At 48.1% G+C, this 46,482-nt stretch carries 45 protein-coding genes (1 of these 45 only partly in view); 30 read left to right on the forward strand and 15 right to left on the reverse strand.

Annotated features, from left to right (window positions below; translation table 11 throughout):
• Positions 1-543: the final stretch of a SusD/RagB family nutrient-binding outer membrane lipoprotein gene (locus J0A67_RS17170; RefSeq protein ID WP_206570625.1), read on the forward strand. Its footprint begins 954 nt before the window's first position; 543 of the gene's 1,497 nt are visible here — the last part of the coding sequence; its start codon lies off the left edge, out of view; it ends in the stop codon at positions 541-543.
• A gap of 258 nt (positions 544-801) precedes the next feature.
• Here the strand turns inward: J0A67_RS17170 and J0A67_RS17175 are convergent, their stop codons facing one another.
• Positions 802-1,011: a hypothetical protein gene (locus J0A67_RS17175; protein ID WP_206570626.1), complete on the reverse strand. Its 210-nt coding sequence runs from the start codon at positions 1,009-1,011 to the stop codon at positions 802-804.
• Positions 1,002-1,166, reverse strand: a complete 165-nt coding sequence (locus tag J0A67_RS17180; protein ID WP_206570627.1) for a hypothetical protein — start codon at positions 1,164-1,166, stop codon at positions 1,002-1,004. The genes J0A67_RS17175 and J0A67_RS17180 overlap by 10 nt, the downstream gene beginning before the upstream one ends.
• A 516-nt stretch (positions 1,167-1,682) precedes the next feature.
• Here J0A67_RS17180 and J0A67_RS17185 point away from each other — a divergent pair.
• Complete coding sequence (locus tag J0A67_RS17185; RefSeq protein WP_206570628.1) at positions 1,683-2,132, forward strand: hypothetical protein; 450 nt, start codon at positions 1,683-1,685, stop codon at positions 2,130-2,132.
• Positions 2,133-2,725: 593 nt separating this feature from the next.
• On the opposite strand, the gene J0A67_RS17190 is transcribed toward J0A67_RS17185, so the two are convergent.
• The 3 genes from J0A67_RS17190 to J0A67_RS17200 form a co-directional block, all read right to left on the reverse strand.
• Entirely contained in the window at positions 2,726-3,358 is a 633-nt protein-coding gene (locus J0A67_RS17190; protein ID WP_206570629.1) for a DedA family protein, read from the reverse strand.
• Between the two features lie 61 nt (positions 3,359-3,419).
• A complete protein-coding gene (locus J0A67_RS17195; RefSeq protein WP_206570630.1) occupies positions 3,420-4,832 on the reverse strand; it encodes a dicarboxylate/amino acid:cation symporter in 1,413 nt (470 codons plus the stop codon).
• A gap of 501 nt (positions 4,833-5,333) precedes the next feature.
• The gene (locus J0A67_RS17200) at positions 5,334-5,702 is read right to left on the reverse strand and encodes a hypothetical protein (RefSeq protein ID WP_206570631.1); all 369 of its coding nucleotides are present in this window, start codon (positions 5,700-5,702) and stop codon (positions 5,334-5,336) included.
• 130 nt (positions 5,703-5,832) lie between these two features.
• Here J0A67_RS17200 and J0A67_RS17205 point away from each other — a divergent pair, with 130 nt between their 5' ends.
• From J0A67_RS17205 to J0A67_RS17230, 6 genes are all read left to right on the forward strand, one after another.
• Positions 5,833-5,994 (forward strand): hypothetical protein, encoded by a 162-nt coding sequence (locus J0A67_RS17205; protein ID WP_206570632.1) that lies wholly within the window; start codon positions 5,833-5,835, stop codon positions 5,992-5,994.
• Between the two features lie 797 nt (positions 5,995-6,791).
• Positions 6,792-7,775, forward strand: coding sequence for a TlpA family protein disulfide reductase (locus J0A67_RS17210; RefSeq protein ID WP_206570633.1), 984 nt, complete (start codon positions 6,792-6,794; stop codon positions 7,773-7,775).
• A gap of 549 nt (positions 7,776-8,324) precedes the next feature.
• Positions 8,325-8,852: a DUF6934 family protein gene (locus tag J0A67_RS17215; RefSeq protein WP_206570634.1), complete on the forward strand. Its 528-nt coding sequence runs from the start codon at positions 8,325-8,327 to the stop codon at positions 8,850-8,852.
• A 44-nt stretch (positions 8,853-8,896) separates the two neighbouring features.
• On the forward strand, positions 8,897-9,061 hold the full coding sequence (locus J0A67_RS17220) for a hypothetical protein (protein WP_206570635.1): 165 nt from the start codon (positions 8,897-8,899) through the stop codon (positions 9,059-9,061).
• 406 nt (positions 9,062-9,467) lie between these two features.
• Entirely contained in the window at positions 9,468-9,689 is a 222-nt protein-coding gene (locus tag J0A67_RS17225) for a hypothetical protein (protein WP_206570636.1), read from the forward strand.
• Between the two features lie 450 nt (positions 9,690-10,139).
• Entirely contained in the window at positions 10,140-10,937 is a 798-nt protein-coding gene (locus J0A67_RS17230; protein ID WP_206570637.1) for a hypothetical protein, read from the forward strand.
• A 321-nt stretch (positions 10,938-11,258) separates the two neighbouring features.
• Here J0A67_RS17230 and J0A67_RS17235 read toward each other — a convergent pair whose 3' ends face one another.
• Positions 11,259-12,059: a 3'-5' exonuclease family protein gene (locus J0A67_RS17235; protein WP_206570638.1), complete on the reverse strand. Its 801-nt coding sequence runs from the start codon at positions 12,057-12,059 to the stop codon at positions 11,259-11,261.
• Positions 12,060-12,480: 421 nt separating this feature from the next.
• On the opposite strand from J0A67_RS17235, the gene J0A67_RS17240 reads away from it, so the two are divergent.
• The gene (locus J0A67_RS17240) at positions 12,481-12,657 is read left to right on the forward strand and encodes a hypothetical protein (protein WP_206570639.1); all 177 of its coding nucleotides are present in this window, start codon (positions 12,481-12,483) and stop codon (positions 12,655-12,657) included.
• On the opposite strand, the gene J0A67_RS17245 is transcribed toward J0A67_RS17240, so the two are convergent.
• Positions 12,644-12,820: a hypothetical protein gene (locus tag J0A67_RS17245; protein ID WP_206570640.1), complete on the reverse strand. Its 177-nt coding sequence runs from the start codon at positions 12,818-12,820 to the stop codon at positions 12,644-12,646. The genes J0A67_RS17240 and J0A67_RS17245 overlap by 14 nt on opposite strands.
• Positions 12,821-13,174: 354 nt before the next feature.
• Between J0A67_RS17245 and dcm the strand changes: the two genes are divergently transcribed.
• The 8 genes from dcm (at position 13,175) to J0A67_RS17285 (ending at position 23,312) form a co-directional block, all read left to right on the forward strand.
• Entirely contained in the window at positions 13,175-14,395 is a 1,221-nt protein-coding gene (gene dcm / locus J0A67_RS17250) for a DNA (cytosine-5-)-methyltransferase (RefSeq protein WP_206570641.1), read from the forward strand.
• Entirely contained in the window at positions 14,376-15,596 is a 1,221-nt protein-coding gene (locus J0A67_RS17255; RefSeq protein WP_206570642.1) for a type II restriction endonuclease, read from the forward strand. The genes dcm and J0A67_RS17255 overlap by 20 nt, the downstream gene beginning before the upstream one ends.
• Positions 15,597-15,631: 35 nt before the next feature.
• Positions 15,632-16,060 (forward strand): hypothetical protein, encoded by a 429-nt coding sequence (locus J0A67_RS17260; protein WP_206570643.1) that lies wholly within the window; start codon positions 15,632-15,634, stop codon positions 16,058-16,060.
• A gap of 51 nt (positions 16,061-16,111) precedes the next feature.
• A complete protein-coding gene (locus J0A67_RS17265) occupies positions 16,112-17,065 on the forward strand; it encodes a hypothetical protein (RefSeq protein WP_206570644.1) in 954 nt (317 codons plus the stop codon).
• A gap of 94 nt (positions 17,066-17,159) precedes the next feature.
• On the forward strand, positions 17,160-17,990 hold the full coding sequence (locus tag J0A67_RS17270; RefSeq protein ID WP_206570645.1) for an HNH endonuclease: 831 nt from the start codon (positions 17,160-17,162) through the stop codon (positions 17,988-17,990).
• A gap of 103 nt (positions 17,991-18,093) precedes the next feature.
• The gene (locus tag J0A67_RS17275; RefSeq protein ID WP_206570646.1) at positions 18,094-19,119 is read left to right on the forward strand and encodes a DNA cytosine methyltransferase; all 1,026 of its coding nucleotides are present in this window, start codon (positions 18,094-18,096) and stop codon (positions 19,117-19,119) included.
• A 99-nt stretch (positions 19,120-19,218) separates the two neighbouring features.
• Positions 19,219-21,927 (forward strand): sensor histidine kinase, encoded by a 2,709-nt coding sequence (locus J0A67_RS17280; RefSeq protein ID WP_206570647.1) that lies wholly within the window; start codon positions 19,219-19,221, stop codon positions 21,925-21,927.
• A complete protein-coding gene (locus J0A67_RS17285; protein ID WP_206570648.1) occupies positions 21,927-23,312 on the forward strand; it encodes a hypothetical protein in 1,386 nt (461 codons plus the stop codon). The genes J0A67_RS17280 and J0A67_RS17285 overlap by 1 nt, the downstream gene beginning before the upstream one ends.
• Positions 23,313-23,612: 300 nt before the next feature.
• On the opposite strand, the gene J0A67_RS17290 is transcribed toward J0A67_RS17285, so the two are convergent.
• Both J0A67_RS17290 and J0A67_RS17295 read right to left on the reverse strand, forming a co-directional pair.
• On the reverse strand, positions 23,613-24,071 hold the full coding sequence (locus tag J0A67_RS17290) for a DUF6934 family protein (RefSeq protein ID WP_206570649.1): 459 nt from the start codon (positions 24,069-24,071) through the stop codon (positions 23,613-23,615).
• A 9-nt stretch (positions 24,072-24,080) separates the two neighbouring features.
• On the reverse strand, positions 24,081-24,326 hold the full coding sequence (locus tag J0A67_RS17295; RefSeq protein ID WP_206570650.1) for a helix-turn-helix domain-containing protein: 246 nt from the start codon (positions 24,324-24,326) through the stop codon (positions 24,081-24,083).
• A 1,143-nt stretch (positions 24,327-25,469) separates the two neighbouring features.
• Between J0A67_RS17295 and J0A67_RS17300 the strand changes: the two genes are divergently transcribed.
• Genes J0A67_RS17300 through J0A67_RS17310 form a run of 3 tightly spaced genes read left to right on the forward strand, consistent with a single transcriptional unit; the run spans position 25,470 to position 31,893 of the window.
• Positions 25,470-27,317, forward strand: coding sequence for a TlpA family protein disulfide reductase (locus J0A67_RS17300; RefSeq protein WP_206570651.1), 1,848 nt, complete (start codon positions 25,470-25,472; stop codon positions 27,315-27,317).
• Between the two features lie 11 nt (positions 27,318-27,328).
• The gene (locus J0A67_RS17305; protein ID WP_206570652.1) at positions 27,329-30,517 is read left to right on the forward strand and encodes a SusC/RagA family TonB-linked outer membrane protein; all 3,189 of its coding nucleotides are present in this window, start codon (positions 27,329-27,331) and stop codon (positions 30,515-30,517) included.
• Positions 30,518-30,567: 50 nt separating this feature from the next.
• Positions 30,568-31,893: a RagB/SusD family nutrient uptake outer membrane protein gene (locus J0A67_RS17310; protein WP_206570653.1), complete on the forward strand. Its 1,326-nt coding sequence runs from the start codon at positions 30,568-30,570 to the stop codon at positions 31,891-31,893.
• A 48-nt stretch (positions 31,894-31,941) separates the two neighbouring features.
• Here J0A67_RS17310 and J0A67_RS17315 read toward each other — a convergent pair whose 3' ends face one another.
• Entirely contained in the window at positions 31,942-32,229 is a 288-nt protein-coding gene (locus tag J0A67_RS17315; RefSeq protein ID WP_206570654.1) for a hypothetical protein, read from the reverse strand.
• A 328-nt stretch (positions 32,230-32,557) separates the two neighbouring features.
• Between J0A67_RS17315 and J0A67_RS17320 the strand changes: the two genes are divergently transcribed.
• A complete protein-coding gene (locus J0A67_RS17320; RefSeq protein ID WP_206570655.1) occupies positions 32,558-33,445 on the forward strand; it encodes a hypothetical protein in 888 nt (295 codons plus the stop codon).
• Positions 33,446-34,189: 744 nt separating this feature from the next.
• Here the strand turns inward: J0A67_RS17320 and J0A67_RS17325 are convergent.
• Positions 34,190-34,600: a MauE/DoxX family redox-associated membrane protein gene (locus J0A67_RS17325; protein ID WP_206570656.1), complete on the reverse strand. Its 411-nt coding sequence runs from the start codon at positions 34,598-34,600 to the stop codon at positions 34,190-34,192.
• A gap of 3 nt (positions 34,601-34,603) precedes the next feature.
• On the opposite strand from J0A67_RS17325, the gene J0A67_RS17330 reads away from it, so the two are divergent.
• The 5 genes from J0A67_RS17330 (at position 34,604) to J0A67_RS17350 (ending at position 37,628) form a co-directional block, all read left to right on the forward strand.
• Positions 34,604-34,762 carry a hypothetical protein gene (locus J0A67_RS17330; RefSeq protein WP_206570657.1) on the forward strand — a complete coding sequence of 53 codons (159 nt, stop codon included), beginning with the start codon at positions 34,604-34,606 and terminating at the stop codon, positions 34,760-34,762.
• A gap of 297 nt (positions 34,763-35,059) precedes the next feature.
• Positions 35,060-35,653 (forward strand): Crp/Fnr family transcriptional regulator, encoded by a 594-nt coding sequence (locus tag J0A67_RS17335; RefSeq protein WP_206570658.1) that lies wholly within the window; start codon positions 35,060-35,062, stop codon positions 35,651-35,653.
• On the forward strand, positions 35,646-36,539 hold the full coding sequence (locus J0A67_RS17340; protein WP_206570659.1) for a terpene synthase family protein: 894 nt from the start codon (positions 35,646-35,648) through the stop codon (positions 36,537-36,539). The genes J0A67_RS17335 and J0A67_RS17340 overlap by 8 nt, the downstream gene beginning before the upstream one ends.
• 16 nt (positions 36,540-36,555) lie before the next feature.
• Complete coding sequence (locus J0A67_RS17345) at positions 36,556-36,750, forward strand: hypothetical protein (protein WP_206570660.1); 195 nt, start codon at positions 36,556-36,558, stop codon at positions 36,748-36,750.
• 233 nt (positions 36,751-36,983) lie between these two features.
• Complete coding sequence (locus J0A67_RS17350; protein WP_206570661.1) at positions 36,984-37,628, forward strand: DUF6266 family protein; 645 nt, start codon at positions 36,984-36,986, stop codon at positions 37,626-37,628.
• Positions 37,629-38,168: 540 nt separating this feature from the next.
• On the opposite strand, the gene J0A67_RS17355 is transcribed toward J0A67_RS17350, so the two are convergent.
• The 3 genes from J0A67_RS17355 to J0A67_RS17365 form a co-directional block, all read right to left on the reverse strand.
• Positions 38,169-38,366 (reverse strand): hypothetical protein, encoded by a 198-nt coding sequence (locus tag J0A67_RS17355; RefSeq protein ID WP_206570662.1) that lies wholly within the window; start codon positions 38,364-38,366, stop codon positions 38,169-38,171.
• A 210-nt stretch (positions 38,367-38,576) separates the two neighbouring features.
• A complete protein-coding gene (locus J0A67_RS17360) occupies positions 38,577-38,825 on the reverse strand; it encodes a hypothetical protein (RefSeq protein ID WP_206570663.1) in 249 nt (82 codons plus the stop codon).
• A gap of 390 nt (positions 38,826-39,215) precedes the next feature.
• The gene (locus tag J0A67_RS17365) at positions 39,216-39,380 is read right to left on the reverse strand and encodes a hypothetical protein (RefSeq protein ID WP_206570664.1); all 165 of its coding nucleotides are present in this window, start codon (positions 39,378-39,380) and stop codon (positions 39,216-39,218) included.
• 23 nt (positions 39,381-39,403) lie between these two features.
• On the opposite strand from J0A67_RS17365, the gene J0A67_RS17370 reads away from it, so the two are divergent.
• The 4 genes from J0A67_RS17370 (at position 39,404) to J0A67_RS17385 (ending at position 41,195) form a co-directional block, all read left to right on the forward strand.
• A complete protein-coding gene (locus J0A67_RS17370) occupies positions 39,404-40,153 on the forward strand; it encodes a hypothetical protein (protein ID WP_206570665.1) in 750 nt (249 codons plus the stop codon).
• Positions 40,153-40,581, forward strand: coding sequence for a hypothetical protein (locus J0A67_RS17375; RefSeq protein ID WP_206570666.1), 429 nt, complete (start codon positions 40,153-40,155; stop codon positions 40,579-40,581). The genes J0A67_RS17370 and J0A67_RS17375 overlap by 1 nt, the downstream gene beginning before the upstream one ends.
• Positions 40,557-40,775, forward strand: a complete 219-nt coding sequence (locus J0A67_RS17380; RefSeq protein ID WP_206570667.1) for a hypothetical protein — start codon at positions 40,557-40,559, stop codon at positions 40,773-40,775. The genes J0A67_RS17375 and J0A67_RS17380 overlap by 25 nt, the downstream gene beginning before the upstream one ends.
• A gap of 168 nt (positions 40,776-40,943) precedes the next feature.
• Entirely contained in the window at positions 40,944-41,195 is a 252-nt protein-coding gene (locus J0A67_RS17385) for a hypothetical protein (RefSeq protein WP_206570668.1), read from the forward strand.
• 163 nt (positions 41,196-41,358) lie between these two features.
• Here J0A67_RS17385 and J0A67_RS17390 read toward each other — a convergent pair.
• Positions 41,359-46,482 (reverse strand): DUF8696 domain-containing protein (locus J0A67_RS17390; RefSeq protein ID WP_206570669.1); only part of this gene is annotated, 5,124 nt, incomplete at its 5' end.

Here is a 46,482-nt window from a genome sequence, read left to right on the forward strand (position 1 = left end):
ACCACGATCCAAGGCTATCCGGGCGGTAGCGACATCAATGCCTACTCCAACATCAACCCGGCACTGCGACAATGGGATTCACCTTCACTCCATCTGACCTACGCGGAGGTGGAACTGATGCTCGCAGAGGCCGCGCTAAAAGGATGGCATAGCGGCAGTCCAAAAGAGCATTACGAAAAAGGAGTTACCGCCGCTATGAGACAATGGGCTATTTTCGGGGTCGAAGTCCCATCGTTTGGGGAAATCGAAACCTATCTGAAAGAAAACCCCTTTAGTGCTGAGAAAGGTATGGAACTAATAGGTGAGCAATATTGGGCGGCAACCTTTCTCGTCAATTGGGAAGGTTACGCCAAATGGAGACAGACCGGCTTCCCAAAACTGACTCCAGTAAACTATCCAGGAAATGCCACCAACGGACAAATCCCCAGAAGAATGACCTATTCCCGAGAAGAATACAGCACCAACCTCCAGAATGTCAGCCAAGCGGTATCCCGTCAGGGCTCAGACGACTTCACCACCCGAGTCTGGTGGGACAAGGAGTAGATTCCCGATGGCCTTCCAATTGGAGGGCCTTTTTTTTTATTCAAATCAAGTTTTATCTATCCCAGCGCAGCCGGACACCGCCGGAATTCCTCCCATTTTTTAACGCTCCACTTTAAACTTTATACAACCGCGCCACTACCTGTTTTGTGTATCGCTGCGAGTCGTCTCAGCGTTCACAACCTACCCACCGCCGGAGGAAGCGGGCCGGCTTTCGGCCTTGTGCGGTTAGGACCGAGCGTTAAAGATTAACCCGGTGGATTAATCTAGCGAGAGCCTGTCCCGATCGCGCAGCGTATCGGCAGGCCAGTTTGCAGGGCGGGCCCTGTCTTGATTTTTTACCTGCCCGCCGTGGAGGGGTTCTTTTTCATCAAAGCCTGTCCCGATTATTTCGGGAGAAAAAGAACCTAAAGAAATCAACGATGAAGGTTCCAGAGCGCCTGCCCCAACGGTTTTTACTTCTACCTGCATTCAAATTCTCCGCGGCATTTTCCGTCTGCTTCCCAATTCCACATTCCTCTCCACCGGTCAGTGCCTGCCTCGCCGCTAGGCTGGTCCCCACGGACCATCGAACCATTTGGCGTCACCGCTCCGTCCTCCGGCATTGAGTTCGCTGCCGCTGCCATGTTTCCTGCGCCGGAGGTCAATGGTATTTTTGTCTTTTTTACCGTGGGTTACAGCCTTCGTACCTCAGGCCTCACCCACGGCTATTCATGGTTGGACCCCTTTGGGGTCAGACTCCAAGCCCCAGGCCTTTGGCGGACACAAATCCCACTTCGGATAGGCGCGTTCGGGGGACAAACCGTTAGGAAACAGCCCGGTGGGCTGTTTTAGGTTTGGGCCAGACTGTAGGGTTGGCAAAGTTACTCCGGCGTCTGGCCTAGTGCGGTAGGAGCTTTGCCACGTCTTGACCTTTTGGTTCCACCCCTGCGTCCCGGCTCCTCGCTAAAAATACCCACCGGGTATTTTTTTAACGCTCGGCCCTGGGTCAAGCCAAAAGGACATGAAAGAAAACAACCGTCGAGGTTCCTGAGGCTTCACCAAAGCTCTGTTGCTTGAATGCTGGATTGTTTACCAAATCAACCGCCTTTTCCAATCCATATCCCTGTGCTGAGGTTGAAACTTCTAATCCATTTTACCTAGTGTTAAAACCCCACGCTACGGTATCGGCCGTACCTACGGCACGCATTCACCTATTCTGGGTCCTGACTTCGGATCCCGGCCTTTGGCGGACACAAATCCTCCTCGCACGGCCTGTGCCTGCCTCGCCGCTAGGCGGGTTCCCACGGACCACTGAACCATTTGGCGTCACCGCTCCGCCCTCCGGTATTTTTTCTTCTGCTATCACAATGCTTCCTGCGTCGGAGGTCAATGGTATTTTTGTCTTTTTTACCGTGGGTTACAGCCTTCGTACCTCAGGCCTCACCCACGGCTATTCATGGTTGGACCCCTTTGGGGTCAGACTCCAAGCCCCAGGCCTTTGGCGGACACAAATCCCACTTCGGATAGGCGCGCGGGCCGACGTGGACCTGTCCGCCGCAGGAGGAAGCGGGCCGGCGTTCGGCCGAGTGCGGTTAGGACTGAGCGTGTAGGATTAGCCCAGTGGGCTAATCTAGCGAAGGGCCAGCTTGCAGGGCGGGCCACGTCTTGATCGTTCTTTTTCATCAAAGCCTGTCCCGATTATTTCGGGAGAAAAAGAACATAAAGAAATCAACGATGGAGGTTCCAGAGCGCCTGCCCCAACGGTTTTTACTTCTCCCCCACGGCCTGTGCCTGCCTCGCCGCTAGGCGGGTCCCAGCGGACTACTGAACCATTTGGCGTCACAGCTCCGTCCTCCGACATTGAGTTCGCTGCCGCTGCCATGTTTCCTGCGCCGGAGGCAATGGATTATTTCTCTTTTATGCCAGGGGTTCCGCTGCGCTGCACTCCTGCCCGCCCGCCGTGGCGGGGCTACAAAGATTCCGCTCCTACGGAGCTGTTTCCAGTTGTCCTGCTTCACCAGACCCCGAAGGGGTCAAACTTCTCAATAACCACGGGTGAAACCCGTGGCAATTCCCAAGGAAACTAAATCCCGACCCCGTAGGGAGTCGAACTGCTTCCCGCTGTCCTGCTTCTCCAACGATACCTATCGATGCCGGACTCGATCAAATAGAACATCCAGTGGCGTCTGGTTGGGAAAATGACTCACGATACACGGTCTCTCTTGATCTTGAGAAACTGTCTGATCAACGGGATGGAGGTGACCACGATCAGCGAAACGACGATCCATTCCAGATAGTGGATCAGGTCAGGAAAGATGATCTTTAGGAAATACCCCGCCAAGACCAGGCTGGATGTCCAAACCAAGGCACCAATGAAGTTGTACACCATAAAAACCCGAAAATCGGACCTGATCAAACCCAGACAAAGCGGCAAGAAAGTCCGGATGACTGGGATAAACCGACCGATGACAATCGCTCCATGTTGCCGCTTTTCAAAATAGGACGAGGCCATATTGAGATAGCTAGCTTTGAAAAAAAAGGAATCCTGCCGGGAAAGCAGCCATTTGCCCAGCTTAAATCCCACATAGTACGATACAGCGTATCCTACGAATGCCGCTATCGCAAGAGCGAGTACCAGCAGGTGAATGCTTACATCCAAGATCGGCAATCCACAAAGCATTCCTGCCAAAAACAACAGCGAATCCCCAGGCAGAAAGAATCCAAAGAACACCCCATTTTCGGTAAATATTACCGCCAATAGAAGGATAAGTCCACCCCGACGGATAATCAGCTCTGGACTCAACAACTCTAAGATGGACTGGATAAATTCAATCATAGTTTTGTGATTAGGATCTCTCAACCCGCTGCGGAATCCGACTAGAGGGTCGGGACAGCCTTCATAGTTCTCTGATTAATTCAGGTTGAGGGGTAGGCTGGGCTGCGGCCTCGCCGGTCTCCAGACCAAATTCACCTTCCCATTTTGCAATAACCACTGTTGCCAGGCAGTTGCCGATGACATTGACCGAGGTTCTTGCCATATCCATCAGTTCATCGATCGCCAGGATCAAAAATATTGGAGCCATGGGCAGGTTAAAGCTCGCTGCAGTACCCATTAGGATAATCAGGGAAGCTCTGGGAATGCCAGCCACACCTTTGCTGGTCAGCATCAGTGTCAATACCATCAGGATTTGAGTTTCCAGACTCATTTGGATTCCAGCGGCCTGGGCTACAAAGATCGACGCCAAGGCCAGGTAGAGCGTGGTGCCGTCCAGATTGAAACTATAGCCGGTAGGCATCACAAATGCCACGATCTTCCGGGGAACTCCAAACTTTTCCATGGCTTCCATAGCCTTGGGAAGCGCTGCCTCCGAACTGGTCGTCGCGAATGCAATGGACACAGGCTCAGAGATGGCCTTCAGAAATTTGATTACAGGGATCTTGAGCAGGTAGGCAATGGGGAGCAGCACCAGCACCAAAAAGCCCAACAAAGCCACATACAGCGTTGCCAACAGATGAAACAGGTTGACCAATATCCCAAGCCCCATCTCACCCACCGTGTAGGCAATGGCTGCCCCGACACCAAAGGGGGCAAAGTACATGATCAACCGGGTAAAGTTAAACATGACCTCTGACAGGCTCTCGGTAAACGAAAGCATCAGCTGCTTCTTCTTTCCGTCCTTCACCAGTGCCAGCCCGATTCCAAAAAGGATACTGAAAAGAACAATCTGCAAGATCTCCCCTTCGTAGATGGACTTGGCAATGTTTTCCGGGAAAATATGGAGGATGACTTCTTGCCAACCCCGCGCAGTCCCCTGAAGGGGTACCTCACCTTCAGGCAGTTCGATCCCGACTCCGGCTTGGGAGATGTTGATGGCCACAAGTCCGATGATCAAAGTCAGTGTGGTCACCAGCTCAAAATACAGCAGGGACTTCCAACCCATCCTGCCAACCTGCTTGAGGTTGGAATGGCCCGCAATCCCCACCACCAGGGTGCCAAAGAGTAAGGGGGCAATCACGGTTTTGATCAGTTTGAGAAATACTTGGCTGACCACTTTCAGGTTCATTGCCAGTTCGGGAAAGTCGACCCCTATGGCGATTCCGATAAGCATGCTCCCGAATATCCAAGTAGTGAGGGATGCCTTTTTCAGACAGTACCCCACCACGGCCACCAAGCCCAGCCACCTGCTGGCCATTAGGAGTGCGTCGGAGAGGAGCTCCGGCCATAGCAGGTGCAATACACCGGTCAGCGCCGCTTGGGTGGCCAATGCCACCAATAGATATAGGATCGTGTTTGATTTTTTAAGAGACATAAGGAGAATGCAATACAGATGGATTTCAGGACCAGAGATCGGCGGTATTTTGGGATTTTGGCAGATTGCAATACACGGGACGTATCCGTGTTTTCAGGTTTGATTTTTAGTGACTGCCCAGGAACGAATCCGGGAGTGGAGTGAGAGTTGCCGCGTCAAGACCAGGAGATGGATAGGTGATTTTCCCCTTTTTTAGGAAACACCCCGGATGAGTCACAATCGGGAAAGTCCGTAGTTTTTCCAACTGAAGCATTGTACTCGGTAGGGCCGCTTGCGACCGGCCGGTATTGCTCAGGCCATCCTGTCTAGTTGGCGTTTGGTTGGACAGACATTCTTATCCTAGACCTCCTTGGCAAGATGGGCCGACTGCCATATCCGTTGGTTAGCAGCTGCCGTAGCCCATTCTTTTTATCCGGGAGTAAGCGTGCAAACTCAAGCAACTGGTTTTATTCCAATTGATTTGGGCGATTCACCCAGAAGAGCGGCTGGGCTTTCCGGTGACTAAGTGAAACAGTGGTGGGGACACACTGTCAAAAAATCAGGTAGGCTTATAGAGATCGCCATCGGCAAGCCTTGCTTGTTGTTTCCTTTCAGAATACAGCATGCCGACAATCCAGAATAGGGATTGGGGATGGATTGAGGCTCAAAAAAATACTGGACTGTCCGGGCTACCGGCCGTTGGGGTACATACCCAAATGGAAGTCCATCGCCTACTTCCAGGCTTATACTTTGCTGAAGGAAATTGGTGGGATAGAATATTTCACCCGGTGCAGGCGAGTCAGGGTTGGAGGCCACGGGAATATTCCCGGACCAAATGCTCACCGCAATTGCCAGATTGAGGAATAAGAATAGGATCCCAAAAACCCTCATAGGAAATATTTGCAGGTAAAGCTAGCTGAAAAAAAAGACTTGATTTTAAAACAGGGTGTCAAATAGTTTTGTGTGGAGTTAAAATTTCAAACCCTAGTCCGACCTGCCTCCGCATTCACAACCCACCCCAATGCCTATTGTGATTCCGCGCTCTACCCTAGACAACTATAAATCTGGCCTTCAGTCTTCTTTGCCGGCCATCTCGACGATAGGAGAGATCTCACAGGTTGGACAACTCGACAACAGCTCCGCTCACTTTAAGCTCTTCATTTTCGTCTTCCCGACTTCCTAGGCAGGATTGTTAAACAAACGCCTGCCTACCACAAAACTCCAAAGGGAGGGACGGCCCTTCAGGATTTACGGTTTTTGGTTCTGCGGAAAACCGTAAAAAAACAGGTTAGCTCCTGAGTGCGGACAAACCGTTAATAAACAGCCCTGTGGGCTGTTTTAGGTTTGGGCCAGGTTGTAGGGAGGGGAGATCCACCTGTTTTTAGGTTTGGAGCAGGACCAAAAATCCAATCGATACGGAATAAAGGATGGATCAGAAAACACCACCGATTGGAAGTAAAGACTGGGGCCAAGGGTTTTTGGTTACTTTTTGCCCCACAAAAAGTGACAAATAGGAAAACAGCCTTTTAGGTTCTAAAAAGCATTAATCAAGCCTGTACCTAGATCTCAGTAGGCTGGACAGCACCTATGGTTGGCATTAACGATTTCCTCCTTTTCAGCCTTCTCACTCCCGTGCTGAGCAGGTCGAAGCGCCTGTGCTGAGCCCGTCGAAGCATTAGCTTTCTGCCTTTACAGACCCCTCTTCAAAAACTCCACGAGACCCCGAATTTCTATAACCAAGTCAGCCGTCAACTCAACGTATTCAAACTCATGCTAGGCATGATTCAGTTTTGGATGGCATGCCTATCATCAGTTTTCGACAAAAAAAATCTCATTTTTTAAATATATTGAAGCCTTGACCTAGAGTTTAAAAACATCATGCATCCATTCATTTTGGCCATTGGGCTCTTGTTATATAGCTTCCTAGAATCCGACCATAGGCTGGAAAAAGCCAGAGAACAATACAAAAGTGCCAATTCCGTGAGCTATCATCAGACTGCCTATTATCCAATTCCCGATGCGGATATCGTGGATTCGTCAAAGATGTTCGTCGTAATTTTCAATCCTGGATTGCTGGACTACCAATTTCTTGTTTCAAGAATGGACGTAGATGAGGTTTATCAAGATGGGATTTTTAGCGAAGTCAGGCATAAGGAAAAAGCATACTACCGCTATGAAAAATCTGAAAATCAAAAATCTTACATGGAGTCTTCCCTTTTGAATAAATATGGTCCGATTTCTTTGCTTCAACATGAATGGAAATATCTAAACGACACGGCTCTAAGTAACAGGCAATACGGCCATTTCATGCGGATAGAAAGAGAGTGGGTATATGAAGAAAAACAAATTGTGGTCGAACACCATATCTTTCTTTCTCCTGATGACTTAATCGCCCGGTTTGAACGAAGAAATTATGTGGATGGTGCACTCACTCAAACCGTCACCTATCGATATGATGAATACCAATTTGATCAGCATACCTTATCCCCACGGGCATCATCTCCGGAGCTGTATTCTATGAAGTATTTTGAGCGGGTGGATAAATTGAAAGCCCTTGAAAAGGGTACTTCAGCACCGCATTTTGAGGGGAGGGGCACCAATGGGGAAGAGATTGTATTCGGAAAAGAGCTGAGTGAACAAACCCTACTTTTATTCGGATCAATTTCCTGTGGATATTCTCAGATGGTAATAGAACATATCAGCCAAGAGCAGTTCAAGTTGAAAAATGGGGTAGCACTGCTTACATTTTTAGGTTCTGATACAAGAGAAAGAGCGGTCAAATACTTGGAGAAATTTCCCTTATCTAATCCAGTAATTGTGGATCGTCGGGATATCGAAACCAGTTATGGGATTGCAGGATATCCGATTTTGCATCTGATTGATCAAAACGGCACGATTACCGAAAGCCTCGCTGGATCCTCGGGAATCATCGAATTATTAGATCGTCTGGCAGCTGAAAAGTGATTTGCGAAGCGGTCCCCAGAAAAATCATCGATTGGTAGCAGATTTCATTGAGAGCGTCCACGGAGTAGTGCAAGGCCTTTCCTCCCGGTGGTTTGTGTCTCCACAAACCACTAAACCGAATGCCATGGAGGACGTTTCACTGAGATTCGCGACCACCATACTCCCAAATTCCTTGTAATTATGCGCATCCCGGTAGCAGTAATGGAAGCGGAGGTTCTTGATCTGACATACCTCTTCCAAAAACTATCCAAATCAGCTTCGCCGTCAAAAGAAGTATAAGTTCAGAGTGGTTTTCGAATAAAATTTATTAGTTTTCATCAATAGCTCATTCGTTCCAAAGCGGAGGTCAAGTAGAACAGTTTTTACCAATCGATGCGAGTTTCTCGCAGATGGAAACAAAAAAGGCCCGCATAGGAATACAGGCCAGTTCTTTTACCTGATTACGTTTCGTTTCTGAAAGAGGCTTGATCAGATCTAACACTTCAAATATACGGATTTTCCTTTCCCCCTGATTCGAAAGGAATCGGAATCCTGATAGATTCAGCCAGTATGACGGGAAGTACGTCTTATGAACTCACCAAGCTCTCCTCGGACCCGAAACAATTCCTGTATGGTTTTGCGACCCCAAGTGGAAATTTCAAAATCGTGGAGCATTCGCTTATCGAAACAAGGGATGATAGAAAAGTCTATAACTTGGGTTTCGGAGATTATAATGCCGAAACAGGACAGGTGATTGACGACGAGGTGTCTAATAAGGGAGATGGGAGAATTATCCTCAATACAGTCTTATCCACGATACCGCTTTTCTTCGATCAAAACCCAAGCGATGCGCTTATCGTGCAAGGTAGTGACAGCCGGGATGACTTTCCGGAAAAATGCCGACTTACCTGTATAAAAAGATGTACTGATAATTGTAGAAAGCAGCATCAAAGAATTAGAATTTACTGTAATTTCTTGGATAAAAATTTCGGCAGCTTGGTGAAGAATTACATTTTCTTCGGCCTTTCGGAGTCAAGAGAACTTGATTTTGAACAGTATATACCAGGGAACTCTTATCAAAGGGGTTTTGATTTATAGGAAAAAGTGATGAGTTTTAAGTCGCTTTTAAACGGACAGGAAACATGGGAAAAAAAACTGATAGCAACGTCATTGTTGTTAAAAGCAGCGTTAAAGCTAAAAAAGAGCTGCAAAACATCGGAGCATCCCTGAAAGGCAAGGAGCTTTTCAAGCAAAAAGTGGACAGTGCCAAAGAAATATTGGCAAATATAAAATCGTTGCCCGTTTGACTGGACTCAACGGATATAAATTGTAATCAAAAGGAGCCTTGTGCTCTTTTTTTGTTTTAGGATAGGACTGCTTTCTGCCAACTGGCCCCTGCCTTAGCAAAGTGTTGCCTCACATCAATCAATACAATCCATAACCCATTTGGCGGGGTGCTGCTTCCTTAAATAGAAATGTTGCTTTAGCCCATCTCCTCTCCGCCACCGGCGGTGATAAATCAAAGTTCGGAGGGGTGCGTTGGGTCGACGCAGCAGCGGGGTGCGCGGTGGTCAAGTGCGGTAGGAGCTTTGCTGCGTCTTGATTTTTTCGTTCTTTTTTATCAAGAAAAAAGAACACAGAGAAATAGACGGTCAAGGCATTCAGAGCGGAGTAAACCCATCAATTCACCCTCGTTCCTTAATTTTGCTACTTATGCAAACCTCACTATACGATCACCAGCTCCTCGCTTCTGACCAGCCACAAACCTGCCCGGTTTGCGGACTTCGAACTGAAATACTTTCAGATCTAAGCCATACGCTGGCAAAGACTCAGATTCACCGATGTCCCGACAAGGGATGCGGATTTGAATTTGTCGCAACTGCCGAGGATGGACAAGTATTTCTCTCCTTGAACGGCCTAATTGGGGACAAATGAGGGAGTAACTGAGGGTGTAAATCCCAATAGGACAACAGATGTGTGGCTTTGCATCTGAAGCTTGCCCTGCTATTACAAAACATCAATCGGAGAGGCGGGGGGGGCCGACGTGGACCTTTCCGCCGCAGGAGGAAGCGGGCCAGCGTCCGGCCTCGTGCGGTGAGGACTGAGCGTCAAGGATTAACCCGCCCCGGCGGGCTAATCTAGCGAAGGGCCAGGATGCAGGGAGGCTTTTTAGCCTTTGCCAGGATGTAGGGCTGACAAATTCCACCCAGTCACCGCAATAATTTGACTACTCCCAGAATGTGGTCGATTATGCCCATTCCTCTTGATTTGACTTAAAGAAAACAGTACTAGACCTGAAACATGAATTCAAAGAAGACCGCAGACCGTATAATGCCCTTTATTCCTTTTGTCCCCTTGCCGGCCACAGGGGTGGGGGTTTATACGATGATGTATTTTGATGTTCCTGCTGCGGTTTGGCTATTGAATCTGGCTGTTGTGTGCCTTGGAACTTTCATTTCACTGCTGCTTTTAAAGAAGCCAGTTCCACAGCCGGACATCAATCCTATTCTTGTTTTAGCTGTTTTATCGCTTTTGCTGGTAGGGACTTTTTTTAGTAGCGGAGTGATGGACGTGCATCGTTGGATAAATATCAATTCCCTGCAACTTAATGTTGGACTGATGGTTACGCCTCTGATATTGATACAGATTTCCAGGATTGCCACCCGTACTTTTGCCCTTACATTTAGCGTCCTGGTAACGATTGTTTTTTTATTGCAGCCAGATGCGTCGTTGGTGTCCGCATTTGCCGTTTCAGTCTATGTTCTACTCGTTAAGAAACCTAGGGGAAGACAGATTGGCCTATCGTTTTTGTTTTTCGCCTTGTTTGTGATAGGCTACTCTTGGCATAATTTGGACGGTCTAGAGCCAGTAAGGTATGTAGAGACTATCACTGCTATGGCGAGAGAGATTTCCATGACTTTGTATTTTGTGTCAATTATTTCATTGCTTTTGTTGGTCGTCCCATTTGTATATCCCTATCCCAAGAACGATCAGTTGTCTATTTCTTTGGGTATTTATTTTTTGATCAGTTTACTCGCGCCATTCTTTGGGCATTTCCCGGTTATGTTTATGGGTTATGGAATCTCGCCTATACTGGGCTATTTTATTGCTTTAGTTTGGAAAATCAACACGCATAGTAGCGAGACAAGAAAGGAGCTTGTTTTGCTGAAAAAGACAGGATAGCCAGCAAACAACCAGTAGGGGGGGAAGACTTAGGATGGTCGGTTTCATCTGATCCTGTTAAACTGTCTGATCAAAGGGCGGGGGAGGCATAGAAGCCAATTAAAAATCGGTAAGGATATTAGGGTAGGACAAAGTGTCAAGAAATCTTCCTGTGATTCCGATATTGATCGGAATTAGACTTGGGCCGGGATGTAGGGCTGGCAAATCCCACCTAGTCCAAACGATAATTTGACTACTCCTAGAGGGGGTAAGCTCGTTTCCAATCGGTGTGAAAAATGTCCCCATCTCTATTCCAGACAGGATTAGTATCGAATGGAATTCCTATTGATAATTACCCGGATTCAAGTGGCGGACATGATTTCGATAGTTTGGATATCCTTTGGAAAGCTCATGGAAAACATTCGCACAGGTCACCGCATCTTCACACACGTTGTCTCCAAGATTCACTTTAAACCCGCTTTCCCGGCCTAACTGTGCATATTTTTCATAATTCCCGGATAATTCAAGCAGGCCTAGGACATCAGTATACCAAATGCTGAAACTTTCTATCCCGTAATTTAGAAATAAGGTCTTAAGAATACCCAGTTCTACTACCGAATCATAGATTACCAGTAGATTGTTATTGCAGATTTCTGATAGCGTAGAATCCCAAAGTCTCCTAAAGTTTTGAACAGTTACTATTTCATGAAGTCTCACCTCACGGCCTTTTGGCAAAAGCAACGCATCTTCCTCATCGGGGGGAAGAATGTAGTAGTTAGTCCAATGGACAAGCTCTCCATTTTTCACAAAAGCCAATCCCACATTGCAGACGATTTCCTGGGGTGAATTGACAAATTGAAAAGCCATACTGATGAAATCAAACTCACCGTCAAAGTAATCCGGAAATTTGTGGGGGTTTTCAAAATCCCCCTTTCTTATTTGGCGCTCGATAGCCTTCAAATACTGAGGTTTAAACGTGATACCCTTTTCCCTGTAATAGGATAAATAAGATTTGAGGTAAGCAGGCCGGGCGCCCTCAATAGTTTTGAAAAACCAATACTCATTTTCCATGCCTGGGGATGTTCCCAAAGGCGAAAAAGTAGGTGTCTTTTCTTTGTCAAATAAATCATCAAACCAAATCATGCCGATACCTTTCTGGTTTCCAAAAATCTAATCCTGTCGTTTAGAAATGATGTATTAAGTTAATAAAAGGTAACGGGAGATTCAACTAGGGAAATATCAAAAGGAATATCCAGGTTCAGGAATCCAATCATCGGTTCAATTTCTCAATCGTGCTTGATCAATGAGGATTCTGAGCTCGGCCGATTCCCGAGATTCCATCTCAGAATAAAGTTTCCGCCACACCAAAAAAAACTCCCTTCCCCCTCACATTTTTCTCTTTTACCCCAAAAATACCCAGTACAGGAGGGCAGAGCGTTAAGAAATGATCCCTTTGGATCATTTTAGTGAGGAGCCAGCCTGCAGGGTTGGATTTCTACTAACTGATTCTTTTCTTGGGATACCAACTGACTGCCACCACATTGCTATCCTTTAACCAATCTAAATGATTTCAGCATTTCGGGATCTTTTTCTCTTTCTATTCCTCTTAGGTACTAGTTCTGTATTTGCCCAGACAGAGTCCAAAGTATTCGTGACCAAGACCGGTGCCAAATACCACCGCTCAACTCTAGCTGCTATGATCAGACAGGCGACCAGAACTTCTGAGACTACCACTGCTTGATCGCCTTCTCCTTAAGGAGAGAGGACAAGCCGTAAAAAATCTTCTGGTAGAAGATTTTAGGCTTGGGCCAGCTTGCAGGGTGGGATTGTGAAGGGATGAGGTAGACCAAGGTCCCCGGTGCACCCGAAAAGTATCGACAGGAAGTATCTATTGCTGGCAGCATGCGGGTTAGGAAGACAGGCCAATTCAAAATTGGTTTGGATATTCGAGTAGGACAAGGCGTTAAGAAATCTTTCTGTGAAAGATTTTAGCCTTGGGCCAGGAAGTAGGGTTGACAAACTTCACTCAGTCCAAACGATAATTTGACTACTCCCAGAGGGGGGAGCCTGGAACCTGCCTAAGTCAGGTATTGTCATTTTTCGGCCTGCACAACCAATAACCTTTTGACGGCTGCCGCCTCATTGTCGTTGACATGTAACTTGACATTTATTGACACTTTTTTACAATTGCACTCCTTTTTGTAAAGTAAGATTTTTCCAAAGGAATATATTTGAGGGTAAGTACACCCAAATAAACAATGTCGGTAAAATATTCTGAGCTTAGAAAAAAACTAAAAATTGATGTAAAAAAACCGGAACAGTCCGAATTGGCCTATTTGACCCATTTTTTGCACAGTGCTGAAAACGGAGTGGCAGATTATTACAGAACCGGAGCCGACCGGTATGCGGAGACTATCGTTGACTTGGTGGAAGAGCCTTGGTACCAAGGGTACCTGCCCATCAAATGGGACGTTCCTTTTCCCCCTCCAGAAAATCCGACATTCAAATTTATCGATCTCTTCGCCGGTATAGGGGGGTTCAGAATGGCCTTTCAAAATCTGGGAGGCAAATGTGTTTTCACCAGTGAATGGAACCACTATGCCCAAAAAACCTATGAAGCCAATTTTGGTGAAGTCCCATTCGGAGATATTACCAAGATAGATGAGACGGAAATTCCCGACCATGACATCTTGGTCGGTGGGTTTCCATGCCAGCCGTTTTCGATTGCAGGGGTGTCGAAAAAGAATGCATTGGGCAGAAGCCACGGCTTCTTGGATGAAACTCAGGGTACACTCTTTTTTGACATAGCCCGAATCCTTAAGCATAAAAGGCCAAAAGCTTTTCTGCTGGAAAATGTCAAGAATCTCGTTTCCCATGACAAGGGCAAAACATTTAAAATTATCTCCGAGACGCTCAGGGAGCTGGGATATAACATTCACTACCGGGTACTTGACGGAAAGTACTATGCGCCCCAACACCGTGAACGGATTGTAATTGTAGGCTTCGACAAAAATGTATTCCATGGCAATGAGGATTTCTCTTTTCCGGAAATGTCCGCCAATCCACCGATGGTAATGGAAGATATCTTGGATAAGCAGGTCGAGGACAAGTACACGCTTACCGATAACCTGTGGGATTATCTCCAGAAATATGCGAAAAAACACAAAGCTGCCGGCAATGGGTTTGGATTTGGTCTGGTGAATTTCGATGGGGTTTCCAGAACCCTAAGTGCAAGATATTATAAGGACGGCTCGGAGATCTTGATTCCTCAAGAAGGCAAAAACCCAAGAAGATTGACTCCAAGAGAGTGTGCAAGGCTCCAAGGTTATCCAGAGGATTTTAAAATTCCGGTTTCGGATACTCAAGCCTACAAACAGTTCGGGAATTCTGTTGTAATGCCGTTGATGCAGGATGTGGGAAAGTCGATATTGGAGGTTATCAAAGAGAAACAACTGATCCATGTCCAATCCCCTTTCTAAGTTTTTTGTCGCTGCCGGGGCGAAACGCTTGAGTGCCGTCGAGGCTGAGCCTGAGACATCCAATCAGCACGAGTTCAATGGGGTGATTGGTTTCAGAGACATCTTCGGATCGGCAAGGCAGACGTTTGAAACCGACTTTTTATACTTGCCTGACGACGAAAGTCAGGAGGTTTCTGCCTCCGGATTCCTGACGTGGTATGATGCCCGAGAACGGCACCCCACTAGATCCGAATATCGGATTTATTACAATACCAATGGACCCATGCAGTTGGCACAGGAAGGTGATATGATGATTATCGCCAAAACAACCGCATCGAAATTGTTGGTCATCATCTGTCCTAAAGGTTCGACGCACGAAAGCCAGCTGTTGTGGTTGTTTGGATTGGAAGAGTCCGAAAGAAAATTTGTGGTCAAGGAATATGGTGAGGAAAAATCCGATTTGGGTTACGCCGGGAAGCTGATCGTTTCTTCCTTGGGACTGGAGATAGAAGAGGAGGAACCCGACTACCTAGCCGAAATGCTTCACCGATTTGGGGCCAGTCTCCCCGCTACTCTTATTTTCAGCGAATACGCCCGTAAGTCTTTGAAGACGATGGCTTCTCCTGTGGAAGCGCCTGACGAGACCTTGTTGGCTTGGATGGAGTGGGAAGAGAAGCTCTTCCGGACTTTTGAGAAGTATCAGGTGCAGGAGAAGTTGCGAAAGGGATTTGGGGCCGACGGAATGGACGTGGATGATTTTATCAGCTTTTCCCTAAGCGTCCAAAACAAACGAAAGTCAAGAGCAGGCTACGCTTTTGAAAATCACTTGGCAGAGATTTTTGATCAGAATGCTATCAGCTATTCCCGAGGTGCAAAGACAGAGCGAAACAACAAGCCCGATTTTCTGTTTCCGGGAGTGTCCCAGTATTTTGATCTCGATTTCCCAAGTTCAAAGCTGACGATGTTAGGACTTAAGACCACTGCCAAGGATCGCTGGAGGCAGGTAATACCGGAGGCTGACCGGATCAGCCCCAAGCATCTGATCACCTTGGAGCCCGCTATCAGCAAAAACCAAACGGATGAGATGCGGGTACAAGCGGTGCAGCTGGTGATTCCAAAATCGATCGTTCCAACGTATTCTTTGGATCAGCAAAGGGAATTGATGTGTTTGGAAGATTTTATTGGGTTTGTGAAGAGTAAGTTTGCGCTAATTGTGTCTTAATTACCAAGCATATCAATTGAATTTTACCGTTAAAAATGGCTTTCGATTTTAGTAAACTGTCTCCTTTGTCTATTATGACGCTGGTAATGGCGTTTTTCGTGACGGTGTCAGCAGGGGCGCTTTTCCTTTTCGTGTATTCGAGAGAATTGTTCCTCAGTGTGGATTCATTTAAACTGTGCCTTTTAAGTTTTGGCATAACAAGCCCATTTTGGATCGTAAATACGATCCCTCATTTTTTTTGGGAGGGTGCAGGAAATGCAGATGCGAAAATTGATTCTCCTCTAATTGCTTGTTTATCAGGATGTATTTGGACAGTTCCCGTAGTCTACAGTCCTATAATTTCATCTTTATTCTGGCAATTAAATTTCAGAAATGCCCTTTTGATGATGCTAGCTGTAGGGTTGGTGGTTTTTGTTATTTTGAATTTTATCGAGGGAAGATCAGGAAAAAAAGTTGCGTTATAAAATCTATAACAGTTTATTTATCAAGAATTTAAGAGAAGTTCCGACGGAAGCGTGCAACAGCTTTTCAATCTTGTTGCTAAGCATCATTTAAAAGTAGAATCTACAGGATTTGTAATAAATAAAGAATGGATGTCACAATCAACTTTTGATCAAATTAAATCGCTGATAATGAGTCAACTTTCACCACTAACGAAGTTGATTGGAATAGGTGATAGGGAAATGGATAAAGCTCTCATCAGATATGATTTAAGGATAAAACAGATCATTAAAAACGATATGCAAATCAATCAGCCGCATTGTCTTTTTGATTGGGCAATGTCAGCCTCTAAAGGAGATCAGCATTCGAAGTCTTTTATTAGCTTTATTCATGATGAGATATCGCAGCTTTTAGCTTCTTTAGATCCTAAGTTTTTAAGTTCAGTTAAAAATACTGCAAAACAGATAGTTTTTTCTTTTGACGATAATCCTGAACTCAAAAACAATCCAAGCTTTATGAATTATTTAGGTGAGATTGTAGGTCTTAATTTTATCCTCCAAAAAGAAAAGACACGTTTTAACTTACTTTCTATCGAAAAAAAGTTAGCAAATTCAAAAAGCGCAGACTTTGAATTCCTAGATAATTCAAATGGAGATGTAGTATTGATAGAATTTGTTAGTTTGCACGGAATTGATCCTTCTAAAATTGAGAATGTTGAGATATTCAAAGAATTTCTGGAGTCGCGCTTTAATCAAAAGATCGAAGCTAAAACGGTGAATATGATCAATCATCATCATAGAATCGAAATGCTAGATGGCTCAAAACCTAACTTCACCATATTACCTATTCTGTGGAGTGAAGTGCAGTTTTTATTGCCTTTTAGAAAAGCATTTGATGATTTGAACACTAAGTACGCAAATGTTTTGCCATGTGTGTCACTATTGCCACAATTGTTAGAGGATGAGACTGTTCATTTCAGTCTTGCTACAGTCAGTAACATACTAGATCGTTGGGAGCAACAGAGATAAGAGAAAGCTACAACAAAGGCCCTTTAGACTCAAGAACAGAGGAGAAATTAAAAAATACTATTGAATTTTTAGAAAGCTTCAAAAATTCTAGCAGATGAATAATTCTGAGATTTTCGAAAACAATTTCTATAGCACCTATTATTATTCAAATATCATTTCAAATATATTGACAGGTGATCCTGATACAATTGGTTTTTTATCCAATTTCAGGGAATATATAGGGAGTAGTATTTTTTTGCCTTATCAGAAAGAATCTGCTCTCCACCATTTTTGCAGATCAGTGATCCATGATTTCCTCTATGAAGACATGACAAGATACGATGAGGAAGATTGGATACGCTGTGAGGTGAATTCGTATTTTAAGTTTCGCCCATACATTGACAGTGCCTTTTCTGTGTTTGATTTGAATTGGTCTTTTGACGAGTTTCTAGATGGGAAAACAAATCCAGAATTCTCCGATTTAGAGGAGTATTACGAAGAGGTGCAAATCACCGGCTATTTTGAGGAAGTTGTCAATCGAATAGCTGATGAAGTTTTCTATGTTATTTTTAACAATAGAGGGTTAATGAGTGATTTCAATGAGCTAGTGGCAGGAAGTCTGGATCTGTACTTGAATGATTATGAGGATTCTGATTTTGATGTCAAATCCCTCTTTACATTAAAGGGGACGCTTAAAAGAGCTCACATACCACAATGGGCAAAAAACGCTGTATTTCATAGAGACAAAGGACAGTGTACTTTTTGTCTGAAGGAAATTTCGGGAATACTTAGTCCAAATAGCAAACGCCACTATGATCATATGGTGCCTTTAGCGGAAGGTGGGCTTAATGATGTGTCAAATTTACAGTTGTTGTGTGGAAATTGTAATCAGACAAAAGGTAAAAAAAGAACAACGCCCTCCCTGAAATACTTTAAGTGGTATTGAATCCCCTTGAAAATTCCTTACTTTTCCCTCGTTTAACTGCACAAAAAGTTTGATTTTTGCTTGACATGGTGGGTAACCCATTAAAACTGCAAAAACACAATCAATGAAACTTTTAGCTATCGATCTTTTTGCCGGCGTAGGTGGTTTGACAGAAGGGATGCACAAAGCCGGTTTTGATACCAAGATGGCCTTTGAAATAGATTCTTTGGCCTCAAAAGCCTATAAGTTAAATCATGAGGGAACTGAGGTAATTACAAAAGACATCAGAAAAGTAGATCTTCAGGAGATTAAAGATACGCTTAATGGCGAGACGATCCATTTACTTGCAGGGTGTCCTCCTTGCCAAGGGTTTAGCTCAATGAGAAGGTTGAACCGGAAGCAGGAGGTCTTTGACGAAAGAAATGACCTGATTAACGAATATGTCCGGTTTGTAATGGAGCTTAGACCCTATACGTTTATGATGGAGAACGTACCTGCCTTGGAGAAGTATGATCTTTTTATTGCAGCACTTGAAACTTTTAAAACGGCTGGTTACAAAGTAGATTACAAGGTGGTCAATGTGAAGGATTACGGAGTCCCCCAAAGCAGAAAGAGGCTGGTGTTGGTTGGCTCTAGGTTGGGTGAGATTAAAGTGGCGAAGCCTATCAATAAAATAGTTACTGTAAAAGAAGTCATCGGCGATCTTCCTTTGCCAGAGAACTCTACAGATCCGCTGCATTCTGTTTTCCCTAGGCATAATCCGCAAATCCAAAGCTTGATAAGGGATATTCCGAAAAACGGTGGAAGCAGAAAGGACCTTGGACCGGAAAGACAGTTGAAGTGCCACCAAAAACCTAACGTAGGGTTTAATGATGTCTACGGAAGACTTCGGTGGAACGACTATTCTACCACCATCACTGGAGGTTGTTTGAACCCTTCTAAAGGCAGGTTCCTCCATCCAGAGCAGGATCGGTGCATCTCGGCAAGAGAAGCTGCCTTGCTACAGTCTTTTCCGCCGGAATACAAATTTCCACTAGACGCTCCTAAAACTAATATTGCGCTGATGATTGGAAATGCTCTGCCGCCTGAGTTTAGTAGGATTCAAAGTGAGAATCTGCTCAATCATATGGTAGAACATGGTTTGCACTAGTCTGAAGGATTACTATTTGCAGATATTCGATTAACACATGGTCATACTTTTAACTAATCTATTTTTTTTATATCATTATTGACTTGCAAATAGAAAAATATGCCAAATAGGAACTGTCTGATTCTTACCCAGTATCGAGAAGACGGCCTTTACAACGATTTCATTGGAAAGTTTTATCATTTTCCCGCAACGGGAGACAAGAATTATTTGAAGCAATTCCAATCACTGCCGATTGAAATCGTTTATTATGAGCCTGAAAAAAGGGGTAAGGGTGAGTTCTATGGATATGGGCAAATCAAGAGGCCTCCGTTTGAAGATAAACGGGAACCCGGTTACTTTTTTGTGGAAATTTCTGACTATAAGCCTTTTGCCCAGCCCGTGCCTTTCAAAAATGAAGAAGGTGAAATACTGGAAAAGCTCTATAACACGGAACACTACAATTACAATAATGCAGTTAGGCATATAGCACCGGAGTTTCTTGATGCCCTCTGTTTGGACGGAAGAATCCAACTAAACTTCAAAGCGGACGCACATCTCATCAAAGTACTCGGAGAACAACTCATCGGGTCGGAAAAGGTGGGTATTCTTGAACTTGTTAAGAACGGTATTGATGCCGGAGCAAGTTATTGCAGAGTAAAGATTGAAAAAGTTGGAGGTATCAGTGCCGCTGAATATGAATTTGGAGAGTTTGATGGTCCCGTTATTGTAATAGAAGATAATGGGACTGGAATGAATCGCGAAATTATTGAAAAGGGTTGGCTGCGACCCGCTTCCACCATAAAGACAAACGTTAAGGAGAAGTTAAAGGAAGAGCGAAAAAAGGCCGAAGCATCCGGGAAGCTGGGAGCATACAATGCCCTTATCGAACAGCTAAAAAAGGAACATGAAGGCAGGATTCCATTGGGTGAAAAAGGTGTCGGACGTTTTGCTACACATAGGCTCGGGAGGAATCTTGTTATAAAGAGCAAGCCCGTAGCTTCCCCGTTCGAGTATGTCCTAAAGGTTAATTGGGATGCGTTTGACAAAGTTTTCGATACTACGGTGGATTTGGACTCTATCGGCGTAGAACTCACACGTCAAGCACCTAGTAGGGACTACGGCGAAACTAATTCCGGTACTCAAATAATCATCTATGGTGGCCGAGAAGGGTTCGAGTGGGATGAAAAGAAAATTCGCGATATCAACAAGTCAATTCTTCGACTGAATTCACCTAACCCCAGTCCCGGTAAAGTGAAAACTTCTTTTCGGGCATTTGTAGAATGTCCGCAAATCCCCGATTTAGAGACAAAAGAAATATACGAAAGCTTCACACCTAATTTCAGCTTAGAAGCTCTAGTCAACAAAAAAGGTGTTGTTGAGGACTATACTTTGAAATTCTCTCCCCCAAAATCAGTTCCGCTTTCAGAGGAGATTTGGACGGATAAGGATTACGATTTGAAAGTTTCGTCTCCTTATTGGCGTGACGAAAATGGAGAAATTAGAGATCCCGTGTGTGGTGGCTTTTATATACACTTGGATGCATGGTATAGGAAAAAGCCGTGGATTGACGGGCCGGAAACCGGGGAGATGATTTCTTACTTGTACGAATACGGAGGAATATCCATTTATCGTGACGACATAATAATATTCCCTGCCGAATCGGGTACCAAAAATGATTGGCTAAATCTATCCAAACGTCATATTAAGCAGGGATTCCGCATCTCCTACTATAATATCATCGGTAACATCGAAATAGAGCAATCCGAGAACATTGACCTTGTGGATAAGACCAATCGCGAGGGGATGATAGAGAATTTGGCTTACGATGACCTGGCTAAGCTCGTTGAGACCATCATTCAGAACATTCTTGAAACACGCTACATAGCTAAACGCGATGAGCACACCGACCTTACCAAAGGATTAATTAGAGATCCCAAAACCTTAAGTTCTATTGCCATGCAAAACTCTGTCATTTTGGATGGAATACAGAAAAATTATCCAATCGAGGAAGACCCTTGGAGAATCCTTCATCAACTTGGGGAAACGGTTGATGAAAGAAAGGGTGGATTAGTCAATATAGACTCCTCTATCAAGAATTTGAAGAAGAGCATTGATCTAATCGAGGAAGTTCAGGAGCGAATGGCCGAGCATGCTGGATTTGGAATAGCTGCTGCCGTATCTATTCATGAAATAACCAAAATTACTGCCAACTTCTACAATGGAATCAGCCAGATGATTAAGTCAGGGCAGGCAGACAAGGTTCGACTTGAAGATCTGAAAAGTGCTTCGGCTTCACTTAATTCGGAACTGAAAAGGCTAAGCCCGTTGAGAGCAATCCGCAATGAAAATCGCAGGGAGTTTACGATTGTTCAATCTGTCAAATATGCTTACGGTGTATTTAGTCGAAAGATGAAACAAGAAGGCATAGAGTTCGAATTCGACTCACAAGTTGATTTCCCTCTATTTGGGAGATATTCCACACTCAATCAAATATTGGGGAATCTTTTTGATAATAGTATTTATTGGATTTTAGCTTCGGGAAAAAAGCCCCGAAAAATCAGAGTTGAAATCAACAGTCGCCATCGAACCTTAGTTTTTGCGGATTCGGGAACCGGGGTTGACCAGACTATTCAACCATACCTTTTTCAGCCGGGATACAGTATGAAAATTCCACCAAGCGGCTTGGGACTATACATATGCAAGTCATACATGCATTCAATGGGAGGTGATATTCACCAAACAACGGATCGAGAAAGAATAAATGGTCTTGCAGGAGCACAATTCACTATCGAGTTTAGTAATGTCCCTAAATCAAAAGAAGAGGCATAATGAAAAGAAAAATATGCATTGTTGATGATTCTCTCCCCGCCTCAGACTATCCTGACTTTATTGATGAAACAAAACTTCTTGATCAGTCAATTTTGAGATATTTATGTCATCACCACGAAAGTTGGCCTGAGGAACCTTTAAGAAAGCTTCTTCTTGAAATACTCTCAAACCATACGGATTGGACAGTTAGCGCTTTTTTAAATCCTGATTTTTATTTCAATCATGTAGAAGAAGAAATCTACAGCCCCGAAGTAATAATATTTGATTGGGATTATGCAACAACATCCGTTGCTACCGAAGAGCATTTATTAAACATTTTGCGATCTACATATTCAGTTGTTGGTATTTTTACAGGAGCAGATAAGAAGGAGGAGATAGACGGAATTTTGGCTCAACCAAATTTTCAGCCATATATAGAGAGTAGAATTCGTAAGGTTGAAAAGTGGACCGCAGACTCTGTTGCTATAATTCTAGATGAAGTCAATAAACGTTTTGATAGCAATTTTTCATTCAAATTAGGACAAGAATTGAAATTTAACGCGGTCAAAGCATTGGATTCCATCTTGGTGGATATAGGGGAAATGTCTTTTGATGAATTCATTTGGACTTTTGGTCATGAAAGTGGTGGAAATGGAAGAACTATAACGGTAAACGAATTCATAGAAATACTATCTGAAAAGTTTAGGAATAATTTGGCGAATGCGGACTGGTCTGAGACAACATTCCGAAATGCAAATCCAGCAAATGTGGCCGAGGTATTAGTTAGAAAATTATGGTCCTATCGTTTGTATAGATTTCCAAAAGATGATTTAGTTCGAGTCGGCGATATCATATCAAAAGTTGGAGGCAACAATGATGAAAAATTTCTAGTGATTTCATCGGATTGTCATATGAATCAATTGTGGAAGAAGAACTTTGGTTCTGTGACCTTAATACCACTTTTTGCAAATACTAAAACAAGCGAAACTTTTGCGAATAGGCTACTCACTGCACAAAATCGAAGTGAAATACGAAACGCAAAAGCATCGTCAATGATGAATTTAAGACCGTTTGATTCCTTGACTTTAATCAGCAGTATTCCTTCAAAAGATATTGAAGGGAATGTTATGTTCACTGATTATGTTGCTTTCCCTCGTTCGGTATTATCCATTGATGTCCCCAAACCTACTGGCTTGGAACAGCATCAGGTGAGACTTCAATCACTTCTTTACTCACATCTTCAAGACTATACGGGTGAAGAGAGGCTCAACCTAAACGAGCCTTTTCGTAGTCCGTTAATTCAATACTGTGTTAATGCAATTACCGGATACGGAGCTCCTGACTATCCAATAGAACTTCAATCTTCAATTAAAGGAAGGTTTAATGAGAATTTTAGCCAAGAATGATTCATCAAAAAACGTTTGGATATCCCGGAGCATATTGAACCACTGAATCCGGAATAGTTTCCGAAGAAAAAATTTCGCATCAAAAAAGGAAGCTGATTAGGCTACCTTCATAATGATTTAATGAAAAGGTGTCTTTACGTAGTCTTCCATTTTAGATTGGAAACCACCTTATTGGCATATTCAAGTTTGTCTGGAAAGAGTACTCTTTTCGAAGAACTATTCAAAGAAGTATTCTTCTGAATTTTCACCCCCAGCTTGCTGGCACCCTCTAGTTTTTTCTTCGGTTTCATGGCGGTAAAGTTAAGTCAATTTTCGTTTAACAAGGAATCCATCGTAATTTTCACCAATCCTGAACACCTCTACAACGGATTCTTTTTCATTAATGTTCAATCCAAATAGTTCAAAATCAGCATTTAACTCCTCTAAATTCATGGTGATAGCCATCCTGTAGAGCCTTGTTCTTTCCGCTGTACTTCCCGCAAAGAAAACGGCCTTATCGGGGTATTTGGATGTGAATTCATACACAGTTGCAGCTATCGTCGCCAGGATTTTATTCCTGTCCTGATTGTTGTTTCTGATATGGTCATCAATGTTACCATTTTCAAGTTTATCCCCAAACCCCAGATTGTAAATATCAGGATTGCTGGTTTGTGAAAATTGAACGACTTTTCTGAACTCTCCGTTCGGTCCTTCGCTGGTAAACTCAAACTCTAAAGAGTCACTCGATCCGGAAATGGATTCATATTTATCGTAATTCATTATAGGTGATTATTCCCAGTCGAAATCCAGTAATACTTTGGGATGAACTTTTAAAATTTTGGCAAATCTTTCCAATTCACTTATACCATAGTTGGTCTCGCCTCGAAGTACTCTTCCGATTTGCCTATTATCGTCAGCTTGAAAAAGCTCGGCAATTTGATCCTGTCCAAGGTCTTTCTCCTTAGCAATTTCAAGAATTCTTGCACTTACTTTTTTGATAAAATCTTCGTTTTTGTAATTAGGCTTGCGTCCCACATGACAATACTGGATATTTAGCTAAATTTTTGTTAGGACATATTTGTCCTTTTAATTGTTTTAATTATCTTAGTTGTGGTTAAAGAATTCTTTAATCCGCAATTATTCTTTTGAATGCATTTGCACTTGTGAGTCTCGTCTTAGGAAACTGGTAATTTCAATTGAGGAACGGGATAAATAAGTGAGAATGCTCACGCCTTTGGCGTGGGCTACTTACTTGCTTGTTCCTCAGGTATACCAGTGCCTCTAAGACAGCTAGTTTGGGTTCACGCCTCTTTTTTTGGCCTGGTCTCAACTTCGACTTAGTTATAACCCAAGTATCATGGAACAGACCTTGATTTTTTCTGGATTGAAGCGCTTACCGGGACGGAAATTCTGGAAAGAGAGGCTTGCTGTTTTGCTCCTTGGGGCACTGTGCTCTTATTACCTATTACAATCCGGTTCTACCTACTCAGGAGATCCAGGTCCCGGTTCCGCCGACCGCCTCTTTCCCCTGAAACCCAAGAACCCGATTTGAATTAGAGCCTATGACTTATGCGTTTAGCTCAGATCATAAGATTGTGGGGATTTCTTCGGTCTTCCGTCTCCGGTCTTCCGACCTATTTAAAACGGTTCTCTCTTGAAATTCAGAAGCTTTCTGTTTTGACGAGATTGCAATTAGTCATAGAAACTTAACACTTTTTCTCCCCGATTGCCCGACTAGGAGGTTGTACCTCCGGTTGGCATACCACCACTGATCCGGGAGTGACGAAAGCAGCCGTCGACGGTGATCTGTCGACCGCTGACCAAATGATAAGCCTTCCGCTGCAGGGGAATCTTTGCTTATCCATTCAATCCATTTCTTAACCTGAAGCTGGCTGTACCGATAGCCATCGGGAGGTCGGGTGGGAGGGGATTGTCTCGTACGAAGTACAAAGTACCATGTACCAAGTAGTGCGATGCTCTTGACACCTACCACTATACGGCTGTTGACTGTCGACCGTGGACAGTGGTCCTAACGATGAGACTGCCGCGTCGCCCTCACGGGCTCCTCGCACCTGTCCCGAAGGATTTCGGGAGTGACGTCTCCGGACTGCGGTCTTCCGTCTCCGGTCTCCGGTCCCTGAGCCTGTCGAAGGGCCAGCTTCCAACCTCTAAAAGCATATGGAAAAATTCCTACAAACATGCTTCCTGGCACTGCTATGCCTTATCGGAAGCACCTTCTCAGCCCAGAGCAAAGTTGCTGAGTCACCCGGGGCCGATCTTCTTCATAGGTTCGCCGGCCCCACCGTCTCCCCACATTCAGGAGACACCCATCGGGGAGGGGAAACTCTCTCCGATACTTTCCTCTACAGTACATCGCATGACATCGACGGTGGTCCGTGGTCGGTAAGTCTGTCGAATCCTTGGACTGCGGTCTGTGATCTGGAAACTGCAAACTGCAAACTGGAAACTGCCCACTGGAAAACGGGATTTAGTTTAGTTGATGACTCTACTTCCCCAGGGCAGGAGGATAGCATCCCTTCTGCCCGATTGGAAGCTGGCAGGTTTCACCTGGAGCTGCCAGCAGGATCCGCACCGGATACCATCTGGGTGAGCTATTGGGAGCATTTTCTCAAGGAGCATTCGGACGTCACCCCCGGAACGAGGATTCCATTGGTGGCCGAGACGGGTTCCTTTTTCGAAGGCAGTGCGGGCTACAAGTCCTTCCGCTGGGAGCTTGGGGACGTTGATGCCCCGCTTACCTTCAGCATCCGCGTCGGCAAGAAGCAGTTGGTCCGCTATTGGACACTGGTACCGGGCGACCAGGTGCGTATGCGGGTGGATCTGGATGCTGGGAGATCCTATTTCTCCGGGCCCTCGGCAGCCTTCTTTGCCGCACAGTACGAGGTGGACCGGGTCTCCGCGGAGCAGCGCATGGGCTTTGTCCCGCTCATGGTCACCGGTGATCTCGAGCGGATGCTCTCGGACTCCCTGACCGCACTGATGTACGACAGGTCCCGAAAACTTCCCGAGTCCCTGTACCAGACCATGGACTTTCTGGTGCCGGGCAAAAATGAGTCCGACGTCTTGGAGGGCTACCTCGCCACGCCTTTGGAGGACTATCCCTTGATCCATAAGCTGGAGGCATTGCTGACCGGACTGGATGGACTTCACCGGGAGGTGATCATCCAGCAGGCCTATGGGGAGACCCTTTTCAATATCCTCAGCAAGCTCAAGCTCGGAAAGCCCATGCTGCTGGAGGAACCCCATGCCTCCCGCTTCCGGGAACTGGTGGCCTCCCTGCCGGTGGCTTCGGAGGAATATCTTTCCCCAGCCTATTTGGCTGCCCTCTACGAGCTGACCCTGCTTCGGGGTAAGCTATCCGGCTTGCCGCTCAGCCAGCTGCTGCAGGACTATCCCTCCGCGGTGTCCGACCGCATCATCGGCCTCTACGTGCTGGACCGCTTCAAGCGATTGGACGGGGAGCAGGCCGACTTTGTGGAAAAGGCCATGGCCGAGGTGGAGACCCTATGGGTGTCGCAGCTGCTCTCGGAACTGCGGCAAAGGTCCCTGCGGGGAGCCCTGCTGGATACCGATCCCTTGCTGGACAGGCAAGGGAATCCCTTTGACTTGGAAGCGCTGAAGGGGAAATCCCTGGTGATCTCCTTTTGGGTGTCGGGGTGCAAGTTTTGCATCCGCTACTACCAGGAGTCGCTCCGGCCGGTATTTGAGGAGTTTAAGGGCCGGGAGGACCTCGTCTTTGTCTCGGTCAATGCGGACATGGATACTTCGATATGGGAAAGGGAAACGAATACTTGGAGGTATTCCCATCCCGAAATGGTCCAGCTGCACCAGGACGCCAGCACCGGCATCCTGGCCGACTACCGGGTCGGCACCTTCCCCCAAAAGATGCTCGTCGACTCCGGACACCGCCTTTTCCTGCTCACCACCAACCAGTACAGTCCGGAGGCCCTGGCCGACAAGATCCGGACGATGCTGGATACCCCACAAACCTATACCCATCCTTAATCCCTGAAACCATGAAAAAGAATCTTATCCTGCTTACCGCCTTGCTCTGCTGGGCCCAGCTGCTGTTGGGCCAAGACATTGTCCCCCTGCGGGGAAAAGTGCTCTCCAAGGAAGATGGCAGCCCCCTACCGGGAGCGCTGGTTGTTTTGGGCGACTCCAAGAAAATGGCCATTGCCGATGAGGAAGGCATCTTTGAGCTGTCTGCCCCAGAGGGCCTGTACAGCTTGAAAGTATCCTACCTGGGCATGTTGGCTCTGGAACTCGAAGTGGTGGTACCCCACGCCGAAGAGCTGGTGCTGCTGATGGAGCCCGATGTCCAGTCCCTGCACGGGGTTACGGTCATGTCCACGGGCTACCAGGACCTTCCCGCAGAGCGGGTGACCGGTTCCTTCGTGGCCCTAGACCGGGATCTGGTCGGCCGGCGCGTGAGCACCAGCCTCGTTGACCGCCTGGAGGACGTGACACCAGGACTGATCCTGAACCGCGGACCGAATACCGGAAGAGACCAGATCTCCATCCGGGGACGGTCCACGCTCTTTGCCAACACGGCGCCGCTGATCATCGTGGACAATTTCCCCTACGATGGGCCGCTGGAAAGCATCAATCCCAACGACATCGAGCAGATCACCGTGCTCAAGGATGCCGCCGCGGCTTCCATCTGGGGAGCGCGTGCGGGAAACGGGGTGATCGTGGTCACCACCCGATCCGGAACCAGGGGCAGCGCACCCCGTGTCAGCTTCAATTCCAACGTCAACCTGTTTGAGGAAACCGACCCCTTCTACGTCCCCCAGATGAACATGGGCGACTTCGTGGACATCCAGAAGCGCCTCTTCGAAAGCAATTTTTACCGCTCCCAGGAGATCAGCCCCAGCAAACCCGCACTTCCGCAGGTGGTGGAGACGCTGATCGCCGAGCGGGATGGCCGGATCACGGCGGAGGAAAGCGAAAGACGGCTGGAGGGGTTTAAGGGCAGTGACCTGCGGTCGGAGTTGCTGCGCTACTACTACCGCCCCCGGATCAACCAGCAGTATGCGCTGCAGGTGTCGGGAGGGGGAGCGGCCAACACCTACCTCTTCAGCTTGGGCTATGACGACAACCTCCATGAGATCGAAGGCAACGGGGACAGCCGCTGGACCTTGCAGGGCAAAAACTCCTGGAATTTTCTGGACGACAGGCTGACCTGGACGGCCGGGATCTACCTGAGCAAGTCCAAGGGCAACACGGGAACGCAGGTGCCGCAGGACGATCCCTACACCCGGCTGGCGGATGACTCGGGCAATGCGTTGCCCATCTACTTCACCGTCTCCCAGCGGTACGTCGAGTCCATGGCCTCCAGCGGACTGCTGGACTGGAACAGGTATCCCCTGGAGGAAATCGGAACCTTGGACATAATGGATGAAGGTTTGGATGCCCGCTTTCAGACCGGTTTGTCGTTTCGTATGCTGGAGGGGCTACAGGCGGAGGCTTCCTATCAATACTGGACAAACAGGGGTAGAGACAGGGCACTCAGCCCCCAGTCAAGCTTCTACGTCCGGGATATGATCAACCGCTTTTCCCAGATCGAGGACGGGGTGGTCACCCGACCGCTTCCACTGGGTGATATCCTGGATTTGGCCGAGAGCGATGCCTATTCCCATACCCTCCGGGGGATGCTGACCTACCGGAAGAACTGGGAGGGAAAGCACCAGCTGAGCCTCATTGCCGGTACGGAGATCCGTGATCTCCAGTCCGAGTCCAATTCCTTTAGGTACTATGGGTACAATGACCAGCTGGGAACCAGCAAGGCGGTGGATTTTCTGACCCGGTTTCCCTACGTCTATAATCCCTCCCTGTCCGCCACCCTGGAGTCCAACCAGTCCCACTCGGGCTTTACCGACAGGTTTGTCTCCTTCTATGGAAATGGGGGCTATACCTTTCGGAACAAACTGGACCTGACGGCCAGCATCCGTAAGGACCAGTCGAACTTCTTTGGTCTGGATGCCAATAGGAGAGGGGTGCCGCTCTGGTCTGTCGGAGCGGGGTGGACGCTGAGCGAGGAGAGGTTTGCGGGTTTTCTCAAAGGGTCCTATCTGAAATGGAAGGCCAGCTATGGCTACAGCGGTAACCTAGACAAGAGCCTCTCGGCAGAGATGACCGCCAGCTATTTCAACATGTCTTCCTTTGCCCTTTTGCCCAACATACCGGCTGCCCATATTTCCAACCCGCCCAATCCGAACCTGAGCTGGGAGAAGGTGGCGATCTGGAATACAGGGATAGACTTCGAGTCAGCAACCGGCAAGTACCGTGCCTCCCTGGAGGCCTACCGCAAAAAGGGGGTGGATTTGGTCGGGCGTTATGACGCGATGTTCTCCTCGGGCTTTTTGAGCATCACCTCCAACTATGCGTCCACCCAGACCAGCGGGGTGGACCTGGTACTGGGGGCGGACTGGCTGCCCGGAAAGCTGAAGTGGAGAACGGACTTCTTCTACTCCCGCGTGAGTGATGAGGTCACCCAGGTCGATATAGACTACAGCGCTTCGGCGCTGGCCGCATCCGTGTACAACGCCAACGCCATCCCGGTGGTGGGCAAGCCCATCTTTTCGGTGTATTCCTATCCCTGGGCCGGGCTCAACCCGGATACGGGCAGCCCGCGCGGACTGCTGGACGGGGAACCTTCGGAAAACTACTCGGCAATCCTGTCCGCGGCAAGCCTGGAAAACATGGTGTACCATGGCCCTGCCAGACCCACGGATTTTGGGGCGATGCGAAATACACTGCAATGGAGGGGATTCAGCCTCTCGGCAAACGTTTCCTACCGCTTTGGCTACTACTACCGACGCAGGTCTGTCAACTACTTTACCCTGTTACGGGGGCAGATCGGGCATGGGGACTACGAACGACGATGGATGGAGCCGGGGGACGAGGAGGCTACCCAGATTCCCGCGCTTCCCGCTTCGGCAAACTCCCAGCAGAACACCTTCTACTCCAACTCGGCGGTACTGGTGGAAAAGGGAGACCACATCCGACTCCAGGACATCCGCTTGGGCTACGGCATGGAAAAGGACCGCATGCCTTGGCTGCCGTTTGCCCGAATTGAGCTCTATGGCTATGCCAACAACCTGGGTATTCTCTGGAAAGCCTCGGACGATGTCTTGGATCCGGATTTTCAGACCTCCAAACCCCTGCGAAGTTTTGCCTTCGGGTTGCGGATGGATTTCTGATCCCTGGCTTTACTGAACTGGTAACAATCGGCTATTAAACGAACAAAAAGATGAGAAAATTGATAAAAAACCTGAAGGCAATGGGCTTTGCGGCTGTTGCCGCATTGACGATCTCCTGCGAGGGCTTTCTGGACGAAAAGCCCAGCAAGTCCATCCTGGTGCCGGAATCGGTGGCCGAGTTTGAGGCCATTCTTGACAACTACGACCGGCTCAGCAATACGGCTCCCTTACCCTTCCTCTACTCGGATGACTACTGGACGACCGAGCCCAACTGGCTTCGGTTTTCCCCCTGGCAACAGCGGGCCTATGCCTGGTCCATGGAGCCTTACCTGTTGGAGGAAACTCCCCAGGATTATTTCAACCTCTACAGAAGGATATTCATGGCCAACGTGGTGCTCGAGAAGCTGGACGAAGGCCCTGACTGGAAACAGGAGGACATTGACAGATTGAGGGGCAGAGCCCTGTTCTTCCGGGCCAGCGGGTATTTTGAGCTTGCCGTGTTGTTTTTGGCCCACCCGGCCGAGGGGACGGCTTCGGCGCCAAAGATACCGCTCAAGTCCAGTAGTCGCTTTGACCGGGTGGACGGCTGGCTGGATGCGTCCCAGGCTTTTGCCATGATCCTTGCTGACCTGACTACCGCGCTTCCCCTGCTCCCTGAGAAAACGGCTCTGCCCACCCAGCCGAGCCGCTTCGGTGGCTATGCCCTGATGGCGAGGATCTACCTGTATCTGGGGGACTATGGGAAGGCAGCGGAGTCTGCGGAGCAGGTTTTGGAAGGTGGATTTGAACTGATCGACTATGCCAAGCTCAACATGGACCTGGCCTTTCCCGTGTCCGGCTTCAATTCCGAGGTCGTCCTCTTTTCCTTTATGGGGAGCCAGTCCATGGTGACATCCAACAATGCGGCCTTTGTGGATTCGCTTCTGGTCAGGGACTACGATGCCACGGACTACCGAAGCAAATTTCTGTTTCGCAACACCGCCGGATTCCATTCCTTCAAGGGAAACTACACCGGTACTCCGGATATTTTCTCGGGCATCGCCTTGGATGAGGTACTGCTGGTTTTAGCCGAAGCCAACGTGCGTTTGGGACAGGTGGATGAAGGGTTGGTCTATCTCGACCGGCTGCTCGGAAAGAGGATTGCGGACTATCAGCCCATGGAGTCGATGGAAGGGGAGGAGGCATTGGAAACGGTGCTGGATCACCGAAGGAAAAGCCTGTTGTTTCGCGGACAGCGCTGGATGGATTTGAAAAGGTTCAGCGTCTTGGATTCCAAGCGTCCCCTGCTCCAAAGAAAGATCAACGGGGAAACGGTGGGGTTTGAGGCACAGCCGGGCAACTTTCGGGTGATGGTTCCTTCCAGCGAGATCCAGTAGGCGGGTGATGGGAAAAAGGCCGGAAGATTATCCCGGCCCTACCTTGCCCTATGGGGCGACTACCAGATTGTCCTCGTTTTGGACAATGAACTTCTTGCCCCGGCTGGAGTCCTCGATGGGGCTGCCCATACCGTGGGGAGCGTCATAGAGGCAGCCATCTTCGTCTACTTGGTCACAGACGTAGGTGTCGTTGTTGGGCGTCGTCGATGTGACGTCGTACCAGGTGCCGTTTTCCTCCCCGTAGAGGTTGTTGGCCTCGGGGGAAGTGAAGGCAAGGGCGGCAAAGGCCGCCAGCGCCATTGCCAAGGCTGGCAAGTATTTAAGTGGTTTGTTCATGATTACGCCCTGTTTTTTAACCAATCAAAAACAGGGAAACCGTTTGTGGTTATTTGCCTACTCTAAAAAGGGTTTTCGGCATCGCCCTTTTGGGAGGTCCATCAGTTGCAAGCTTGCCTCTCAACTCAAGCTTCCGAGAGGGATGGGCCTCTTTATAAATAGGGTTTTCTAAACGGGCTGCGGAGCGGGAGTCGGGCCAGCAGTCAGCACTGGCCCGCCCCGCTCCATTTTTTTGACATTTTCACTAAGGATCTATTGATATTCTGTCGGCTATTAGTTATATTTCTATATGAGAAGTTGAGAATCTCCCTTAAAGCCCTATCACCTCATGGCCCAAGAAACCCTCTTGGGCTTTTTTTACATCGCGTGGTCAGTGCCTGCCTCGCCGCTAGGCGGGTCCCCACGGACCATCGGACCAATTGGCGTCACCGCTCCGTCCTCCGGCAGAAAGCTCGTTGCGGCTGCCATGTTTCCTGCGCCGGAGGTCAATGGCATTTTTGTCTTTTTTACCGTGGGTTACAGCCTTCGTACCTCAGGCCTCACCCACGGCTATTCATGGTTGGACCCCTTTGGGGTCAGACTCCAAGCCCCCGGCCTTTGGCGGACACACATCCCACTTCGGATAGGCGCGGTGGACCGACGTGGACCTGTCCGCCGCAGGAGGAAGCGGGCCGGCGTCCGGCTTTGTGCGGAGGGAGCTTTTTTGCGTCTTGACCCTTTGGTTCCACCCCTGCGTCCCGGCTCCTCGCTAAAAATACCCACCGGGTATTTTTTTAACGCTCGGCCCTCCCCCAAGGCCTGTGCCTGCCTCGCCGCTAGGCGGGTCCCCACAGACCATCGGACCATTTGGCGTCCCCGCTCCGTCCTCCGGCATTTTTTCTTCTGCTGTCACCATGTTTCCTGCGCGGGAGGCAAAGGCATTTTTGTCTTTTTTACCGTGGGTTACAGCCTTCGTACCTCAGGCCTCACCCACGGCTATTCATGGTTGGACCCCTTTGGGGTCAGACTCCATGCCCCCGGCCTTTGGCGGACACAAATCCCAATTCGGATAGGCGCGGTGGACCGACGTGGACTTGTCCGCCGCAGGAGGAAGCGGGCCAGCGTTCGGCCTTGTGCGGTAGGAGCTTTGCCACGTCTTGACCTTTTGGTTCCACCCCTGCGTCCCGGCTCCTCGCTAAAAATACCCACCGGGTATTTTTTTGACGCTCGGCCCTAGGTCAAGCCAAAAGGACGAAGAGAAAGAAATTGAGGTTCCTCATTGTCCTGATTCTCCACCGATACGTATCGGTGCTGAACTTTCCCACCTATCTCCAATACCTCCTCGGCAAGGAATCTCTTGTCCTCACAATAGTCCTTGGCCGAGGTGGATTAAGGGTATCCACATTTACCGAGGGTTAAAACCCCCGGCTATGATATCGGCCGTGCCTACGGCACTTCCTCGCACCTTACCACTCTTGTGCTGAGGGGTCCTGATGAGCCCGTCGAAGTATGGTCACTGAGCCTGTCGAGGTATGGTCACTGAGCCTGTCGAAGTGCCAGTCTCCCAATACCTGTTCTTTATTCCCCATTTTCCAACCCTTTAACTTTACCACGTTCCAACCTTTCAGCTTTCATACTTCATCTTTCTGCCTTCCATCCATATCTCCAATACCTCCTCGGCAAGGAATCTCTTGTCCTCACAATAGTCCTTGGCCGAGGTGGATTACGGGTATCCACATTTACCGAGGGTTAAAACCCCCGGCTATGATATCGGCCGTGCCTACGGCACTTCCTCGCACCTTACCACTCTTGTGCTGAGGGGTCCTGATGAGCCCGTCGAAGTATGTCGAAGTATGGTCACTGAGCCTGTCGAAGTGCCAGTCTCCTAATCCCCAATCCCCATACACCTGTGCTGAGCTTGTCGAAGCATCCAACCCTTTAACTTCCAGCCTTCCAGCCTTCACACTTCAGCTTTCATACTTCAGCTTTCATACTTCATCTTTCTGCCTTCCATCCATATCCAAACTACCGCCATCCCAATCAAGCCCAGATTCATCCAGAAATGCTCCGCCCATCCCAGACTCTCCAACACCCCGGCACAGTTGCAGGGCACCCTCGGAAAAGCTCCCACCCAGATCAGCCCGACATAAGTGGTGAACACTGACAGCAAAAGAATGCTGGCTAGATATCCCCACCATCTGGTAGCTGAAAAGAGTAGGAGCAGGGCAATCAGCAACTCAACTCCAGGCACTAAGTAGCTCAAGGCATCCGCCAATTCCGGCGGAAACGTCTGGTTGTGAAATGCCTTCCTGCTGGATTGAAAATTGACGAGCTTTTCCAGTCCCGTATAGGTCCACAAAAGGATCAGAAAGGAGGAGAGTGTCTTTTCCATTTCATGTTCTTTGAAATCCATAACTCGGACGCTCTACCCAACGGACTCCCTCTCCTCGAGGAAGCCTGTCCCGATGAGCGCGGCGATATAGGGAAGGGCTGGGGTGAGGTAGGCCACTTCCGACTTTCCCCAAACCGGATCAGTTTGTCCAGTCCGGTGTAGGCCCAGAGGAGAATAAGTAAGGAGGGGCTTGTTCTTTTCATCGGAGGTTCCAGATAGAAGTATCTGAAATTAAACCCCACTTTGAATTTTGACTAAGTCAATTGTCGGGAATGCCCAGTTGACTTAAATAATCCGACAATTGACGGTTTTTTGACTTAAGCCATTAAAAATCGTGACCTAAATTTTGAGAAGTCAATTTCTTAACATTAGATTAACATTGCGTTTTTAGTTTGAATGTCAGTAAAGCCAGTTTTCTCACCCTGAACATTGGATCTTTTTTCAAATAAGTATAATGCCATGGAACAAAAATTCATTTCCCAGTTGATCTCGGATTACGATCAGCTCTTGAAACTACCCCGAGAAGCGTATGAGATGGTCATTCCAAACCTGAAACAGGTTACCTTGAAAAGAGGAACGGTAATCAAGGAGTATGGAAAGGCGGATGTCGTCAGCAGGTACCTCTGCGAAGGATTTATCGGTTCTTTCAATTCAAATGGAGAAAAAATCGAGCTATTTTCAATCTTCAAACCTTCGGACACTGTTTTTGACGAAGTTTCCTTTCGAACGGGTATCGCCAGCTCCACGGTTTTAAGAACTATTTCAGACGTTACTTTTCTGGAATTCCCTTCAGATGCGGAGTCCAAACTTTTGGCACAACATTCCCGATTTTCACTCCTTGCACACCGAGTGGCACATAGAATTACCGAAAGAAACAGTAGAGTCCATGCCATTGCCAAACTGGGACTTGAGAATGGGTATGCGGTCCTGATGAAGGAATTTTTTGGTCTGGAACGTGAAATAACCAATTCGGATTTAGGCTCCTTTTTTGGAGTTTCAACCAGAACGGTGGAGCGGTGGAAGCATGACCTCAAAAGTAAGAGCCATGACTAACCTGATTTTCCCTTCCGCACTGAATAGCCATACCCCAATCCTGAATGTCAAAATCCTTCGGTGGGCATGGAAGGTAGGTTTGTTTGAAAGTCCTTCTGAATTGGAACGATGCCGAATCCAAAAGGTCAATTGGTTTGCAGGGTATCTATTCCCAGAGGAAAACTCCGATAAATTGGAGCTGATCATGCGATTTTTCCTATGCCTGTTTCTTTTGGATGATTTACTTGACACCTTTCCGGAATCCGATTCTTCGCCATTTTTGAAAGGACTGAAAAACAGCATTGCAATAGCCAAGCATCCTAGATTAAGTCCTTTAGGAAAAGCCCTACTACAGTCCCATGAATCGTTGGGAAACGGAGTTTCAAGTCAGATTTGGCGTTCGGAGTGGATGGAGGCTTGGGGGCAATATCTTTCAGGACTTCAATGGGAAGTGGATAATAAATCCAATGACCAAATGCCTCGACTGGAAGACTACCGAATGCACAGACCCTCGAGTTCGGGAGTTTATCTGGCGATCCACCTACTCAGATCCGAAGACCACCCTGATTGCTGTGAGGCTGATTTGCTGGAAGATAATGTCGCCCGATTTATTTGCCTGTCCAACGATGTAATCTCCTACGAAAAGGAATTCTCCATTGGAGATTTTCACAATGAACTTATCATTCTGGGTAATGCTCTGGGTGAGAATGTAAAACCCTGGGCAATCCAGGAGATCAAATCAATCCAAAAACGGATAATGGTACTTGCAAAGCAAGTCGGTTCTAAGTCCGAAGCCTGCCAACTATGGGTGGAGCGTCTTTTTTTACTCTTGGGTGGCTGTCTGGCTTGGACAGAGGAGACTTCCAGGTATATGGCCTATGTCAACGGAAATCTGAAATCCAGCTAAATGAAAGGAGGACATCATGCTCAGAAAACGTTGCGTCATTTATCCCAAGGATATCCAGATCATTACCGGGCGGAGTGAGCGATACTGTCACGCCCTGATCAAAAAGATCAAAATATTCTATGGTAAGGATGATCACCAGTTCATCACTCAGGAAGAATTCTCCGATTTTTCGGGAATCCCCATCGAACAGGTGGCACAGTACATCATCTGAACCACCCCAAGGTCACCGCTAAGATTTACCCCTGATTTTCCCGGCGACCGGCTTTTTGAAAAAGATCATGAAAAACAAGTCCAAACCAATATCGGGCATTCCTTCTATGACTCATCTTCGTCTCATCTTCGACTCAACTTCGACTCATCTTTGGGTTTTGCCAAGAGTTGATACGGTTCAAAGGCCTAGAAGAGTCCCTGTTGGTCCATGATTTACAACCTAACCCCATCCCTATGGCGATTTCAGACGATTATTTTATGGGCAAAGTATCAGGAAAGCTGGGCAACCTGATCATTTACCGGCGCAACGGGAAGCTTTGCTACCGTTCCAAACCTGAAAAAATCTCTGTTCCTCCCTCTTCCAGGCAGATCTATCAGCGCAAAGCCTTTGCCCGGGTTTCCTCTTTTTTGGCACCGATCCGGAGTGAGCTGGAAATTGGGTTCTCCGGAATTCCGGGAGAAAACTCCAAGCGCTTTGGCAAGGCCCTTTCCCTGGCAGTGAAAAAGGCCGTTATCCCTGAAAACGGGGAACCGGTCCTATATCCTGAAAAAGTCCAGACCTCAATGGGAGATTTATTGCCTCCTTCCGACTGTCAGCTTTTTTGGGAAAATGAAAACAGGATTTTGCTAAACTGGAGACCAAATTCCTTTGAAGGAAACGGGAAGGAGGGGGACAGGATTTTTTATCTGGCCTATGATCCCCAGCAAAAACAAAAGTGGAGCGTGACAGAAGGGGAGTATCGCAAAAATGGGGGTATGGTGATTCAATTTCCCTGGTCCGGCCCTTTGTCAGGGAGGTTCTATCATTTTGTTTCCTTTTACAGCAAGCGCAAAAGCGGTTTTGAATTTTCGGATTCCGTTTGTTTGGGAAGGATTTGATGGGGGTAAGGCTGGTCGGGATTTGTAATCTCGACCCGATTTCTTAGGATTTTCAATCCGTCGATGCTTTGTTCTCCGTACCTCGGCATCAACCTTTCGATTCCAACCATATTCCTGCGCCGAGGTCAATGGCATTTTTGTCTTTTTTACCGTGGGTTACAGCCTTCGTACCTCAGGCCTCACCCACGGCTATTCATGGTTGGACCCCTTCGGGGTCAGACTCCAAGCCCCAGGCCTTTGGCGGGCACAAATCCCAATTCGGATAGGCGCGCGGGCCGACGTGGACCTGTCCGCCGCAGTAGGAAGCGGGCCGGCGTCCGGCCGAGTGCGGTTAGGACTGAGCGTGTAGGATTAGCCCGCCGCGGCGGGCTAATCTAGCGAGAGCCTGTCCCGATCGCGCAGCGTATCGGGAGGCCAGCTTGCAGGGCGGGCCACGTCTTGATCGTTCTTTTTCATCAAAGCCTGTCCCGATTATTTCGGGAGAAAAAGAACATAAAGAAATCAACGATGGAGGTTCCAGAGCGCCTGCCCCAACGGTTTTTACTTCCACCTGCATTCAAATTCTCCTCGGCATTTCCCGTCTGCTTCCCAATTCCCAATTCCTCTCCACTGGTCAGTGCCTTCCTCGCCGCTAGGCGGGTCCCCACGGACCACTGGACCATTTGGCGTCACCGCTCCGTCCTCCGGCATTATTTCTTCTGCTGTTACCATGTTTCCTGCGCCGGAGGTCAATGGCATTTTTGTCTTTTTTACCGTGGGTTACAGCCTTCGTACCTCAGGCCTCACCCACGGCTATTCATGGTTGGACCCCTTTGGGGTCAGACTCCAAGCCCCAGGCCTTTGGCGGGCACAAATCCCAATTCGGATAGGCGCGTTCGGGGGACAAACCGTTAGGAAACAGCCCGGTGGGCTGTTTTAGGTTTGGGCCAGACTGTAGGGTTGGCAAAGTTACTCCGGCGTCTGGCCTAGTGCGGTAGGAGCTTTGCCACGTCTTGACCTTTTGGTTCCACCCCTGCGTCCCGGCTCCTCGCTAAAAATACCCACCGGGTATTTTTTTAACGCTCGGCCCTCCCCCACGGCCTGTGTCCCCACAGGCCCCTCTTCTCCGTCCACTCCACCGGTCAGTGCCTGCCTCGCCGCTAGGCGGGTCCCACGAACCATCGAACCAGCGTCACCGCTCCGTCCTACGGCACTCATTCACCTATTCTGGGTCCTGACTTCGAACCCCGGCCTTTGGCGGACACAAATCCCACTTCGGATAGGCGGGTGGGCCGACGCAAAAGCGGGCCGGCGTTTGGCCCGGTGCGGTAGGAGCTTTTTTGCGTCTTGACCTTTTGGTCCTTTTGGGTCAAGCCAAAAGGACGTGAAAGAAAACAACCGTCGAGGTTCCTGAGGCTTCACCAAAGCCCTGTTGCTTGAATGCTGGATTATTTACCAAATCAATCGCCTTTTCCAATCCATATCCCTGTGCTGAGGTTGAAACTTCTAATCCATTTTACCTAGTGTTAAAACCCCAGGCTATGGCATCGGCCGTGCCTATGTGACCGTGGTCTGTGGACCATTGACCAAAGTTCCACCAAAGTCATCCTACACAGACCTCGACTTCGCTCGATCTGACACGAGACATGCGGCATCCGACTGCCTGCCGCTTACCGCAAACTGTACACTGCCATTTCCTTCCCAATCCGCGAAATCCGCATAGACCGCACATTCGATTGATAGCCAAGGCACTAGGTCTGACCTTGGGAGCATGTTTCACTTAAACCCATAGGATTATGGCAAAACAGACAGGAGTGATCACACTCAAGGGGCCGGTCGGGAGACTGTCCTTTTACAAGACCAGAAACGGCTATCTGGCCCGCGAAAAGGGCGGGGTGGAGAAATCCCGGATCATGAACGATCCCCGATACGCCCGTACCCGGGAAAATATCCGAGAGTTTACCGACAACGCCACCTCCTCCAAGCTGCTGCGGGACGCGCTGCGGCCGGTGATCTCGCAAATTGGGGACAAGCGGCTCAACCTGCGCATCACCCAGATGCTGATGCAGGTGCTCAAGTCCGACGAGGTCAACGTCCGGGGTGACCGCCGGGTGAAGGAAGGCAACTGGGAGCTGCTCCGTGACTTGGAGCTCAACGCGGGTTCCTCCCTGGGGAGTACGCTTTATTTCGAACTGCAGACCAGCAATGGGGCGGCTTCATTTGACGTACAGCTTCCCGCCTTTGTACCCCGGGACATGATAGCCATCCCGGGGGGAGCCACCCATTTCAGGCTTTCCGCTACCGGAGTGGGACTGGATTTTGACCAGAGTACGCGCACGGTGGTACAGGCCTCAGCCCCAGTACACTCGGTGCTGGATGCCTTCACCGTCCAGACGCTCTCCGTGGCCAAGTCCCAATTGGCCGGTACCCACTTTGCCTTTCTGCTAAGTGTGGAGTTCATCCAGCTGGTCAATGGGATGGAGTATGCCATCAACAACGGAGCGCATAACGCGGCCAAGATCATCTTGGTAGAAAAAGCCGCCTAATGCGCCTGCTGCTTAAGCGAAGATATACTCCCCGGGGAACCCTGGGGAGGCTCTTCTTGGGAAGCCGCCAGTTGTGCTTTATCCGGGAGGCTCCGAAGTCCTGCTACAGTCCCAGCCGACATTGTCTGGAAGAGGGGGTGTACGAGCTGGAACCGGTCCACACCGAGGCGGAGGGCTGGAGGATCAGGCTGGGGGACGGAGGCTGGATACTTTCCAAAGCTCCTGACCGTGTTCCCGAAACGGGTGAGCTCTGTCCGGTGACGGCTTATAGAGCAGATGGCACTCCCTTGTTTACCCGTCTGGCTTTTCTCAAACTCCTCGATGAGTTGGAGGAGGCATGGGGAGGGGGAGAGGTAGTGGAGTTGGAAGTGGTGTCACGGGGAGTTCCCTATCGCCTGGAGTCATGCCGGATACCGTCCTACTCCTAGGCCTGACAGGGGCCATCATCTCGGCGCTGCTGTCGGTGATTGCCTACTTTCTGAAGTTCCTGGTACAGGATTTCCGAAAGCTGCAGCAGGATTTTCTGGAGATCAAAGGCCGTCAGGAGAGCCTGAGGGCGGAGATCGACCGGATATCCGTGGTGTTGCTTTTCTTGAAAAAGCAGCTGATCAGAAAAGTTTAGCGGGAACAATGTTCAATTGATAATTGACAATGACCAACAACAGGTGGTCAACGAACAGTGCCTGTGCACCTGAGGTATATCAGGACCACTGGCCACTGCGACTGACCACTGGCAACTGAACACTGACCTCCCACTTAACTCTTAATTATTAACACTTAACTAATAAATATGACAACAATCGATGAAATTAAACACCGGGCTTTGGCCCCAACACCGCCTTTCTTCCAGTTTCTGAAAAAGGCGGGATTACTCATCGCCGCCATCGGCACAGCCATGCTGACCGCACCGGGCGAGGTACCTGAAATCCTCCTGGCCTATGCGGGCCATGCGGTGACCGCAGGCACCATCCTGGTGAGCATCTGCCAGCTAACCGTCGATGAAGGCAAGCTGGAGGAAAAGCTGCTGCAGGTGGTGAAGTAAACCAGTAATACCTTACAAATTGAAACCCGGGCAGGATTCCTGTCCGGGTTTTTTTATTCATCCAAAACTCCGAATTGTGGGTACCCATTCAGCCTCCACTAGGCATAATTAAGAATGACCATCCTTTTCGAAGCGGTTTTTATTGAGGCATGTCAAGCCATCCTCATCGTCTGAGGATTAGTTTATGGTATTCCCGATTTGCTCCCCAGGCGATTTCGAGGGTGTATACGCCTGCAGCCTTTGTTTTTAGTCGTTCTGACACCAGGATTCCGAGGGCTTCATTTCCTTCGGATTCGATGAGCTCAAATTGTCCAGTAGAAGATATGATCCTGAGGGTGACGGGCTCGTCGTGGTAGACTTCCTTGCTCAGTAGTTCAAGGTTAACCACTTCCCCATTTGTGGGGTTTGGATATACCCTCCAATACGTCGTGCCAGCTACAGGCGGTACTTGGATGGACTTGGTGACACTATAAGATGATTCACCATCAAAGTCTACCTGTCTCAGTCGGTAGAACACGTTCCCTCCGGCCAAAGGCAAGTTCAAATCTTGGAAGGCGTATTTCATTGGCTGTTCCGAGTAGCCAGCTCCCGGTACTTGTCCAACTACCGTCCAGTTTTTGATTCCGTCCACTGAGCGTTCGATTTCGAAATGGGAATTTTCCCACTCTTTGGCAGTAGCCCAAGTCAGTTCACCAGAGCGGGACGTTGGATTGTATTGGGCGTCAAAGTGCAGGTATTCAACGGAGAGGATGCGGTAGTTGAAGAAATATATATAAACGACACCGTCTCCTCCTTTTCCACCACCATAATAGCCGGCCCCTCCACCTGAACCTGTTTTATCGACGCCTGGATAACCGACAGGGCTAGTCCCACTTAAGTTTCCACTGCCTCCGATCATTATTCCGCCAGCAGATCCGCCCTCACCGATTTTGTCTGTTCCGTTAAAATATCTTCCAATTCCTCCACCTCCGGCGCCAAAATATCTCGTGGAATCGCCGAAATTAAGAACTCTTCCATCTCCACCTCTTCCCCCTTCTCCTTGGCCGTTGCCAGCTGCTTTGCCATTTTGGCCATCGTTTCCACTTCCCCAAGGGATCAGTCCTCCTCCGCCACCCCCGGCAACCGAGTTTTGAGGAGCACTGTAATCCCCACTTCCTCCTATGTTTCCTTGGTACACAATGACATTTGTTCCCGAATAAGTAATAGGTATTACGCTTCCCCCCACACCATATGTTTGAGCCGGATTTGGGCTAGCCCCGCCTCCCCCACCGGAAGATCCGCTTCCTCCTTGATTAGTAGTTTGCGAGCCACCTCCGCCTCCGCCTGGGACTGAAATATTTATATTACTTCCATTTAGGGTACCCGAAAATGTTGAAGGATATCCATTTATTCCATTCGCGTTGATCCCGGTTGCTCCAGGACCTCCTTGTCCCACTTCAATTTGGAAATTGGAACCCGCAGGCATACCATATGGACTTGAAACAGAAAATCTTTGCTGAATTATAGAGCCTGAGCCCCCGCCACCGGATCCCTCGCCGCTGCCGCCTCCGCCTCCGCCGCTTCCGACAACTACGGTGAATTCAGCCAATCCTGCTGGAGCGATCCATGTGTCGTCGCAGGTATATTCGATAATTGTGGTTCCAGATTTAGATCCATCGTCAACAATCTTGACACAGTCCGTTTGATCGGCATCAGGACAGGAATAGGAAATGACAATCAAGCCATTGCCTCCGTCGCCATCTTGGCCTTGAGCTCTAGTTCCTCCTCCTCCGGGTGACTTTCCGTCTGCCCGAGTTTGGCCCCCAGTTTGACTTCCTAGTGGGCCGCCAGCATCTCCTCCATTTGAACCAATAGAATTATCGCCATTTTCACCAGAAAATCTATTATCAAAGGTACCACCACTGCCATTTCCAAGTCCACCGTTTGCAAAAACTAGGCTATTTCCTAATTGATCTGCAATATTTGAATCCCTCGTTGCATAAGATACGCCACCATTATTTCCACCTCTAGCTCCTCCTTGTCCCACAAATATCCCTATCGCTTCTCCTGGAGTTACTGGAATATTTTTCCGAATAGAGTAGCCTCCGCCACCTGCCCCACTTGCATTCCCACCACCGCCTCCAGCTCCATAGACCTCAATAGTGATGCTGTATACATTGGCCGGCACATAGAAAGTACTATTTGCGCTATAAACCGCTGAACACACCCCAAAATAAGTCGTTGGGGGGGTGGGCAAGGTTATAGTGCATACATCCGTTGACTTTTTGATAGTCAAAATCTGTACTGTGTAAGTATCAACATTGCTTGTAATAGGAATGGTACTAAAGGTGCCCCGACCATTGGTCACAGTAGCCATGGCAGAATGTGTGGTAAAAAGTCCATTTGCCTGTTTGATCTGATAGGAAATCTCGTACGTTCCGTTCAACATGGAAGTGGGATCACCATAGAAAAACACGGTAGCGGTACCCCCGATAGAGGTAGCGGATACTGATGATATATCAGTAATGTTATATACTGGCGTCACATCGATAGTTCCGGTGGCAGTCATGCCATTGATGCAGTTGCCACTCAGAGGAATGCTGTAGGAGTACAGGCCAGTTGTTGTTGCAGTTCCCGAGAAAGTGATTGTGTTTCCAGAGAAGGAAGCGGAAATTCCGGGTGGCAACCCATTTACTCCAGGTATTCCAGGCTGGTCTATGCCAGTAACTCCGGATGTAGTTTGAGTAAATGGTGTTAGGGTCGGGCTATTAATACAAACGCTTGGGAAAGCTACCGAGGTAGGACCCACCGTAGCAAAAGGTTCAACTGTTGTGGTAGATATAGCCGGGGTCGTGGCCACACAACCGGTCGTTGGCTCAGTATAGCTAACGGTTACATTTTTTGATCCTGGGGTCAACCATTGGATAGTAGCAGTCGGATTTGCACTACCAAAACCACCCGAAGTTATAGAATAATCTACTCCAAGCGTACCCGGAATATTCCATACATAGTTGGATTTTCCAGATTGGGTTTCATAAGTCACCCCTTGCTGAACACACACTAATGGGCTTGGAGATGTGGTAAATGTTGGAGTGGGAAGCGGGTTTACCGTAAGTGAGTTATTGGCAGGGGCAGTTGCTGCACATCCATTTGAATTGGTATAAGACACGGAAACATTTTTGGTTCCGGAAGTCAACCAAGTAAGGGTTACCGTCGGATTCGAAGTTCCTATTCCACCCGAAGTAATTGTGTAATCTGTACCAGACACTCCCGGAACTGACCATATATAATTTGATTCACCAGAGCCGGATTGGGTAGTGTAAGTCACCGAAGAGCCAGTACAAACTGGTGCTACTGGAGCAGTGGCGAATGTTGGCAGAGGTAGTGCATTTACCGTAAGTGAATTACTTGCTGGTGTTATCGCAGTACAACTATTCGGATCCGTGTAGATTACAGAAATATTTTTTGTGCCTGCTGTCAACCAAGTAAGCGTTACTGTATTGTTCGTGGTCCCTAGGCCTCCTGAAGTAATTGTATAATCTGTCCCTTCGATGCCAAAGCCAGACCAAGCGTAGTCGGATTGTCCGGACTGGGTGGTATAAGTTACTGAAGCGCCCACGCAAATTGCTGTGGAAGGAGAGGTGGTGAATGTCGGAGTAGGAAGGGGATTTACCGTAAATGCCCCAGAAATGCTGGAAAGTACATTTGGACCGCAATCACTGGATACTTTTACAAAGTAATAAAGTGTTCCCACCGTAGTAGGGGGAGTGAAGGAATCAGAATTTTCTCCGGTGAGTTCGATGACTCCCGCAGCCAGGGTGTCCGCAACAGCTACTGTATTACTGTACCACTGGTATTCCAAAGTTCCTGTGCCGATGGCATCGATGGAGATCGGAGAGAAAGCTTGATTCTCACATATTTCCTGGGCATTGAGTGCTTCATTTTCGATCAATGTAGGTTGGGTGACAGTAAATGCACCTGAAACATTGGTAGGGATAGTACCGCAATCACTTCTACCAGTTGCGTAATAATACAAGGTTCCAACGGTGGTAGATGGAGGGGTGAAATCAGGGTTTGTGGCCCCAGTTATTAAGGTTCCGCCCGTATTTGTAGGAGTAGAATTACTATACCATTGGTACTCAAAGTCTCCAATTTGGGTTATTTCTCCATCTACTTCTACTGTTAAGGTAGGAAGAGGTGCTCCTTGGCAGACAGTATGGTTGGTGGTAGATGGATGCTGGACGATGGTAGTTTGTGGTGGAGTGACTTCGTACTCTCCGGAGACCACAGAAGTATCTGAACTACAATATCCGGAAACCACCACATAGTAATAGGAAATTCCGAGATTGGTGGAGGGAGGTGTGAAACTGCTTGACGTAGCTCCAGGAACTGGTGTACCTCCAGTGTTAACCTGAGTTGGAACTGAGTACCATTGATAGGTCAAATCTGCGCCTTCCGCTAATACCGTCAATGGATCAAAACCGTCTCCGAAACATTCGATGTCATCCGAAGTATCAGGCTCTGTGGTAATGAGGGTAACAGGTTCAACGGTTGCCTGAGCAAAACTTGATACTACATCTGGTCCACAGTCACTGGATACAATTACAAAATAATACTTAGTGCCAATTTCATCAGCTGGCGGGGTATAAGCGTTGGTGTCTCCCCCGACAGGAGTCAAATTTGGTCCTGATGCTGCCGATACTGTATTGCTGTACCATTGGTAGGATAGTGTGCCTGTTCCAGATGCAGTGACAGAAAGTTGGGCAAAGTTTGCGCCATCGCAAATTCGCTGATTGGCTAGGTTTTCTGTATTAATCGAAGTTGCCGGGGTTACAGTTACTGTTATGACTCCTGAATTGACCGTTGAGCAGGTGCCATTGGTAACCACCGCCCTAAAGTATCTAGTAGCTGTAAGCGCCCCAACTTGGGCAGAGGTCAGGGTGGTAGAGTTGGTCCCGACATTGGTCACATTGGCAGTGAAGGTTAGATCGTCTGCCCTTTGCCATTGGATAGTTCCTGTGGCACTGGCAATGGTCAAATCGGTAGGTGCGTTGGCACTACAAATAGTTTGATTGGCAGATACCGCGCCGACCGCACTTGGAGCATCGACATTTACGGTGATGATAGCAGAGTTGACTGAGGAACAGGTGCCATTGGTAACCACCGCTCTAAAGTATCTAGTAGCAGTAAGCGCGCCAACCTGTGCGGAGGTCAGGGTGGTTGAGTTGGTACCGACATTGGTGACGTTGGCAGTGAAGGCCAGATCGTCTGCCCTTTGCCATTGGATGGTTCCTGTGGCACTGGCTAC

Origin of the sequence: Algoriphagus aestuariicola (assembly GCF_017254835.1) — a bacterium.
Lineage (GTDB): Bacteria > Bacteroidota > Bacteroidia > Cytophagales > Cyclobacteriaceae > Algoriphagus > Algoriphagus aestuariicola.

Excerpts from the sequence above, each read along its gene's own strand:
- J0A67_RS17175 (WP_206570626.1), bottom strand. The coding sequence starts at position 1,011 with ATGCAGGTAGAAGTAAAAACCGTTGGGGCAGGCGCTCTGGAACCTTCA.
- J0A67_RS17180 (WP_206570627.1), bottom strand. The coding sequence starts at position 1,166 with ATGGCAGCGGCAGCGAACTCAATGCCGGAGGACGGAGCGGTGACGCCA.
- J0A67_RS17190 (WP_206570629.1), bottom strand. The coding sequence starts at position 3,358 with ATGATTGAATTTATCCAGTCCATCTTAGAGTTGTTGAGTCCAGAGCTG.
- J0A67_RS17195 (WP_206570630.1), bottom strand. The coding sequence starts at position 4,832 with ATGTCTCTTAAAAAATCAAACACGATCCTATATCTATTGGTGGCATTG.
- J0A67_RS17200 (WP_206570631.1), bottom strand. The coding sequence starts at position 5,702 with ATGAGGGTTTTTGGGATCCTATTCTTATTCCTCAATCTGGCAATTGCG.
- J0A67_RS17205 (WP_206570632.1), top strand. The coding sequence starts at position 5,833 with ATGCCTATTGTGATTCCGCGCTCTACCCTAGACAACTATAAATCTGGC.
- J0A67_RS17215 (WP_206570634.1), top strand. The coding sequence starts at position 8,325 with ATGACGGGAAGTACGTCTTATGAACTCACCAAGCTCTCCTCGGACCCG.
- J0A67_RS17220 (WP_206570635.1), top strand. The coding sequence starts at position 8,897 with ATGGGAAAAAAAACTGATAGCAACGTCATTGTTGTTAAAAGCAGCGTT.
- J0A67_RS17225 (WP_206570636.1), top strand. The coding sequence starts at position 9,468 with ATGCAAACCTCACTATACGATCACCAGCTCCTCGCTTCTGACCAGCCA.
- J0A67_RS17230 (WP_206570637.1), top strand. The coding sequence starts at position 10,140 with ATGATGTATTTTGATGTTCCTGCTGCGGTTTGGCTATTGAATCTGGCT.
- J0A67_RS17235 (WP_206570638.1), bottom strand. The coding sequence starts at position 12,059 with ATGATTTGGTTTGATGATTTATTTGACAAAGAAAAGACACCTACTTTT.
- J0A67_RS17240 (WP_206570639.1), top strand. The coding sequence starts at position 12,481 with ATGATTTCAGCATTTCGGGATCTTTTTCTCTTTCTATTCCTCTTAGGT.
- J0A67_RS17245 (WP_206570640.1), bottom strand. The coding sequence starts at position 12,820 with ATGCTGCCAGCAATAGATACTTCCTGTCGATACTTTTCGGGTGCACCG.
- dcm (WP_206570641.1), top strand. The coding sequence starts at position 13,175 with ATGTCGGTAAAATATTCTGAGCTTAGAAAAAAACTAAAAATTGATGTA.
- J0A67_RS17255 (WP_206570642.1), top strand. The coding sequence starts at position 14,376 with ATGTCCAATCCCCTTTCTAAGTTTTTTGTCGCTGCCGGGGCGAAACGC.
- J0A67_RS17260 (WP_206570643.1), top strand. The coding sequence starts at position 15,632 with ATGGCTTTCGATTTTAGTAAACTGTCTCCTTTGTCTATTATGACGCTG.
- J0A67_RS17270 (WP_206570645.1), top strand. The coding sequence starts at position 17,160 with ATGAATAATTCTGAGATTTTCGAAAACAATTTCTATAGCACCTATTAT.
- J0A67_RS17275 (WP_206570646.1), top strand. The coding sequence starts at position 18,094 with ATGAAACTTTTAGCTATCGATCTTTTTGCCGGCGTAGGTGGTTTGACA.
- J0A67_RS17280 (WP_206570647.1), top strand. The coding sequence starts at position 19,219 with ATGCCAAATAGGAACTGTCTGATTCTTACCCAGTATCGAGAAGACGGC.
- J0A67_RS17285 (WP_206570648.1), top strand. The coding sequence starts at position 21,927 with ATGAAAAGAAAAATATGCATTGTTGATGATTCTCTCCCCGCCTCAGAC.
- J0A67_RS17290 (WP_206570649.1), bottom strand. The coding sequence starts at position 24,071 with ATGAATTACGATAAATATGAATCCATTTCCGGATCGAGTGACTCTTTA.
- J0A67_RS17300 (WP_206570651.1), top strand. The coding sequence starts at position 25,470 with ATGGAAAAATTCCTACAAACATGCTTCCTGGCACTGCTATGCCTTATC.
- J0A67_RS17305 (WP_206570652.1), top strand. The coding sequence starts at position 27,329 with ATGAAAAAGAATCTTATCCTGCTTACCGCCTTGCTCTGCTGGGCCCAG.
- J0A67_RS17310 (WP_206570653.1), top strand. The coding sequence starts at position 30,568 with ATGAGAAAATTGATAAAAAACCTGAAGGCAATGGGCTTTGCGGCTGTT.
- J0A67_RS17315 (WP_206570654.1), bottom strand. The coding sequence starts at position 32,229 with ATGAACAAACCACTTAAATACTTGCCAGCCTTGGCAATGGCGCTGGCG.
- J0A67_RS17320 (WP_206570655.1), top strand. The coding sequence starts at position 32,558 with ATGGCCCAAGAAACCCTCTTGGGCTTTTTTTACATCGCGTGGTCAGTG.
- J0A67_RS17325 (WP_206570656.1), bottom strand. The coding sequence starts at position 34,600 with ATGGAAAAGACACTCTCCTCCTTTCTGATCCTTTTGTGGACCTATACG.
- J0A67_RS17330 (WP_206570657.1), top strand. The coding sequence starts at position 34,604 with ATGTTCTTTGAAATCCATAACTCGGACGCTCTACCCAACGGACTCCCT.
- J0A67_RS17335 (WP_206570658.1), top strand. The coding sequence starts at position 35,060 with ATGGAACAAAAATTCATTTCCCAGTTGATCTCGGATTACGATCAGCTC.
- J0A67_RS17340 (WP_206570659.1), top strand. The coding sequence starts at position 35,646 with ATGACTAACCTGATTTTCCCTTCCGCACTGAATAGCCATACCCCAATC.
- J0A67_RS17345 (WP_206570660.1), top strand. The coding sequence starts at position 36,556 with ATGCTCAGAAAACGTTGCGTCATTTATCCCAAGGATATCCAGATCATT.
- J0A67_RS17350 (WP_206570661.1), top strand. The coding sequence starts at position 36,984 with ATGGCGATTTCAGACGATTATTTTATGGGCAAAGTATCAGGAAAGCTG.
- J0A67_RS17355 (WP_206570662.1), bottom strand. The coding sequence starts at position 38,366 with ATGCCATTGACCTCCGGCGCAGGAAACATGGTAACAGCAGAAGAAATA.
- J0A67_RS17360 (WP_206570663.1), bottom strand. The coding sequence starts at position 38,825 with ATGAGTGCCGTAGGACGGAGCGGTGACGCTGGTTCGATGGTTCGTGGG.
- J0A67_RS17365 (WP_206570664.1), bottom strand. The coding sequence starts at position 39,380 with ATGCTCCCAAGGTCAGACCTAGTGCCTTGGCTATCAATCGAATGTGCG.
- J0A67_RS17370 (WP_206570665.1), top strand. The coding sequence starts at position 39,404 with ATGGCAAAACAGACAGGAGTGATCACACTCAAGGGGCCGGTCGGGAGA.
- J0A67_RS17375 (WP_206570666.1), top strand. The coding sequence starts at position 40,153 with ATGCGCCTGCTGCTTAAGCGAAGATATACTCCCCGGGGAACCCTGGGG.
- J0A67_RS17380 (WP_206570667.1), top strand. The coding sequence starts at position 40,557 with ATGCCGGATACCGTCCTACTCCTAGGCCTGACAGGGGCCATCATCTCG.
- J0A67_RS17385 (WP_206570668.1), top strand. The coding sequence starts at position 40,944 with ATGACAACAATCGATGAAATTAAACACCGGGCTTTGGCCCCAACACCG.